Genomic DNA, 57,671 nt, shown 5'->3' with positions numbered 1-57,671 from the left:
CAGCGTATTCTCTGTTAAACCAATACTCTCTTTTACGAAAGACAATGCTGCTGATACAAGCGCTTACCGTTATATGTGGCTGGCGTCCCTGGCAAATACAGGGCAGACTGCCAATGTGGATACATTGTCTTACAGCCGGGACCTGGAAGAACGGATCACCCTTACTTCGGGCAAATATGATGTGTTCTATCGTGTAACCGATAAGCAGACAGGTGTTACTTTCAGCAAGCGCTTCCTGATAACTGTTGTGACCAGCGTATATGAAGGATGGCTGCTGTTATCGGAAGTGAATGGCGGGAGCAGGCTGGATATGCTGTCTAAAGGTACTGAGGGGTATAAACCTATTTATGATCTGCCCGGTACTATCGGCGCTGGTCTTACACTCAGCGGGCTGCCGGTGGAAGTGAAGTTTGCCCGGTTGACCACTGCAGCTTCCGGTCATACCGTCTTTGTAAGTACAACAACAGGCACGCACAGGCTGGATGGCGAGACATTAAAATGGAAATCTCCTCTGCAAACAGATTTCTTCAGCGATCTGCCTGCCGGCTTTTATGCTGACAAAATTACCTGTCGTACATCCGGCGTGGCATACCTGCATGGTAATGACGGTAACATGTACTACCATATGTATACTTTTTCAGTTTACTTTGGCCTGCCTGTGAATGTCATGTACGGACGGTCAGTTCCGTTCAGGGTATCTCCGTTTGTAGCTTATTACAATGAGATTTCCAACTCTACTAATACACACATCCTCTATGATATGGACGGACAGTGTTTTGTAAAGCACATTTACAGTATGCCTGCGTACTGTACAGAAATGCCTGCGGGGACAATGTTTAATTACAAAACAGGGAAGGACCTTGTGTACATGGCAACAACCAGGTTCAATAATGGAGATACCTATGCGATACTAGACTCTGCACATGTAAAATATTATCTCGCAAGATTCAACATTGCGACCAATATTGTACAGACTTACTACGATGAAATGCCCGCCACTTCAATCGCCCAGGCGGAAAACTTCGCGGTAAGCCCCGACATGGGGTATGTGTTTTACAACGTGGGGGGAAAGCTGTATGAATACGATGCCAGCACCAAACAAAGTAAGCTGATGATTGATTATGGACAGAAATCAGTCACTTTCCTGAAGTTTGATGGCTTCATCGCTACTGGTCTTACAGGCGCAAAGAACTATTATAACAAATTGCAGGTGGGGGTGTATGACCCCGCACTACCTGCAGATCGTTGTGGCACCTTCGAATTATATACCGTACCGGGTGTGAATGGTAACCTGGTATTGAATGAATCGTATACCGGCTTCGGTAAAATCAAAAGCATTACTTACAGAGAACGTTAAATACTTTTTTCAATGAAGAAAATATTCTTCCTGCTGGCTATGCTGGCGGGTATACAGACTACCTGTGCCGCACCGGCAATGATCAGCGGTAAATGCGGACCAGAGAAAGCTACCGGCATGAAACTTTATAATGTCAGGGAAGGGAAGCTGGTGGAATTTGCCAGCACTGCCCTGGACGAACAGCATAATTTTGCTTTCGCTATCCCTGTGCCTGCAGCTGGTTATTATTACCTGGCCATGTCTGTTGATGATAAGGCCAGCAGGAATTACATTCGCGTATACCTGCAGCCGGGCGAGCAGCTGGAACTGGATATCCGGGATGATCGTGGCGACTATGCCCTGTTGAAAGGGAATGCTGAAAATCAGTTGCTTTATTCCTGGCAACAGATGATCACACCGCTGAAGAATAAAACAAGTCTGAATGACACTACTACCTACAGGGCTTTCTTCCCGGCGTTGGACGCATTTCTGCCATCGGCCGCCGCTTTTAAAAAGACGATCCGTACAAAGAACGCAGTGTTTAATAGCTTGCTGACAATGACCGTGGACGCAGACCTTGAGCTTACTGCGATGAGCATACTGTTAGTGCCACGTAGTGCCTTGCCTCCAAAAGGATATTATCCCGGGTATTATAAGGGCATTCTTCAGCCTGGCAGGTATTGTGCGGCAGACATCCTTGCTTTAGGCGAGGGTAGCGACCTTATACAACGTTACGCTTTGCTGTCGTCAATAGCGCATGACAGCATGATGCTGAGCAACCGGGTGCAACTGTCCGTATCCAGGATCTGTAATGATACATTGAAGGGAGTATGGCTGATTAACGATTTCAAATCCTACAAATCCCTGGAGAAATTTGATGAGGTGTTCGCTGCCTATCAGCAGTATCTCGTAACCCCCAATATGCAGAAAGTCCTTTTTGATACGCGTAAGGCCCTCAGCACCTTTAAAAAGGGTACTGCTGGCTATAACTTTGCCTATCCGGATATGACAGGAGATACTGTCAGCCTTCGCAGCCTGAAAGGTAAAGTAGTGTTGGTAGATATGTGGGCAACCTGGTGTGGGCCCTGCAAAAAGGAGCTGCCGTATTTGCAGGAGCTGGAAGCCGCTATGGAAGGTAAGAACGTTGCCTTTGTCAGTATATCTGTTGATGAGGCAAAGGATAAGGAAAAATGGAAAAACTTTGTAAAAGACAAGCAACTGGGAGGTATTCAGCTGTTTGCAAGCGGCTGGTCGGATATGGCGAAGTTTTATGGGGTAACAGGTATTCCCCGGTTTATGGTATTTGATAAACAGGGAAATATCGTTTCTGTGGACGCTCCCAGGCCTTCTATGCCGGAACTGAAGCCATTACTGGAAAGTTTGCTGTGATTATTTTCTATAAACAGGAAACAAGGGCATCCGTTTTATACGGGTGCCTTTTATTTTGTTGTTAAATAATTCTCTAATTTAGAACCGTTTTTATACAATATCCATGGCAACAACCAATGCGCGTTCCGTTATTACTCCCATCGTTCAGTTCATCCAGTCTATCGGTATCCCGGTGATTTTTGATACTATCCCGGAAGAAACATTTGTACCGGGTATCCTGATCAATAAGGGAAGCCTTGTTGTGGATGAGAGCCGCTTACTATATCCCGGAGATCTGTTACATGAAGCCGGACATATTGCTGTCGCAATCCCTGCCGATAGGGAAGCCATGTTCGGCGATATCGGTGCCATGACAGAAAAGAACCAATCAGATGGAGAGGAAATGATGGCCATTGCCTGGAGTTATGCAGCTTGTGTGCACCTTAACATTGATCCGGCGGTCGTTTTCCATCCCTATGGTTACAAAGGATCATCGGATTGGTACCTGGAGCAATATGGCTCCGGCAATATGCTCTATCTGCCATTGCTGCAATGGGCCGGTTTCTGTTATGATACAGCCAATGCAGCGAAACATGGTGTGAAACCATTTCCGGAAATGATCAGATGGTTGCGGGAATAGTTACAGCGTAAATCTTCCGGCCGGGTATCGCACTTGCTTTTTTGTTTGCTGAAATGCAGTAGGCGTCATATTAAACTGTTTTAAAAAGGCTTTCCCAAAACTGCTTTGCGAATTGAATCCCACCATGATAGCTACTTCGAATATTTTGTAACCCGTTCCGGTCAGCAGCTCGGCCGCCTTCTTCATTCTTGTTGCGGTCAGCAGCTCATTTGGTGTAAGGTCTGACAAGGTTTTGATCTTTCTGTATAAGGTAGGCACGCTGATATTCATCAGTTTTGCCAGCAGCTCCACATCCAGTTCCGCGTTTTCAATGTTCTCCATGATCAGGTTGTGCAGTGTAATCAGGAAGTCTTCGTCTGTCCTCGAGTAAGCCATTGTACTCATATGTGCCAGGGGATACCTGGTATAGTAAGCCCTGATCTTCTTGTGGTTATTCAGCAGGTTGCTTACCTGCACTTTCAGATGTTCAGGAGAGACGGGCTTTTCAATACATGCATCCGCACCTGCTTTCAGTCCATCCAGTTTTGATTGTAATCTGTTAGGCGCTGTGAGTAGTATGAAAGGAATGTGTGAGTAGTTCAGGCTTGTTTTCAATCTGGTGCATAGATCGAAGCCATTGACAAGTGGAGTATGGCTATCAGAAATGATCATCCGGACGGAGTGTCTTTCTATCATATCGAGCGCCTGTTGGCCGCTTTCTGCAGTGAATATATGGTAATCCTCACCGAGGTTTTCTGATAGCACTTGCAGTTTATCCCTGTTGCCATCTACTAATAATAATGTGTCTTGCATACGTGGTGTGTAAAATGAATACAATAATTAATGTATCAGTACTACTGATACTTTGTTCCTGTTCCCTGCTCGTTGTGTTTATTCTTTTTGTTTATTCTTTTTTGTTTATTCTTTCGGGTTTACGACCACAATTTACGCAACCGATTGTGATTTGAGAAATATCAACCAATTATTGATAAGCTCAGACCAAAAAATCTGCCAATTATGTATGTACTTCACGCTGCGATTGAGCTTAAGAACCAAGATAAGTAAGTCCCGATCTGATTCCCGTTTGAAATACTGTGTTCCCCGGAATAGGCTTTACGCAGGCATGGGATTACTTATAGGTGTTAAATTGACAATTTTTTGTTTTGTTGCCATTTTATTATTTAAAAAACTATCAATTCACGCGTTATGAAGCTTGCTTTACGAGTTTTTTTCCGGAGATGCCCGGCTGCCCGCAGAGAGCAGCATTTGCTTCCGGCATTACTGACTGTACTGGCATTATTACTGTTTACGGTAGTGTACGGTCAGAACGGTCAGCCTGTAAAAGGTAAAGTCATCGACGAGACGGGAAAGCCGCTGTCGGGCGTTACAGTATCTGTCAGAAATACCGGCAGAGGTACAGTGACCAATGCCGAAGGGGTCTATAATATAACTGCAGCTCCCGGAGAGATACTGCAGTTCAGTTTTATTGGTTATACTCCCAGTCAGGTTACAGTAGGCAGCGGGGCCAACTACACAGTAAGTCTTGCCCCTAATATGCAGTCACTGGAACAGATGGTCGTAATAGGATATGGTGCACAGAAGAAAAGTTCCCTCACCGGTTCAGTCGCATCCGTAAGCAGCAAAACAATCAGTGAGCTGCCTGTTGTCAGTGTACAGCAGGCATTGCAGGGAAGGGTGGCTGGTGTGACCGTTACCAACAACGGTACGCCCGGTGCTGATCCTATTGTGCGGATAAGGGGTATCAGTTCTATCAGTTACGCGTCTGACCCTTTGTATGTAATAGATGGTTTTCCTACTTCCAACCTGGCAAGTTTTGACAGCAGGGATGTTCAATCGGTTGAGGTGTTGAAAGACGCCAGTGCCGCAGCCATTTATGGTTCCCGCGCTACAAACGGTGTGATCATTATCACTACCAAAAAAGGTTCCCGTGATGGCAAGCCGCATGTGAACTTCGATTCTTATGTGGGTGTTCAGTCGGCCTGGAAAACCATCGACCTGCTCAATACCCAGCAATACCTGCAGTATGAGCGTGCATTGAACGGCGCAGCCGGTATTGCGAAACCTCCCCGCCTGGAAGACGCCAATTTCAATCAGCCGATATATGACGGTACATCACAAACGTATGCACAGACCAATACCGACTGGCAGGACGCCTATTTCAGGAAAGCCCTGATCTCACAGTCTAATGTGTCTGTAAGTGGTGGTAATGATGCCTCCCGTTATTATATGTCGGCCGGTCACCTGAAGCAGGACGGTATTACACAAGGCGTGAATTATCAGCGTGGTAATTTCCGTATCAACTCCGAGCATAATATCAGCAAGGTGTTCACGGTAGGAGAGAACATCCTCCTCTCATATTCCAAACAGCGTTATGACAATACCTCCGGCAACAGGACCCGTTTGGCCAATGTGATAAGGGCCTTGCCTTATCTGCCCGTGCATGATCCTACCACAAACGGGGGCTACCGCAATGCGGAGAATAGTGTAGACGGCGCTGACCCTACCAACCCGGTGGAAGATGCTACCTTGCTGGGCGATGCCCATCGTCAGACCTTTAAGCTGCTGGGTACTGTATATGGACAGGTGAACTTTACGCCCTGGCTGAGTTTCCGCTCTACCTTTGGTACTGACTATGTATCAGAGTACCAGCATGTTTTCGCTCCCATCTATAACGATAAGGGCAGGAATGCTACAGTAGCTACCATTACTGATCAGCGGGCAAACAGGACCACGCTGCTGTTCACCGAACAGCTCACCTTCGACAAAACCTTCGGCAATCATCATATCAATGCGGTAGCCGTATATGAACGGCAGCAGGCAGATAACTTTGGTGAATCGCAGACCGGTAACCAGAGCTCCAACGACAGGGAAACGCTTGTGGGTGCAACCAATGTGACCGCCTTTTCTTCACGTACCGCTACCGTGATACAATCTTATATCGGCCGTGTTAGTTACGATTTCGCAGGCAAGTACCTGCTGAGTGGCGCTATCCGCCGTGATGGACTCTCCGTGTGGGCGCCAGGCAGGAAATTCCAGAACTTCCCATCTGTATCCGCAGGCTGGAAGATGGACCAGGAACCATTTATCAAACAGGTGGCAGCCATCTCTGAGTTAAAGCTACGTGGTGGATGGGGTATTACAGGTCTGAATGCGATCGGTATTTTCCCTGCCCTGCAGAACTCTGTACTGGCGAATGAATATCCATGGCAGGCAGTGGTGCAGGCAAATGGCGCCAGTTATCCATTTGGTAATACCATTACTGTGGGCAATGCGTCTTATTACAATCAGCTGGCCAGCAGTAACCTGGAATGGGAAAAGACGAAACAGATAAATGTTGGTCTGGACCTCGGATTGTTCCACAACCGTATCACCTTTACTGCAGAATGGTACCGCCGTCAGACAGATAATCTGATCCTGACTATTCCAACTCCTTACAGTTTTGGTTTCGGTGGAACCGGTTCCCAGCTGAATGCTGCTTCCATGAGGAATACCGGTGTTGATCTGCAATTAGGATACAACAAGACAAACGGTAGTTTTAAGTGGAATGTGAGCGGTAATGTCGGCTTTATCAGGAACAAGATACTGAGCCTTAATACACCTGGTGCAACTATCGATGATGGCGCCGATGCTGATTTTGGTAATGGCAGCATTACCCGTACGGTAGCCGGTCAGCCTATTCAGTCTTTCTATGGTTATGTAGTAGAAGGTATCTTCCAGAGCCAGGACGATGTGAACAAGAGCCCTGTGCAGATACCAGGTACTAATCCGGCTAAATCAACTGCTCCGGGCGATATTAAGTTCAAAGACCTTAACAACGATGGTAAGATCACAGCTGCAGACCGTACCTTCCTGGGCTCCTATATTCCTAAGTTCACTTATGCGCTCAATGCCGGCGCCAACTATAAGAACTTCGACCTTTCACTCTTCTTCCAGGGTGTACATGGCAACAAGATCTTTAACGGTACCCGCGTACTGCGTGAAGGTATGGCCCGCTTGTTCGGTGCAGGTGTAGAAGTGCTGAATGCATGGACGCCTGAGCATACCAATACCGACATGCCAAGAGCTATCAGCGGCGATCCTAACCAGAATGCCCGCGTGTCAGACCGCTGGATAGAGAGCGGTTCTTATCTGAGGTTAAAAAATGTGATCCTGGGTTACACTATTCCGTCTTCGAGCCTGCGCAACTTTGCCCATGGTGCGTTCAGCAGTTTCAGGGTATATGTTTCTTCCCAGAACCTGCTCACGTTCACCGGCTATAAAGGCTGGGACCCTGAGATCGGATCTAAGAACACCACACTCACAAACGGTATTGACTATGGCCAGTACCCTTCTGCAAGGTCTTTCCAGTTTGGCCTGCAGGTAGGTTTCTAATGAGCAGCAAAAACATCAAGACATGAAAAAACATATTTCCAATAGGATCACTATAGCCGTCGTAATGGCGGCAGTATTCACCATCTCCTGTAATAAGGACCTGGATAAGACAAATCCCAGTTACGCCACACTGGATAACTATTTTAAGAATAGCGTTGAGATGCAGAAAGGCACCAATGCCATTTATTCCTCTTTTCACGCCGGCAACCTTGTTGGCCGTGAATGGTTCTTTGTGGAAGATCTCAGAAGCGATGACGTTGCTTCGGGCGGCGGACAGCTGGAACTACCAAGGGCGCAGATGCTGAACGGCGCCACCACCTCAGATAACTCCGTGATGAACAGTGTATGGAGGGGCCTCTATACTGTCATCCATCGTGCCAACACAGTGATCGGCAGTGCGCCTAACGTTACTGACGATGATGCGGTAAGGGACCAATGCGTTGCGGAGGCTAAGTTTTTCAGGGCATGGGCTTATTTTGAGCTGGTGAGCCTGTGGGGACCAGTACCGGTGTATACCGCCGTGGTGAGCGGTCCTGATCAGTTTCAGGCAAGAGCTAGCGAGGAAGCCGTATATACGCAGATCATTAAAGACCTGACAGAGGCAGCTGGTGTATTGAAAGCTTCATATGGATCATCAGACCTTGGCCGGGCAACATCCGGTGCTGCAAATGCCATGCTGGGCAGGGTGAATATGCAGAAGGGAGATTATGCAGCTGCAAAGGCGGCGCTGTTGAAAGTGACCGGTGCCGGGTTGTATCGGCTGGTAGATAATTACAGCGACAACTTCCTTGAAGAAACAGAATTTAATGCCGAGTCTATATGGGAGGCAGTGTATTTCGACAGGGGAGATAACGGTTTTGACTGGAATGGTACCGGCGACGGTTCAGGAACGGCGCAATCCACTATCCGCAACCAGGAGTATTGTCCGCTGGCATGGAGGAACCTCATTCCTTCCGATAAATATCTCAACGAGTTTGAAAATATCGCGAGCGGTGCGGCAAAAACAGATCCAAGATATAAAGCGTCTGTATATGAAACGGGTGACAGATTCAATAACGACGCAGACGTACTGACAGATGCCATGCAGAATGGTAACGCTTCTACGGTACGTGGTGTGACGAAGAAGGTGAGCTGGCGTAAGTTTATGCTGATCTATAAGCAAAGCGTATCGACAGCATCCTATCATCCCGGTGGTAATAACCAGCGTATCATCCGCTACGCAGAAGTATTGCTGATGCTGGCAGAATGTGAGAATGAACTGGGTAATACAGCGGCTGCGGTAGATTATCTGAACCAGGTAAGGGACAGGCCTTCCGTAATGATGCCGCACTATCCGACCGCTCAGTTCCCGGTATCGAATAAGGATCAGGTAACGAAGGCGCTGATGCATGAAAAGATGGTGGAACTGGGAGGAGAGGAGATAAGGAACCGTGACATCCTCAGATGGAGGAAAAAAGGCTATTTCACAACAGATCCGATCAGTTATTTCAGGGTGAACAGGGATGAGTTGCTGCCTATTCCGCAGCAGGAAATTGACAATAACCCTAAACTGGGAACAGGCGGCGTTGACGCGCAGAATCCCGGGTATTAGGAGTGCTGCAAAACAAGGATACTATGTTGTAGAATAAATGGTAAAAAGAAAAGGGGAGGCCGGCAGGCTCCCCTTTTTACATTCTTTCGTTATACTTTATATGGAAGGATGGATAGTTTGAATACTGCCATCTTCATTGTAATGCAGTTCTGTTACCTTGACGTTGCGCAGGTAGGTTTTGCCTGACAGCTGTACATCATGGTAGAACAGGTACCATTTCCCATCTTTTTCAACGATAGAGTGATGACTGGTCCATCCTTCAACAGGCGTCAGTATCACGCCTCTATAGGTGAACGGGCCGTATGGGCTGTCGCCCGTGGCATAGCATAGATTATGAGTGTCGCCGGTTGAGTAGGAGAAATAGTATTTCCCTTTATACTTATGCACCCAGGATGCTTCAAAGAAGCGTTTGTCATTATCTTTCTCATGAAAGGGCTGGCCCTTTTCATCCAGCAGCTGTACTTCTTTTACTGGTCCGTCGAAATATTTCATGTTGGTTTCCAGTTTCGCGATCCGGGGCAGTATAGCCAGATCTTCCGGCTTCCTGTTGCCTTTGGTGGAGTCGTACCGGTTGTTGTTCCATCGCTGTAACTGACCGCCCCAGATACCTCCGAAATACATGTACGATTTACCATCATCGTCTGTGAAGACGGACGGGTCAATGCTGTAACTGCCCGGAATAGGTGCTTTTTCTGCTTTGAACGGGCCTTCCGGTTTGCTGCTGGTAGCCACGCCGATGTGGAATACATCCTGACTGTCCTTTACAGGGAAGTACAGATAATAAGTACCGTTGGCGAATGCTGCATCAGGCGCCCACAGCTGGCGATGTGCCCAGGGAATGTCTTTGATATCGAGGGCAACGCCATGGTCGGTTACCTTACCACCGACGGAGTCCATGGAAAGGATATGATAGTCTTTCATATCAAAATGGCTTCCCAGATCATCTTCAGGGATACCGGTTGCCGTATCATGTGAAGGGTAGATATAGAACCTGCCGTTGAACACATGAGCGGAAGGATCGGCGGTGTAGATGTGGTTGACCAGCGGCTGTGAAAGATACTTCTTTGCACTGCTGTCGGCCGTAGCGGTCACCTGTGTGCTATCTGCTGTCTGCGTGGAACCAGCCTGTCCGCAACTGCACATCATGCATGCCAGGGCGGCGTGGATGGTTAAAACGGGTAATTGTAAAGGGCGCATATGTTAATTGTGTTAAAGTGTTACTTACGGCCTTTTTTGAGGGAAGAAGCCCTTACCATCAGTTCTGAACGCAGAATGATGGTGTTGGTGCTGCTTACGAAAGAGACGTCCCTGACATGGTTGATCAGGTGTCTCGCTGCCACCTGTCCCATTTCATAACCTGAATAGTTGATGGTGGTCAGGTGAGGTTCTATGACCTGTGTTACCGGGTCGTTGTTAAATCCGACAAAGGCTATATCCTCCGGGATGCGGATGCCCGCTTCCTTAAGGGCCAGCATACACCCGACAGCGCAGCTGTCGTTGGAAACAAAGATTCCGTCGGGACGCGTTTTCATCTTCAATATCGTTTTTGCCACTTCTGCGCCCGCTTCCTGGCTTAAGTTCGTAATAACGACATAATCCTCCCTGAATTTGATCTTATGCTCTCCAAGGGCTTCTTTATAGCCTTTAAGCCGGTCTTTATATACATTCTGCAGGGTAGGGGCTGTTATATGCATGATCCGGCGGCAACCCTGTTCTATGAGGTGCCGGGTAGCGTTGCAGGCCGCCTGGCGGTTGTCTATCAGGATATTGACGGAGTTTTCATGCTGCATCACACGGTCAAAAAAGATGACCGGTATGTTCTTTTTGAAGAAATGTTCAAAGTGACTGAGGTCTGCAGTGTCAACTGCCAATGAAACAAGCAGTCCGTCCACCCGGCTGTCAAACATTGTTCTGACGCTGGAAGCTTCTTTCACAGAAGACTCTGAAGACTGTGCGATGAGCAACGAGAATCCATGTTCGTTAGCAGCGTTCTCAATACCGGCAATCACTGATGACATGAAATGGCTGTTGAGACGGGGCACGATGATGCCGAAGGTATTTGTCTTCTGGTTGCGCAGGCTGCGGGCAAAATGATTGCTGCGATAGCCCAGCCTTTCTGCAAGATCAAATATCTTTTTTTTCGTCTTCTTGCTGATGGTAGGATGATCCTGCAGGCCACGGCTGACCGTAGTTGCAGATATGTTCAACTCCCTGGCAATATCATATATGGTTACCTCTCGTTCGTTCGCCATAGATGTCAGTATCGATAAAAATATAAAATGAGAGAGCAATTTTAGGCACTCATATCGTGGACAGATAGCACAATCGTTTGTGTAATTGAACTGTACAGCTAAAGTAAACTTTTTTGGAAAAAAAATAACACAATCGGTTGCAATTTTATAAATTGTCTTTATTTTAGTTTCGGCAGTGTGATGAAAAGTGTAGCAGGGAATGGGGTATCCAGCGGGTAAAGCTGTACCGGTACAAATGATGAAGACGTCTCTGTTGTAGTTAATGTAGAGATTACCGAACTTTGTACTGATGGAAAGAAGGTTACAGATAACTGCAGATGGCTCCCATACTGTGTCCGTTCCTGAATGGAATGTAACCTATCATAGTATTCATGGCGCTATCCGGGAGAGTCTTCATGTATATATCGAAGAAGGATTGAAGTATCAGTTGTCAAAAAAAGCTGGTGATGTTTTATCAATTCTTGAGATGGGATTCGGGACCGGATTGAATGCATTACTTACTTTCCGGGAAAGTATCCGCGAACGAAAGCGCATCTATTATCAAACCATTGAGCAGTATCCCTTAACCTACACAGAGACAGACCCGCTGAACTACGCTGAGCAGCTCAAAGAGCCATCCTCTCAATCTTGCCTGATCACCTTACACAGTGTTCCGTGGGATGAAGACGTACAGCTGCATCCGGACTTCTGCCTGCATAAAATACATGGAGCATTGCAGGACGTCGTTTTCACCAGGGCTTTTGATATCGTCTACTATGACGCCTTTGATCCGGTTGCACAGCCGGAGCTGTGGACAGAAGACATTTTCGGAAAGCTGTATAATTGCCTGGTTCCCGGAGGCATATTGGTCACGTATTGCAGCAAAGGAAACGTTCGCCGCGCGATGATGGCGGCAGGTTTTACTGTGGAGAAACTACCGGGACCTCCGCATAAAAGAGAGATGATCAGGGCCATACGCTGACAGCTGTACAATCATTTCTATATTATTTATTCCCCATAGCCGAAAACACGCCGGATTGCGTTATATTTATATAACGCCGCGTTAACTTACCCATTCCATTACAGCTGTAGAATTTATTAGCCAAAATTTTTAATCCACACAGTATGAAACCATTAAAGCTACCTATGAAGTGGCTCAGAAGGCATGTGCTCGTCTTTCTGGCCCAGTCCCTCTTTTTGATCTGTCACACATCTGTACGTGCTGCCGGTAACGATCCCTCAGAACAGGCCGTTTTCTATACGGATATCAACTACGGAGGAACAGCTGTCGCCTTATCTGCCGGTACTTATACCCGGGCACAGATGATCGGCAACGGGCTTCCTGATGACGCTATTTCCTCTTTCACCATTCCCACGGGGTATCAGGTCACATTTTACTGGGACGACAATTTCACCGGGGCCAGTATCACTAAGACGGCTTCATCGTCCTGGATTGGCCTTGATTGGAATGACAAGGTCACCTCCCTTATAGTTTCAAGAGTACCGACGGAAGAGCAGGCCGTTTTCTATACGGACATCAACTACGGAGGAACAGCCGTCGCCTTATCTGCCGGTACTTACACCAGGGCACAGATGATTGGTAACGGGCTTCCTGATGATGCCATCACTTCTTTTATGATTCCAAGCGGTTATCAGGTCACTTTTTTCTGGGATGATAACTTCACCGGCGCCAGTATTACGAAATCAGCATCCGAAGCATCTATCGGCACTGAATGGAATGACAAGGTCACATCGCTCATAGTTACAAAAGTAGCACCGGCAGAGCAGGCAGTGTTCTATACGGATGCAACCTACCAGGGAAAGGCGATCCCACTTTCTCCGGGCAATTATACGCGGGCGCAGATGATAGCTTATGGTTTGCCTGATGATGCCGTTTCTTCATTCACTGTACCGGCTGGCTACCAGGTGACGGTATACTGGGATGACAATTTCTCGGGCGCCAGTCTTACGAGAACCGCATCTGAACCATGGATCGGTCCTGACTGGAATGACAAGGTCACATCCCTGATCATTGCAAAGATCAATCCTTCATCATGGCAGGCCAACTGGATATGGACTTCTTCTGCAGGACCGGCCAACACGTGGCTTTCACTGAGAAAGAAGGTAACGCTTTCCGCAAAACCAGCCCGCGCTATGACCAGGATTGCGGCGGAAAACAAATATTGGTTGTATATCAATAATCAGCTGGTTGTAAAGGATGGAGGACTGGATATACGTCCGGACCTGATAAATACTTATTACGACGAAATAGATATTGCCCCTTACCTCACTGCAGGAGAAAACACGATCGCGGTGCTTGTCTGGCATAAAGGGGGAAACAATTCGTATTCACAGCGTGTAACGAATAGTGGTGGATTCCTTTTTGAATCATCGCTGGAAGGCAGCAGTCCTTCGTCTATTGTTTCCGATGCATCGTGGAAGGCAAAAGTGCATCCTTCCTTTGGTCCGTCTACTCAGCTCATTATCGACAATAATGGCTACAAATGGCTTGCCTGGCCTATTTATTACAATGCACAGGCAGAACCCGGCGCCTGGACCTCTGCTACCTATGATGATAGCAGCTGGCCATCTGCTGTTCAAAAAGGAGTAGCAGGTGTAGCGCCCTGGAATCAGCTGGTGCCCAGAACGATACCGATGTGGAAAGAATATGCTCTCGGGGCTTATACCAATGCAGGCACATTCCCTGCTACTATCAGCTCCAATCGCATCATTACAGCAAAAGTTGGCGCCAATATACAACTGCGTCCATATCTGAAAGTGAATGCACCTGCAGGTGTTAAGATAAGGATAGAAGTGAACAGGTATTACTGGCAGGAGTACACCACCAAAGCAGGGGAGCAGGAGTTTGAATGCTTTGCCTGGCAGAATTCCAGCGGTGATACGGTGAGTTATCAATTCTCAAACGTCACAGGGCCAGTACAGGTGATGATACTCAGGTATCGTGAAACCGGTTATAATACGACAAAGCCCGGAACCTTCTCGTCAAATGACCAGCCCCTGAATACATTGTGGACGAAATCGAGAGCCACCTCCGAGGTATGTATGAGAGATATTTTTTACGACTGTCCTAACCGGGAGAGAGGACAATGGTGGGGCGACGTATCCCAGCAGATCCTCTACTCGTTTTACATCTATGATACCACTGCCAATCTGCTTGCCCGCAAAGGTTACAGGGAGTTCCTGCGCTCACAGAAAAGCGATGGGTCATTATATACTACGGCTCCCGGCACCGAGTTCCATTTGCCTGACCAGAACCTGGCAGCAGTTGCGCTGCTATGGAAATATTATACCTATACAGGAGACAAGGCTTTATTACAGGAACTGTATCCTGCCATCAGGAAGTTTGCTGGCTACTGTGTGAACTCTTCGAATAGCGATGGCATGCTTGTGTGGCAGAATGGCCCCTGGAACTGGATTGACTGGGGCGACAATAAAGATGCAACTCCCGCGGGAGCCGCTAATACCATTTATAATGGTATTTATATAGTGTTTCTTGAGTCGGCTGCCAATATCGCCAATTCACTGGGATATGTCACAGATAAACGTTACTACGAGCAATTGCTGAATAAGGTGAGAAGTAACTTTAATAATTACTTCTGGAACAGCAGTGCAAATGCCTATGTATATCATCGTACTGCCGATGGTGTACAATCGCAGATAATAGATGACAGGAGCAATGCCTGGGCCTACCTCGCCGGTGTGGCTAATGACGCACAGAAAGCGGGGATACTGAACGTACTTAAAACAAAGTACAATGCTAGTCCCTACCAGGAAATGTACATAGAGCAGGCAATGGTGGAACTTGACCCAACGGCAGGTATTAAAAGAATGAAAGACCGCTATACAACCATGATCAACAGCTGGTCGCCCACCTTATGGGAAGAGTTTCCGGCTGCCAATAGTAATAACCATGCCTGGTCAGCAGGGCCACTGTATGTTATGAGTGCTTACGTGCTCGGAGTGCGTCCTTCATTGCCTGCGTATGAAGAGTATTTCTTCCTGCCGCAGCCGGGAGGGCTTACCAACATATCAGGCGTGATCCCGACCATTAAAGGGAATATCAGCGTGAGTCTTGTCCGCAATAGCTCCGGTCTTACGCAGACCATTACATCACCTTCCGGTACAACAGGTATCGTCGGCATTCCAAAGAGCGCCATTACTTGTGGGCTGAAAGAGATTAAGGTGAATGGTACTGTGATCTGGAGAAACGGATCAACAGTAACAACTGTGCCGGGTGTGACATTCTATGCAGAGGATGCGCAATATGTGAAATTCCGGGTGTCTTCGGGTGCATGGACATTTGATGCCGGATGTACCCTTTCCACGCTGGCGGGTACTAGCAGTCTGACGGTAGCCCCTAATCCGTTTACATCTGATATTGTTGTGAAGGCGGAGGGTATAAAAGAACCGTATGTTATTGTGAAGGTTTTTAATAGCAATGGAGGGTTGGTGCTTCCTGCGAAAAGGGTGCAGAACGGGATGAAACTCAGTCTTTCACGTCTTCCTGCCGGGGTTTATATTATTAATACGACGGCGGGGAAGAAGACGTATAGCAATAAGGTTGTAAAGTATTGATGAGGGTGGGCATCTGTGATATAACGGGGGCGTTTAGTATATACATGCCTTTACCATGCCCTTAGGTTGGACTTAATCGCATCATTTGACAGGAGATATAGTATATATAGCCCAAGGGATTAATTCCTGGGCTATATATTGTGGCCTCGCCCATTGCCTGGCTGCATATGAGTCGCCGGCTGCAGGATTTTGCTTACGGGATAGAGTTCCATTGGTGGAGCAGGTGGCCGCCCCATCCTTTGAACGCAACAGCACGATTGAATATACACGATCACGTTGTATCTTCATCAAAACTTTGCTTATGATTGTACAAGCCTTGTTACAGGAGTTCGAGCACGAGGTGACCAGCACCCGGAAATTACTGCAGGCAGTGCCTGCGAAAGACATTCACTTTAAGCCTTCACCTGTTTCCTGGACAATGGGACAACTGGCTCAGCATATTGCTACTATTTATTATTGGTATGTCGGCACGCTTACCCAGGATGTTTATGATATGGCAACTGATCATCTGGAGCGTGGTGATGCTGCCGATATCCAGGCAACACTGGCTTTGTTTGAAGCTAATGTTGAGAAGGCAAGAGCCGCGTTGAAAACAATCACAGAAGAACGCCTGCAAACACCATGGACGATGAAAGTAGGTGAAAAGACCGTGTTGGGGCCAATGCCACGCGGAGTAGTAGCGCGGGGTTTTCTCTTTAATCATATTTATCACCATCGCGGCGAAATGATAGTTTATTTACGTGCGACGGGTAATACTGTACCAGGCATGTATGGTCCGACCTATGAGCAGGAGCTGACCATGAGGAATGCTGTCAAATGAGCTTATTAAGGAATTATCAGTTTCGTGGATGGCTGCAGGAGACTGCAGCCATCTGTTTATACGAAGTATTGTCCCGGATGAAAGTACTGTAATGCGTCAGGATGTGTGTGAAAAACAAGTGGACGCCCTTCCTGACATAAACTATTTTTGACTCTTTATATGAAACAGGATTTGCTTATTAAGGCCGCCTTTATATAATGGGATATTCAAAAGGGGCCGTATCAGGTTTTTGATTTCAATATAGAAATACGATTTCAATCTATGGCTCATTGTATATCCTCTGCATAGATACACTTCCTTATCAGCATTCAGGTAATCAAAGGTGTGGCGATTATATGAATTGACGTGTTCTTCATATAAAGGCTCCTGCTCGTCATAAGGAACAGCAATGTATAGTTCTTTACATTTACTTAGCAATTTTTGTACAAACTGTTTATCGTTAGGCACATGTTCCAATACGTTTGAAATAATAATCACATCTACAGACGGAATACCATCAACATCTTTAGCTTGAAATGTTGCGATATCACCGAACTTTTGAATACAGATATCAATAGCTGCAGGTGAAAAATCAGTTCCGATAAATTGAGCTTTAGGATAGTATTGTTTATAGATGGGTATTGCATCTCCTAATGCACAGCCATAATCGAGAATAGTTCCAGAAAAATCAGGCTTCATTTTTAGTCTTTTTGCTATTTCATTAGCAAACATTTTAGTTTGATTCTCCCCGGCATTTGCCCTCCATGACATTTTATTATTTGAACTGAATCTATCATCCCAATATTCTTGAGAATTGATGATATCGGCATTCAATAAGTTTGTTTTCATAACATTATTCTTAATGGTTCAGTAAATATTGAAGCTGGCATGGAGCCGATATTAGACTTTTGGACAGATCCGTTTGTTTTGGTGCAATTCAACTCCAGCCATAAGTTTCGATAATGGTTTCCTGTATGTTTATTAAGGACCGGCTTCTATGGTGCGCAGGGAAAAGAGGTATCCGTGTTTAAATAACACACCAGCACCCTTTTTGTTTGAGGTATATGGGGTTTTCGCATGGCTTCGGGGTAACGCATGTGGCTGTTAACTTAAATACTTTGCATACTCATCTTATAACAATATTCCCGTGAAGTAAGCAGTGTCAAAGGCTCATTAATAAAGCCTTTGACACTGCTTGTTTTTAGCAATCACACAGCGTTTCTCCTCGTGAGCAAGTAGGGCAGGAGGTCTCAGCAAGTGACGTGAGGCAAATACGATCGCCTTTCAATGCATCTTCCTTTAGTTTACTGAGATTGGCAATTTTGATCTTCACCAGTTGGAGTTTTTTCTGTTTTGCGACTTTTTTCATAGTGACTAGTATTTAAAAATGGTCCTCTCCTGTCTTTAGCCTGGGGAGCTATGCCGTGGAGCGGTTGTTCAGCACGTATAAAAGGGTTTAATAAATATCTTCCACCAGCAGGTGTGACATTTTTTCTTATTACAGGTGATGTATCAGGTGAAGAAATTAACGTCCGGCGTAAATAACAAAGGGGCTTTCATTCATTGGGTTAAACATTTGAGGGTTAAATAATTAGCTGCTCTACTAATTTATTACATTTTTTTTATGTCGAAAATTCTATTGTGATGTGGAGTAGTGATGCATGTCCTCAGAATATGCGTGTGTGTGGGCGATTGTAAAAGAACCTTCAATTTTCCATGGAACTATTTTCGCACTACGGAACAGCTTGAGACGGGTGTTTAGACGCTCATACACCATCCGCTGTTTACAATAAATGTTTGTCCGGTTATATACCCGTTTGTGGTAGGCTGCAGTATGACTGATGCCACTTCTTCGGGCTGTCCAAAACGGCGAGGCTATACTATGTGAATGTTAAAATAATATCAGTTTTTGAGACTGTAAGAAGCATGATCTTGTCAGCAGACCCTTTGCTGGTAAGGGTTTTGTTGTTTTGGTGGGACAAGAAGATACCCTGGTTAGAACAAGCAGAGAAGAAGCAGAGAAGACGCGGAGAAGAAGCAGGGGTATGGAAATAGTGCTTTTTTGATAGTATTTTAACGGTAAGTTTCACAAGGTATGAAAAGTATGCTTTTACCACGTTTATGGCGGCAGGGTAGTTGGTGATGCAAACGGTACGCTCGCAAAAGGCGGTTATGAATACGGCGCACATATCATTTACAGCGACGATCATGGCATCACCTGGCAGAGAGGAGGCGTAATACGGCCGAAGGTCAATGAATGCCAGGTAGCTGAGCTGGCTGATGGTAAAGGCAGTTTGGTAATGAACATGCGTAGTTACTTTGGCCGGGGATGCCGGACGCATGCTTTCAGCTACGACGGAGGTAGTAGCTGGTCAGCTCCGGAAGACGTACCGCAGCTGGAGGACCCGGTTTGTCAGGCCAGTATCATTCGTTATGCCTGGCCCGTTAGAAAACATAGTGGTTGCCTGTTATTCCTGAATCCCGCCAGTAAGCATAAGCGGAATAATATGACGCTTAAGGCCAGTACGGACGATGGCCGTACATGGAGAGAGGTACAGTCGCTTTATGCGGGGCCTTCTGCCTATTCCTGCATGACTGTACTGCCGCATGGCGATGTGGTCTGTTTGTATGAGGCAGGGGAGCGGCATGCTTATGAAGTGATCGTGTTACAGAAAGTAGATAAAACGGAAATAGGCAGGATTGTAAAAAAGAGGCTATAACGAATCCGGTAAATTAGCCTAATTATTGCCTGTTATTCCTTCTTATAGATCTTCTTGACAAGATTAAAATTGTCATCTGGCTCAAGTCTCACAGACACCAGTCCGTTTGGGGTATTAATTAAATCAAAATTTCCCAGGTCGTACCAGGATGAGTTCTTGTAAAGAATCCAGTCAGTAAAGGCATTGAGATGTATTTCATACGTATCTGCGTTATCGATGGGTATTTCAATGGCTCTTCCCAACAGTCTTTCAAGTGATGTCAATGCAATGACGCCACCCACTCTTCTGAAATCCGTTCGTTTGGTTTGAGTACTGTCAAGGTCCATGGTGTATGTGCCTTTACCTTTTACATACTGACCGACAACATACCGGCTGGTAACGTTGTTCCCTTTAGCGTCGAATAATTTCACTGTTACACTCTGCTTTCCTGAGTTAGTACTCACAACTTTATTGATAACCTTAAAAGTACTGTCTATCTGACGAAACCGGATTGTATCCTTTTTCATCGTCCAGGTGCCGATTGAACAGTGTGAAGACCCTTCACATCCTCCTTCTACGTTATAGACGCCGTTGGGAAGTAATGTGATGGTTGTGCTGCATAAACCACCATGGTGGGTATTTATGTAGCGTCCGGTTATCTGGCTTAGGGCGGTTGTAGGGATGATGAGTAATGCCAGGATAAATGAGAGAGTAGTCTTCATATTGAGAATTGTGGCAATGTTTGTTATCAGCTGTGATTTCTTAAATTAAGCATTTGCCTAATTGTGTAATGTTTACCTGATCCTCGCATATTGAAACGCAGGTTAAATCTTCTAATCTTTTTAGTGTTTTCGATACTTCTGTGACAGTCAATACATTTGCATACCTATTAGTTATATCTACGATGTTGGTTCGCCCCTCACAAACATAATGGATGAAACGTAGGAAAATGTCGTCTCTGTACGTAATTCCATTATTGAAGAAGATTTTATAAACATAATCTTCAGCAATAGCCTTTTCTGCCGTCTCGATACTGTGAATGAAATTCGAGATCTCTATGTGCTCATGATTGAAATTCCTCATAAGCTCATAGTCTCTCCCTTTGTACTGAAGGGTATGTGTTACGATAAATCTTTTCTTACGTTCGTCAATAACAGGCTTCTCGTATCTATTTAGCTTCTGGCCTAAGACATTTTCTAATTTACTCTTCAACTCTATGATATCCTGTTTATCAAGTTTAACGATGTTTATTGGTTTGTCGGTTAGCAGGTTTTTTACTTTTTCATCAACAAACGGGGCGATTGGAAAAGAGTCGAAATAAGTACAATATCCAATATGCTCGTATTCGTCATCTTTATACAAATACATGTGAACGCCCTCATCACGAGGTGCATCATTTTTTATTTTTTCATTTTCTTCTCTCGTGAGGTGACAGTGATAGCAAATATCCTTTGGCAGATAAGGGCTATCTGTAGGAATGATTAATTTACTGCAATCTGCACACGTGATTGCAAGGTGCCTTTCTGTCCATGCAGGACAGTCTTCGTCAGCATCTTTGGGAGATGGAAAATAGAAGATCAGGTTATATTTTTCAGACGCTTTCTGTCCAAACTCTTCCGCTAGTAAGGAAACGGACAGCCGTCCGTGTTCCATTCCCTCAGGGAGGACAACTTCGCCTAACAAGTGTCTTGTGGTGCGTTTAAAGAACAACAATCCTGATACTGTATAAACATAAAGCAGTAAATGCCAGCCACCTGTATCCCCGCCCCATAAAGCTTCCAGTACGGTTGGCTTTCCCAAAACTCTTTCTATTTCACTGTCTAGTGTTTCAAATGTCGTTATATCAGGCATACATGGTAGTTAACCGGAAGTCTAAAGTTTAGTGTCTGTATTGATGTCGTGAACAATACAGCTGCAAATATATTCATAAATGCGGTAATGTATATGGACCGGCACCTACTTAAAAAGTCAATTCACTCCGGCCTCCATCCTACGCCATCCCCACTATTCCCATATTCTGCATAAAAAGCCGATTGCTCATTCTCCGCCTTTACCCAGTTATGCCGTCTCTCCGGCCTAACCGTCCCTGCCAGCTCACAATACATAAAGGCGGTTTTAGCCTATCGCCGCCACGGCCTTCCTAAATAATACGAATTCGCTGGCGCATCGCCGCCGAAATACAGTCCCTGAGCACATAACCGAACGCCTTTTTCTGAGGAGTAGAGACTGCCATGTAATCTTTATAAAAACTATACTGTATCCTGGTTATTATCGTTGATCGCACTTATCGCTTAATGCATTGTAATATAATCACCTGTCCCATCTTTGGCAACAGTCAAACGTCTTGTCTGATCTACGACCATAAGACCGCCCAGATAGTTTTTTGAGATGTTTATATCCATTTCCCGAAAGAGTTATGTGTAATCATATTCATTTTGTAATTTCCGCATTCACGTTATTGTTTGAAAATGAGATACTATTTTAACAACCTATTATTGCTTATCGGCTTTTTATGCGTTCAGCCATTTAATTCTTTGAAGGCACAGGCAAATGCCGCTGCTTTTATTTCCGGAGATTTTGCAGATCCGTCTATTATTAAAGTAAAGAACAGGTATTACGCTGTGGGGACTTCTTCTGAATGGGCGCCACATTTTCCCATCTATGCTTCAGATAACCTACGCGATTGGAAACAGTTGGGTTATGTATTCGATAAGGCACCTGAGTGGACTTCTGGTTCATTCTGGGCTCCTGAATATTACTTCCATAACAACACTTATTACATTTATTATACGGCTCGCCGGAAGGCTGACAATGTCTCTTGTGTAGGTGTTGCTACGTCAAAATATCCAGATAGAGGGTTCAAAGATCAGGGAGTCATTATCAGCTTTGGTAAAGAGGCAATAGATGGTTTTGTGTATAATGACAATGGTCAACTGTATATCACCTTTAAAGCTTACGGACTTGATAAGCGGCCGATAGAAATTTTAGGTAGTAAGCTTTCCGCTGATGGTTTGAAGCTGGAGGGTGAGGTGTTCTCGATGTTGAAAGACAGTAACCGCATGGGAATGGAAGGGCAGAGTATCTTACATAAAGATGGTTTCTACTATTTGTTCTATTCCTCAGGCGATTGCTGTGGTAAGGGCTGCAGTTACAATGTACGTGTGGCCAGGTCAAAAGATTTTAAAGGTCCTTATGAGGAATACAGCGGGAACCCAATATTGCAGACAAACGAAGGGTGGAAATGTCCAGGACATGGCACATTTGTGCAGCAGGAAGATGGCAGGTACATGTACATTTACCATGCCTACAATAAGCAGAGCAATGTGTTTACCGGTCGTGAAGGTATGCTGGCGGAATTAGTATGGGGAAATGGTGGTTCCTGGCCTTCTTTCGTAAGTAAGCAGGCCGGCAATCGCTCAACTGGTAACATTACAGCTTCTTTCGAAGGACAGAAGATAGCACCTTACTGGCAATGGGATTTCCGTAATACTACTCCAGTTATACGTCAGAACAAAGGAAAGCTCTACTTGTCGGGAACAGTCAAAGAGGGGAACAACACGGGTGTTGTATTAACTGTTCGTCCGGTAAGTAACCATTTCGATATGACTACTACTGTGGCTAACAGCAATGCAGCGCTTAAAGGACTGGCATTTTATGGAGATGCGAATGCGGCGATAGGGATCGGTGCTGCGAATGATAAGGTGGAATTCTGGATGATTAAAGACAATATTAGAACTGTGTTGGCTACACAAAATATAAAGACTGGTGTACCAGTTCAACTGAGGTTCACAATAAAACCTGATCTGACATGTGAGGTATTTTACCGGCAGGAGGGAAGTGAGTGGCAGCAGGTGGCGCCTGAAATAAAACAGGATGTGAGCTTTTTACCGCAGTGGGATAGGAGTCCAAGGGCGGGGTTACATTTTAAAGGGGAGGCAGGTCTGGAAGCGGAATTCACAAGCTTTGAGGTGGTGAATAAATAAGTGGTTTTATAAGGTTTGATATAGTAGAAAGGCTTCCGGTTGCGGAAGCCTTTTTTTCAATATCTGGAGCTAGCGGTTACCACCATGACGCCCTTGCTGCGCTTTTTCAGTGCTGCTGCGATGATATCCCTTATTGGGTTTCTTCATTTTTTCACCTCGCTTTCCTGAGGTTTGTTGCCCGCTACCTTCGCCCGTTAAATTACCAGGATTACCACCACCCTGGTCCTTTTTGTCTCTACTATTAGCCATAACAGGATCTTTTCTTTATAAACCGAAAATTTGATGCCAGGAATGGGCTATTCCTGAAAAGCTAGACAGCTGCCGATCGTATCATTGACCGCGCCTGCATATTGACGAATGTTCGCACTCCTTTCATGCTTGTGTCTGTTAAGAGCTATCTGTTTGGTCGAAATTTTGTATACACTTTCCGTTCACATGACACTTTTGCCCAACAGACTCCATGAGCCTGGCACGTTTGTTAAACTATCCGGGGAATCGTGCGTATATGCCAGCTGATACACAGAATTAGCCCTGTATATACTTGCTGTAGTCGTTGGGTAGTATATGGCTCAGACACCCGGCACATGGCAAATTTTCTGTTGAGCACTATAGCACTTGCCGGCTGAATAATGTTCTGCTACAAGCGCTGTTCGCACCAATGAATGGATCATAAAAACATTTATAACAATGACTAATTACTGGTATAAGGACGCAATAATTTATTCACTGGATGTGAAGAGCTTTATAGATAGCAATGGCGACGGAATTGGTGATCTTGCAGGCTTAATGCAGGGGTTGGATTATCTGACATGTTTAGGTATCAACTGTATCTGGATGTTACCATTTTATCCATCACCCCTTGAAGATGCTGGGTATGATATAACGGACTATTACAATGTGGATGAAAGGATCGGCAGTTTGCAGGAGTTTGTACGGTTGGCTGAGCAGGCTAAGGAACGGGGGATCCGTATCATGGCCGATCTTGTCGTGAATCATACCTCCAACCAGCATCCGTGGTTCCTCGAGGCGCGTGCTGATAAACACAGTAGATATCGCGACTATTACATATGGTTAGACGAGAAGCCGGCCAACGACGGGCCAGATATTGTTTTCCCTGGCGTACAGGAGAGCAATTGGGCCTTCGATGAAACAGCCGGAGCGTGGTATTACCATACTTTTTATTCTCATCAGCCGGACTTGAATGTGTCCAGTCCCATAGTACAGAAAGAAATAGAGGAGATTATCCGTTTCTGGTTACAAATGGGAGTTGACGGGTTGCGTATAGACGCTGTGCCACATATACTGAGGAACAAGGGGCCAGAAAAATTTGACGGAGACCCGCATGCATTCCTGCGCAGCCTGCGCAAATTAACCGACGAGCATGGCAAAGGCGTTGTGCTCATGGGGGAGGCTGATACAAAACCTGAGAGTTATAAAGCCTTTTTCGGAGAAAGCGATCAGTTGCATATGCTGCTTAACTTCTATCTGAACAACCACCTCTATCTGGCCCTCGCTCAACATAGCGCAGCACCGTTAAGCCGTTCATTGAACGTACTTCTACCGCATGCAGGCATCAGGGACCAATTCGCCAATTTTGTGCGTAATCATGATGAGCTGGATCTGGAACAATTGACTGAAAAAGAGCGACAGCAAGTATTTGATGCCTTTGCACCAGAACCAGACATGAGGATCTATGGCCGCGGGATCCGCAGACGGCTGCCGCCGATGCTACACAATGATCAGCGTCGCATAAAACTTGTATACAGCCTGCTGTTCTCTCTTCCTGGTACACCAGTACTACGATACGGGGAGGAAATAGGTATGGGTGATATGCTATCGTTGAAAGAACGTAACAGCATACGCACTGTGATGCAATGGGCCAACAAGCAGAACGGGGGCTTCTCTACGGCCCCGCCTGATCAGTTGGTATGGCCCGTGATAAGTGACGGTACTTACGGCTTCGAGACGGTGAATGTCGCTGATCAGGCTAATAAACGCGATTCACTTCTGAACACAGTATCTAACATGATCAGCATCCGTAAATCATATCGTGCTTTCGGTGCCGGCGAGTATGATGTTATTGAAACAGATCATCCCGGTGTGTTGGTACACATAGCACGACGGGACGCCAGTGTCGCAGTTGTGTTGCACAATTTTACAGGGGAAGCCATAAATCTACCCGTGCCATTGTCAGCAGATGAGCGCCGCTATTTTACAGAAATATTGTCCGATCATCCATATGAAAAGTTCAACGGTAGTACGGATTATATTGAGCTTAGGCCCTATGGTTATCGCTGGTTATACAAGTGGCCGCTGGCAATGATTATAGAGAATAATCCATGAGTTTTTTAAGGTAGCAAACAATCTGATGATCAAATTAAATAGTTCGTGTTAACCTTAATTCAATTGCCTCTCCTGCTCACAGTGTGGAATCTAATCCACTGTCAGCCATGGAATTAGGTGCGGGTTATAAAACGCCCCGGTGCGATTTTAGTCTGAATCATTAAAAGGGAATAAAAGTAGTAATCTTACTGGTGCTTGAGCCTATGTTTGAAAGCCATGATATATTCAACATTCACGCCTTCACATTAGGTGCCGGTTATGATCTGTTTGAAATACGGAACACCAGAATAGCCGGCGGTGCACAGTGGAGTATTTATGATGCACCCGAATCTCTTAACAATTTGTACGGTAAAAATCCGATGGCCATGCAGGTATATTTAAGAATATATCCTTCTTTAATGAAGACGACGAGAAAAATGTAATTAACAGAGAGCTAAAAGTATCATTATGGAAAATAAAGAAAGCATGAAGCATAACAGGCATGCCAATCACTATAAACACCTTATTATTATGGCTGTACTGTCATTCATAAGCATGTATGTGCTGATGTATTCAATGGTTAACTCGTTTAGCAATGTAATCCCGAACATCAACCAATTCTATATGGCGGGGTTGATGACCATGCCCATGATAATAATTGAACTGGTGGTGATGCGAAGTATGTATATGAATAAAAAGCTCAACATGGCAATCATAGGCGCTGCCCTTGTTGGATTAGTAGGGTTCTTTCTGTTTATTCGTCAGCAAACGGCGGTTTCTGACAGGCAATTCCTGAAATCAATGATACCTCATCATGCGGGAGCTATTTTAATGTGCGAGCAGGCCAACATAAAAGATCCTGAGATTAAAAAGTTATGTGAGGCAATTCGTGTAAGCCAGCAGAAGGAAATTGACCAGATGAGAGCCAGATTGTCGCGGCGGTAACCCCGTCTTTCATGTTAGCAATAAAAAACCTCGGACGTTTGTCAGAGTCCCGGACCGGCATTTTTTGTCTTTTCTTATTCAATATCAATCACAAATAACGTTTTACAACCGATAACGGCATAAAGTAGAAAAAAATGTATAGTAATTAATTCGGAATTACTGCTATTTTTGTCCGAGATGAAAAAGTTCCTGGTTCTCATATTGGCAATCCTTTACGTGGGTTCCTCTACCGGCGCTACCTTTCACCTGCATTATTGCATGGGAAAGCTGGTAAAGGTACAGCTATGGCATGAGGATGCTAAAAGATGCAGTAACTGTGGAATGAACAAGAAAAAACAATGCGCCAGGAAATGTTGCAGGGATGAGCATAAAACAGTGAAGCTGGAAAAAGACCAGAAGGCTGCCGAAAATACAGTTCACTTTATGCAACTGGTGGCTATTAACAGCCCCGTTTTCCATACAGGATTTTCCGAGGCTTATCCTTTTTCTGTCATCGAAGAGTTTCCGCTGGCCAATGCTCCTCCCCGAAGTAGCAAAGTACCGTCCCGTATATTCAACTGCATTTTCCGCGTCTGATTCCTCCCCAATTCAGGATGTAAACTATCTGTTTGTAAGATCGTTGCATAGTACGAACACGTCCAAAATTCCGCCACATTATTTTTTTACATTATCGCAATAGCAATCAACGTATAGCTATTGAAGTGGGAGGTTAATAATCCAATGGCAAAGAGTAAACACTACTACATTCGCAAGGCGCACCGTTATTTGGGTCTTATTTTAGGGATACAGTTTTTATTGTGGACAGTTGGAGGGCTATACTTTAGCTGGAGCAATATGGATGAGGTACATGGAGACTTTGAAAAAAAGAAGCCACCTTTCCTGCCTGTTAATGGGGCTATAGTGTCGCCTTCTGTTGCAATTGACAGCATCCGTAAAACGCATCCGGTTGATTCATTGGTGTCCGTACAATTGATTGAAATATCGGGCGGGCTTTTTTATCAGGTGCGCAGTGTAAGTAAGGCGCTTTCGGGAGTTGGTCATGAACATCACGCGCGGACAGTAACCTACCTGGCTGATGCCGTTACGGGGAAATTGAAAGCGCCACTGACGAAGGAAGAGGCGATACAGGTTGCAAAACAGCGATTCAAGGGGGAGCCCAGTGTAATATCTGTTGAATACCTTGCTGCAGCAAACGGGCATCATGAATACCGCGAAAGTCCACTACCAGCGTATGCCATCACATTTGATCATCCTGCAGGCACAACTGTGTACGTAGCCAGTGAACTGGGAACCGTTCAGAAATTCCGTAATAACAAATGGAGGGTATTCGATTTCCTTTGGATGTTGCATACAATGGATTACCAGTCGAGGGATAACATCAGTAACATTTTGCTCCGTGTATTTTCCATATTCGGCCTGATAACGGTCATTTCCGGCTTTGTACTTTATGGTATCAGTTTTAAAGGCTTTAAAAAGAAACGGGTGAGTGCCGCAGCAGGGAAAAGCGGGATGTAAAAGGCTTTGCTTTACGAGAGAAACAATTCACTTATTGGAGTTACTTTGATGAAAAGAAATGTGTCCATACGACGCTGCAATGCAGCACTACTGCTAATCGTATTTTTGCTGAATACGGTTGTCGGTTTTGTATGTGCTGTAGGACGGGACCTGGGGCATAATTTTACACATCATCATGAACATAACGGAACTGAAGCACCGGAAACACAAGGATCACATCAGCACACACATGTAAATAATCATCATCACCACCATCAAAAGAAAGGGAAAGATAACTGTTGTAATGACAATGTGATCAGACTGGTCCAGGCTGACAAATCCTTGCCTCTGGTACCGGACCTTAGTATTAATCCTGCATGCTTCATAGTTTTCATTTCCGCATTCTATAACATTGATATTTTGACTTGCTCCCGGGCGAAAGTAAATGGTAGATACTTTGTCCGGAGCTATCATCCTCCCATACCGGATATTCGCATAGCCATACAGAGTTTTCAGATTTGATTGTTTTTTGTTAAGCATTCAGGGCCTTATTGCCCTGGAAAGTATTTGTCTTTTAACACATTGACAGGGATATGCCTTTTCCTGCAGGTATGCGCCTGCCCCTAATCAATTAATTACATTAAAACATCAGAAATGAAATACATTATTTTGACGGCGGCCACCAGTATGGTCTTTTTAACAGCCTGCAACAGCAACAATAGTCAATCAAAAGCAGTTAGCGATACTGTACAATCAGCGCAGGCCACTTCCGGTAACATGCCAGCAGCAACAGATAAGCAGCAATCGGAGTCTCCTGTTAAAGCGATCGTTAACAGCTATCTTGCTATGAAGAATGCCCTGGCGATTGATAATGATAAAAGCACTGCTACAGCGGGAGATGCTATGGTTGAGGCATTTCAGCAATTCAATAAATCATCATTAACGGCAGAACAAAAAAAGGTGTATGAGGATGTAGAGAGTGATGCCAGAGAGCATGCGGAGCATATCGGAAAGAATGCCGGTAATATCAAACATCAACGGGAACACTTTGAAATGCTGAGTAAGGATATGTATGAACTGGTGAAGACCTACGGTGCGGGGCAACAACTCTATTATGATCATTGCCCTATGTATAACAATGGCAAGGGAGCTGACTGGATCAGCGAAACAAAGGAGATTTCCAATCCCTATTTTGGTAAGGAAATGTCTGCCTGTGGTACTGTAACGGAAGAACTAAAATAGAGGAGCAATGCGTCGAACAAAGACATGGCTGTTAATGCTATTCATTGCTTTCGCTGTTATTCAGTTTATACAACCTGCCCGCAATCAAAGCGGGCAGGTATTGCAGACAGATATCACAAAAGTATACCCGGTTCCTGCCGGCGTACGGACGATTTTGGAGTCTGCCTGTTACGACTGCCATAGCAATACAACCCGGTATCCCTGGTATTCCTATATACAACCTGCGGGCTGGTGGTTGGTATCTCATATCAGGGAAGGGAAAGAAGAGCTTAATTTCAGCGATTTCGGGTCTTACTCATCTAAAAGGCGGATAAGTAAACTTCGGTCAATTGAAAGCAGTATCCATGATGGTACCATGCCCTTATCCTCTTACACCTCATTGCACAAGGAGGCCCGGCTCACAGAAGAAGAAAAGCAACTGGTAACCGCATGGGCAGGTAAACTTAGGGATAGCCTTGCTGCAGCAAATTAGGCTACTTATGTCCGCTTTTAGCGACCTTACTACTCCCTTGTCGTCCATAACATGATAAATAACCAGCCAAAAAAACTGTTTATATCAGTTATTAACCCCTATATTTGCAACATTGTTACAATTGTAGATGGGATTAAACCTTAGACACCGGCGCATTTTAGCAACACTTATGCTGTTGCTTTACGGCTTCATTATGACGCCCGTAGTGCTCTGGCATTCCCATACACACCAGGCGACACATGCATACTTTAAAGCGCCTGGTACTGATAAAGAACGGCTTAAAGCCACGCATTCATGCATTATATGTGAGCATGCCTTTGCTCCCTACATATCCACTGAAGATACCTGGCTCAATCCGGCTCCTGTCTTTTACCTGCATTATAACCAGTCCTGCATAACAGACACGCCGGTTGACTGTACACGCCACTATAACACCCGGGGCTCTCCAGCCGTCTAGCTTTATCATGATTTAATGTGCCTCCGTATCTCCTTATAGATCCCGGAAAACATTTGCCATACTTGCTCTTTCGGGATCAGTGGAAACACTGTGCCCCGAAAGTTGCGCCTTCCTGTTAATATCAAATCAATCTATATGTCAGTCGTATTAGAAGCGGTAAATCTTACAAAAGAATACCAGCAGTACACAGCACTCAGGCAATTATCCCTGACTATCCATGCCGGTGAAGTATTCTGTCTCCTCGGACAAAACGGGGCAGGTAAAACCACCACCATTAATCTGTTCCTTGGTTTTCTTGAGCCCTCCGGAGGAAAAGCGCTCATCAAGGGGGTAGAAGTGAAGCCCAATGATACGGCAACTAAAAACATGGTCGCCTATATTCCTGAAGTTGTGCAGTTATATGGGAACCTCAGTGGTATAGAGAACCTTGATTTCTTCAGCCGTCTTGCAGGCTTCTCCTATTCCAGAGACGCTTTGGCGGCCTTTCTGCTGAAAGCAGGGCTTCAGGCAGAAGCACATAATAAACGCCTGGGAACTTATAGTAAGGGGATGCGACAGAAAGTAGGCATTGCTATCGCCCTGTCCAAAAATGCAGATGTGATCTTCATGGATGAACCTACCAGTGGCCTCGATCCGAAAGCTACCGCAGAATTTACTGCCATCTGCAAGGAGCTCGCTGCAGATGGCAAGACCATCTTCATGGCTACGCACGACATATTCAATGCTGTAAATGTGGGCTCACGTATTGGCATTATGAAACAAGGTACACTGGTTCATGCTGTAAGCACCAACGGTATTTCCGCCACCGAATTACAACAGCTTTATCTCGAAACAATATAAAAGCTGCTACCCATCATCAATAGATCTGTCATGAAATATATATTACTGTTGCTCTTGTCTGCCAGTACAAGTATAGCCGCTTATGGCCAGAACGTACTCAGGGGACAGGTGAAAAACGAATTTAACCAACCTGTCGCCGGTGCATCTGTCTCCGTCAGACAAAAAAATAATACACAGGCCGCCATCTCAGATACCTCCGGATATTATGCAGCGGCAGGTCTGCGCGACGGCGCAGCAGAAATTCTCATATCCGCAATAGGATACAAAACCGCTCATGAATGGCTGACTCTCTCCGGTAACGGAGAATATAACCTGATCCTGCTGTCGGAATCCGGTAAACTACAGGCTGTTGAGGTAATGGGCCGGTCATCTAAAAAGTATAACAGCGAATACAGCTTCAGCGCCACCCGTACCGCCATCCTCAATAAAGAACTGCCACAGTCTATCGGTACTATCACCAAAGAGCTGATTAAAGACCGTCAGGCTTTCCAGCTGGCAGATGCTGTAAAGGTAATTCCGGGGGTCATACAATCCAGCTATTATAATCAGTACGCTATACGGGGTATCAGTCAGAATGAAGAAGGACAGATCATTAACGGAATGCGTACCCACCAGTATTACTTCCTGCAACCACTCACTGCAAACATAGAAAGGGTAGAAGTGCTCAAAGGTCCTGCCAGCGCTACCTTTTCCAGTGTCGACCCCGGTGGTAGTATCAACCTCGTTACAAAAAAGCCGCTGGCATTCAACCGGAAGGAAATCAGCCTTAGCGCTGGCAGTTTCAGCACCATCCGTGGTACAATGGATTTTACGGGCCCGCTGGATAAAGACAAAAAATTACTTTACCGTCTCAACGGCGCCTATCAGCAGGCGCAGAGCTATCGGGACCTGGTGCGGAATAATGCGCTGCTCATCTCTCCTTCATTCTCATACATACCGAACAATAAGACTGCCATTAACGTAGAGGTCATTTACAGCGATATGACAGGAAACCTCGACAGGGGCCAACCCATCTTTGGCGCCGTTGCGGGTAAAACAGATCTGCGTAGCACGCCCATATCCCTCAACCTCGGCGCCGGAAGTGATTTCTTCAAGTCGAAAGAACTCATTATCACAGGGAGCCTGTCTCACAAGTTCAATGAGGCCATCAGCATCAATGCGACCTACATGAAGCAAACATGGCGTGAAGACCTGCAGGAACACAGAACGACCAACGCATATGCCGTGAACATAGACAATCAACCCGTTACATCTCTGGTGGGAATGCAGTTTGTACAACGTCAGCAGAACTGGAATACGGATAATGTCAATGTCTATTTTAACTTCAATTTCGCAACTGGTAAAGTAAAACATGAATTACTGGCAGGATATGATCTGAGCAACTGGCGGAAGTTGAAGGGCGGCGGACAAAACTCCGCACGTGGTTACCTGCTTAAAGACGGCTCCGTGGCGAACTCCTTTGTACCGGCAAACGCTGCTAATTATCAGACCGTCACCTACAACGGGCAAACCCTTCCAAAGCCTAACGTGAATTACTTCGATCTGAACAATCCTTCGTATACCATCCGGAATATCAGCGATTACAACCTGAATGCCCGCACAGCCATTCCTGCAGCGCTGACCACAACAAATGGTCTGTATATACAGGAACAGCTGCGCTGGAATAAATTGATCGTACTATTGGGATTGCGACAGGAATGGTTCGAAGACATCACCAACTATAAAGCACCACGCGAATTGTCGTTCACGAATAAAAAACCATTACCTCGTATCGGCATCACTTATGGTGTCACCAGTCAGGTGAATATTTACACAACTTACCTGCAGGGATATCAGCCGCAGAGTAACACGGTAACACTATTGCCATCCACCGGCAGCTACTTCTGGACCGATCAATCTGCCTCACGTTTCAAACCGCTGATCAGCGATCTGAAAGAAGCGGGCGCAAAAGGAGAATTCCTTGACGGAAAATTGAATGTAAACCTGGCCTTCTACGAGATCAATCAGAAGAACCTGTTGATGAATGCCAATCTGCCTGATTATCCTGATTCCCTCATCACACGCGGGGCTGAGCGTAGCCATGGTTTCGAGATAGATGTTACCGGATACCTGTTGCCTAACTGGCAGGTTTTCGCCTCTTATAGTTATATCGATGCAAGGATCATGGAAGACACTAATCCACAGTTGAAAGGCGCCCGTAAACAGAATACGCCGTATAACAGTGCGAGTCTCTGGACACGATACAACCTTGCTGGCGTTCCGGTGCTGAAGGACCTGGGTATTGGTCTGGGTGTTCAGCATAACGGCGATCGTTTGCCCTGGTTCGACAGGTCATTTAAAACACCTGCTTACACGCTGCTGGATCTGGCCGCATATTATACTCCCGGTAAAAGCAATATGCAGATTGCATTGAATGTGAATAATGTGCTGAATACTACCTATTGGATTGGTGCGCAGAATTATCAACGCCTTTTCCCGGGAGCGCCTCGTAATGCTACACTCACAGCAACCTACAACTTTTGATGGACTGCTGTAAATAAAGCTAAAACACAACAACATGAATCAGATAAAGATTATTGCCGGCTACTTCCTGAAAGTAACGCTTCGGAGCAAAGCGCTGGCTGCTATTTATATTGTCTGGCTGCTGCTGGTACTCTTCGCCGCATTTACCGGCTATAGGACCTATGCAGACCGGAATGCGCTTCTTACCAGCTTCCAGCAACAGGCCAGACAAAGCTGGGAAGCAAATCCCGATAAACATCCGCACCGTATGGCCCATTTTGGGTCCTTTGCGTTTCGCCTCAAACATCCTTTAAGCATGTTTGACTATGGTATGGAAAGCTATACCGGTAATGCCGTGTTCCTTGAGGCACACAGACAGAATACGGTCAACTTCAGTGAGGCCGGCTTCAGTACCGGGCTGCTGCGCTTTGGCGAGATCAGCTTGTCTATGCTGATACAGGTCATATTACCGCTGATATTATTCTTCCTCGGATTCAATGCTATATCGCAGCAAAGAGAAAATGGCACATTGAAAATACTCCTGAGTCAGGGCGCGGGTTTCCGTGCACTTATCTGGGGAAATAGTCTCGGCCTGATGCTGATAGCATTACTGTTCCTGTTGCCGGTGGTATTGGCCGCTGCCTTACAACTTGCATGTACGACCCTGCCTGCAGATAGTTTTGTGAGTTTGCGGAGCATCTGTCTGGCGTTCTTTTTTCTCGCTTATCTGTGGCTTGTCAGCACTGTGGCCATCTGTATATCGGCCGGTAGTGGCGATAGCAGGGCTTCTCTGCTGAAATTGCTCGGCATCTGGCTGCTGATGGCGATCGTGCTTCCTAAAACCTTGCAGGCCATTGGTAGTGCCCTGCATCCTGCTCCCGGTAAGATCGAATTTGATACCGCTGTGGAAAAAGAGGTGCTTCAGATCGGAGATAGCCATAATCCTGATGATCCGCATTTCAAACATCTCAAAGATTCCGTGTTAAAAGCAAATCATGTGGATAGCGTGCAGCAGCTTCCTTTTAACTACAGTGGTTTTCAGATGCGGGAAGGGGAGCGCCTCAGTGCGGAAGTATACAACAATCGCCTGCAGCAATTGTACAATGTTTATGAGCAACAGAATAATATCAGCTGCTATGCCACCTTTATCAATCCGCTCCTGGGTATTAAGAATATCAGCATGGCTTTGAGTGGAACCGATTTCAACTCCTACAGGCATTTTCAGAATGCGGCAGAGGTTTACCGGTATAACCTTGCCCAAACCATGAATGAATTGCAGATGAAGTATATCGGTAATGTGAAAACAGCTCATGATAAACCGCAGATCATCGGGAAAGAGCATTGGACCGGATTCCCCGATTTTCACTACAGTTACCAGTCCATGGCATCAGTTACAGCGCAGCAGACATTAGCTGTCATAGCCATGTTCGGCTGGTTCATCCTTTCATTTGTGCTTATTTATTTCACCGCTGCCAACGCTAAAGCAATTTAAGATATGTATCGTTTAGCATTTAAGAACTTTATCCGCAGTAAGTCCGTTGTCATAGCACTGGCGCTTTTCCTGGTTATTGGTGTCATCAGTATCTGCATAGGAAAACAGTTCCTTGATAAACAACAGGCCGCTATTAATGCCGTAACAGCACTCCAGGAACAACAGATCGAAAGAAATGTGCATCATGTCAGCGATCAGTTCGGATTGCTGATGTATTACCTGCGTTTCGCCTATATCAATAAACCCGATCCTGCAGCATCGCTGGCTATAGGTCAGCAGGATATTAATTCATCCATTCAATACCTCACCATACGCGGCCTGGAGGCACAACGCTATGATACAGATCTGTTCAATCCTTATAACCAGTTAACAGGCAATCTGGATCTGAGTTTTGTCATATTGTTCCTTTTCCCCTTGCTGATCATCGCTTTCAACTTTAATGTATTGTCGCAGGAAACTGAGAATGGAACATGGTCGCTGATAAGAGTGCAGGTAAACAAACCGCTGAAGTTTATCCTTCATAAACTCAGTATACGACTTATTGTAGTACTCGTACTGTTGTTGCTACTATTGCTACTGGCTGTGATCATCATTGGTCTGCCGGTGACTGTAAAATTCCTGGCTTACACGGTCATTGCCGTTGCCTATGTTTTTTTCTGGTTCGCGGTCTGTTTTCTAATCATCGTGCTCCGTTTGAATAGCAGTATCAGCGCGCTTTTGCTGTTAAGCACATGGGTATTACTATGTCTGTTGGTTCCTGCCATCATCAATAATTACCTGACGGCGCGTTATCCTGTAAATGAGGCATATAATACCTTCCTCAAGCAGCGGGATGGCTATCATACCAAATGGGACAAAGATCAGGATAGTACAATACAGGCATTGTTCAGGCACTATCCGCAATACAGGCAGTATGAATGGAAGTCACCGAAATTCAACTATCTGTGGTTCTACGCCATGCAGCAACAGGGCGACGACGAAGCCGCTGCAGAGAGTAAAGCTATGTTTGAAAAACTCTGCCAGCGCCAGCAGGCTGCAAATTATGCAGCGCTCTTTTTCCCGCCGATGCACGCGCAACTGCAGTTCACGGATATAGTCGGTACTGGCCTGAAGCGGCAATTGCAATATCTCGACAGCACGGCGCTCTTTCATGAGAACAAGAAGCTGCACTTCTATCCTAAGATCTTTGGAGATAGTGCGGTGGCAGGAGAGGACTGGACACAGCACAAACCAACATACTTCCAGGCGTCCAATCCTGTCAACTGGATCTCATTGATTACACCATTTGTCCTGTTTGTGTTAATACTGGGTGCTACAGCCACCTTTATCTTCAACAGGAATGGCATAAAATAGCTGATGTCATGAAAAGTCATTATCTGCTTACAGTGTTGATAATACTCGCCTTATCACAAAAAGTTTTTTCGCAGAGCCGTATGCTTACCGGGCATGTGAAGGATGCAGAGGGAAATTCACTTCCCTTTGCATCTGTTGCCATCCGGTCCCTCCATGACACTGGTAAAGTGCGAAATGCGCAGGCTGATAGTGCAGGCACTTACCAGTTCAGGCAGCTGCCTGCAGGAACTTACGTGCTTACTGCAACATTCCTGAACATCTTCCGTAATCGGGCGGATACTGTTCTTCTTGGCGGCGATAAAACTATATATAATCTGGTTTTACATGCCGCTGCCACTAACTTGTCGGGTATTGTCGTCAGCTCTTCCCGGCCTCCGATGACAACCGAAAAAGGGAAAATTATTTTTAATGTGCAGCATGCAGCTAATGGCGCAGGACAAACAGCGTTGGATCTCCTTGGGAAGATCCCTGGCATATCCGTGGACGGAGAGGGCAATATAAGTTATGGTGGAAGCGGCGGCGTAAATGTGATGGTGAATGGACGTATGACCTATTTTTCAGGTGCACAACTGGCTAACTACCTGAAAGGGCTTAATACGGAAGACCTTAGTAAAATAGAGCTTATTTCTTCCCCTGACGCGTCTTTTGATGCAGCAGGAAATGCAGGTATTATCAATATCGTTTCAAAGAAGAAGATCTCCGGCGGACTCGCCATTGACCTGCGGTCTGCTGTAAGCGTCGGCAGATATTGGATGACAAATCAAAACATCGCCCTGAACTATACGGCGCAGCAATTCAGTCTGTATGGAGGTTTTGATTATAATACGCCCCATAAGTACCTGGACCGGAAAGGAGGGAATGTGTTACCGCAGGGTGATGATACACTCCACCTCCGGAGAAGTACGGCTTCTGCATATAAGATCCGCTATTACACGTGGAGGGCCGGCATGGAATATAGATTTCATCCGCAGCATACACTTGGTCTGCACTACCATGGATATCTGGATGACTTCACCTGCGTACACAATACTACCATACAGACCATTCATAAATCCGGGGCCTTACAGTCAGCCAGTGTTTCGCGTAACAGCATTGTAGAACCTTATTACTATGACGCAGTGAACCTGGCCTACAAATATGATATTGATAGCGCCGGGAAAAAGTTGACAGTAGATGCCGATTACACCAGTTACCGCAACTACTCTGAAGCCGCTATGGTTGTGCGTGACTTTGAATCCGACGGTAGCAGCTCTTCAGAAAATACATTGTGGTCTTATCAGCCAGGTTTTGTTAAAATCAAATCCGTCAAAGCAGATGTTGAACTGCCTTTTAATGGGCTGTTGCTGAAGGCCGGACTGAAATATGCAGCCGTGAGCAATGATAATGCATTTAGATTTGATTCATTACAGAATGGTACGATTACAGAAATTGATAATATCAGCAACCATTTCCAGTATAATGAACGCATCGCAGCAGGGTATATTTCAGCAACTGTACGTATTCATAAAACCAGTATCAATGCCGGATTACGGCTCGAAAATACGGGTGCTGGCGTACAACTGCTTAAACAGCGTACAACAAACCACTGGAAGTTTACACAGTTATTCCCTTCACTTTCTGTTGAGCATTCGGTGAATGATGATCATCAGTTAAACCTGTCCGTCAGTCGTCGCATTAACCGTCCTGGTTATACAGAACTGAATCCGGTACGCTGGTACCGCGATCCATATTTTTACTACTCTGGCAATCCGGCTCTGGTTCCCGATCTTGCCTGGAATTTATCAGCGGTTTATAATTTACAGCGGAAGTATATATTCACCTTAAGTTACCGGCACAGTAACCGGTATGTATCAGAACAACTGGCTTTTGATGAATACACACGGGCTATCAAAAGTCAGAGTGCTAATCTGGGAACTATGCAGCGCGTGGAGGGAAGGATCTCAATTCCCCTGTCAATATGCTCATTCTGGCAATTACAGTATTACGCTAATGTCAGCTATACTACTTATCCCATCAGTATGACGACTGGCAGGCATCAGCTGTCACAATGGTCAGCAGCATTTTCTCTGCAGCAGGATTTTTCACTGCCCGGAGGAGTCAAAGCCACCCTCAATAGTTATCTGACAACAGCTGAATTGCGTGGTATTTATCGCAGCAGGGCGGTGTATTATCACGACGCAGGCCTGAAGAAAACCTTATGGCAGAACAAGTGTTCCGTTCAGATAACTGTGAGTGATTTGTTTGATACAAGCCGCCTGCAGGGACAGGCATTGACAGATTTTACAGATTTTTATTACAATGATAAGCCCGATAGCCGCCGTTGCGGACTATCTGTTACTTATCACATCGGAGGTAGATCTGCTAAGCCATCCTTCCGGAAAACAGAAGAGCAGGAACGCTTATAGATGCCGGTCACTCGTCCCAGGGCGACCCGAGAATGATATCGCAGAAGTTCTTTCTCTCGAAATCGGGTATCATGAACGCGCAGATATCAGCATTGATACTGCCATAAGTGGTCTCCGGTTTGTGTTTAAAGCCATCAAAGAAAGTGGGAATGACCCCCTTCTTAAATCCGCTGCGAGGAAAGTGTGTGACGATGTCTTCGCGTACTGTTTCGGATAAGTGCTCATAGCCTCTGCCTACGACATCCAACGCTACACCATAGTTCAATAAAGCCACTTCTGCTTCTTTATACGGCGCAACGGCGGGTGTCGTATGCAATGCTATCGCGTCCCAGACCAGCTGAAGCGCTTGTTGTGGAAGTCCATGGCCTCGCAGAAACTCACGGGCCGCATTGGCGCCATCTACTTCAAAACACTTATCAGGGCTGCTGTAATGCGCCATAAGGCCAAGGTCGTGAAAAGCCGCGCTGACATACAACAACTCAGGATCATAAGCTATCTTTTTCTGTCCGCCAGTCAGGGACGCAAATAAGAACGTCCGTAATGAATGATTATATAGCAATTCTGTGCCATGCTCAAGCAATAATTCCGTTGCCTGTCTGGCTATTGTGCTGTCGGGTATTTTAATACCGGCGACCACTTTAGGCATCTTTGTCGTCATACTTCTTAAGTTTTCAGGGGAATCTGCCACTACTTTTAACAGGTATTGTTTTCGTGGAAATGCCCACGCGATTCAGAAAGTTGATATGACATGCCAGAACAATAAGATCTGCGATTTCTTTCGTATTAAAGTGAGCTTTCAGCTTTTCATATGTTTTATCCGAAACGCCATGAACCGAAATGTGTGTTATTTCTTCTGCAAATCGAATGGCGCTTTTCTCGCTCTCACTGAAGAGCGGACTTTCCTCCCAGGCGGAGAGGGCAAATATCCTGCGCGATGATTCTCCCTGTTGTAAAGCTTCCTGGGTATGGTACTCAATACAAAATACACATTTGTTAATTTGGGAGACCCTGACTTTAATGAGCTCTCTCAGTGCTCCCGGTACTGATGAAGCATTCAGGCGTTTGTCTATTGCAGCGATCTGTTCCCAGTACAATGGTTCTTCTTTCCATACATCTAAACGATGCTTAATTGACTTGATCATAAATTGAACTTTTTACAGCTGCAAAGTTCAACAGGAAGGACGTCTATTTACTTAAACTGGTTTAAGAAAGGTACTTTTTCCGGATTTCGCTGAGGTATTCCGGGGTAAAGCCAAGATAAGAAGCGAGTAAATATTGAGGTACGCGCTGCATGAAATCAGGAAAATGCTGACTGAAATGCCGGTATAATTCTTCTTTTGAAAATTCGTACAGGAACCGGAACCTCATTTGAGCAGCAGCGTAGGCTTTCTGGAACAGCAAATGGAAATACTCGTTTAATTCCGGCACTTCTTTTAACAGTTTCCGCTGATGTTCAGCTGTAATGCATAACACTTCAGTTTTTTCTACAGCGCGAATGGAGAACTGGGCGGCGGTACTGTGTTGAAAAGCCATGAAGTCTGATACCCACCAGTTTTCGATAGCAAAATCAACTGTCTGTTCCATTCCGTTTTGCCGCAGGTAAAATAAGTGTACACATCCTTTGACAACAAAGAATTTTTCATGACATCTGTCGCCTTCAGTTAGCAACAACTCTTTTTTCTTATAAATCCTGTGTTCGAAAAAAGCTTCCAGCAAATTCAATTTGTCCGGATCAATCGTACAAAATTTGCCGATATGTGCTATAAGATGTTCTATCACCAGTGGTAAATTTTCGCAGGAGGTAAAATTAGGACTATTTCTGATGCATGTCGTTTTATCCCGGGCAATACTACTATATCCGCTTTTACACCCGGATAATGTGGTAACGGCTATTAAAGGTATAATTTACACCACCCTTTCGCAATAAAATGACACTCGTATTACGCTGATCGGTAAGCCTGGTGATTTTCCGTACCGCTCAAGCTATGCAATCTCTCCGCCGCGGCATATTTATTGAGCCTGAATTAGAAACAGCGCAACATGCAACAGATGAATTTGGAGGGCTTGAATGTTGTTGAGCTAAATTACGAGTCAGCAGATTTGCCTAAGCCAGTGAGAGACTTTAAGCCGCAGGTCTATCAGGATGGAGACAGCTTTTGCTGTTTACTCGGTCCGGATCCGCAGGCTGGCATCTTTGGATGTGGTCCATCGCCGACAGCGGCAATGGAGGATTGGGTGGGACATTTCAACGACCGGATAAAGCATCCGTCTCCCGACGACCCGATTGCAACTGAAATATGTGATTATCTGACAACGAATAAAAAAGATGTCTGGTGATGGTAGCGAAACGTCGTTCCAAAAAGGGTGACGAAATGCCGCACGACATTGTCCCTATGCTTTGCACGTTAGTTGAGAAGCCACCTGCAAGTGAAGAGTATCTTTATGAAGTAAAGTGGGATGGCTATAGAATTATAGCATATGTATCTGACGCGAATGTCACACTAAGAAGTCGTGGCGGACAAGATTATACGGCGAAGTATCCGCTTGTCGTACGAGCGCTTGCTCAGCTGGGACATGATGCTGTTCTCGATGGAGAAGTCGTTGTATTCGGGGATGATGGTTTGCCGGATTTTGGTGCATTGCAAAGATATAATGGTAAAACCACTCCAATAAGTTATTGTTTGTTTGACTTATTGTGGTTGGATGGGAAAAGTATGCTTGACGAACCACTCGAATCACGTAAAGCACTCCTGCAAAAGGTAATAGGACGATTCCCTGTATTGCGATACAGTGAATCTTTTGACGACGGTCACGCATTATATACGGAAATGCAGAATCGCGGATTGGAAGGGATTATAGCAAAGCTGCGCGGCAGTGTATATATCCCCGGCAATCGCGGAAGTTATTGGTTAAAGATACCGACCCGCATCAGGCAGGAGTTTGTCATTGGCGCTTACGCCGAGTCAGAACGTGGCCGGGCATTCAGATCCCTGTTGTTTGGCGCATACAATAACGCTGGTCAGCTGGAGTGGATAGGCCGCTCCGGCGGCGGGTTTAAACATAAGGAAATGCCAGCTATTCTGGCCCGGCTGAAAAAGCTGGAAATAAAGAAGTCTCCGTTCGTCAATAAAATCCTGGATACGAAAGGCGCCGTGATCCACTATTTGAAGCCTGTATTGGTAGCTAATTTCGAATTTGCCGCCTGGACCGAATCCGGACGCATTCGTAAGCCTGCTACCTTTCTGGGTTTCCGTACCGATAAAGATCCTAAAACGGTAGTGCGTGAGTTGCCAACATCGGTGCCAAAGAACACGCCGCAAGAAGAAAAGCGGCCTTTGAAAAAAACATCGCATGCGGGTAAGACAATGGTAAGTAAGAAGCAGCATAAATACTTAAATAGAGATAGTAACTGGAAGAGAATCGACGAAGAGCAACAGGACGCCGAATGGTTGGATTTCGAAATGCAGCACTGTACGATTCCGGTTCACAACCTTCAACGGGAATTGTGGAAGGATGTACCAAAGGGTAAATTGTTGATCTATTACAATCAAATCAGCTCCCTGATTTTACCCTACATATATGACCGCCCGCAGTCTTTAAACCTGAAGCTGACACATGCCGGTGGACCGACTACCTTTCTGAAAGATATGGAAAACCGCCAGCCGGATTGCGCGCAGATCTTTACCACTAAACGGGAAATTGAAAACCGGCAGAAGCGAAATGTGATTGACTACCTGGTAGTAAACAATGCGGAGACATTGATCTATATGATCGATTTGGGCTGTGTCGACGTGAATCCATGGTCCTCCAGAGTACAGCATCCGAAAGAACCGGATTACCTTTGGCTGGACCTGGACCCTACTATTCCTGGCAGCTTTAGTAAATCAGATAAGCGGGAAGCGGAAGAAGTCGGGTTCAACATGGCAAAGGAAACCGCGTTAGCTGCACATGAAGTCCTGAAGAAATTTAAACTTACTTCGTTTGTAAAAACCAGTGGCAAAACAGGAATGCATATCTACATCCCCTGTCACGGGTTTAGCAATGCCATGGTAACCGATATGGCTTACAAGCTGGCAAAGGAAATTCACCTGCTTGTTCCTGATATTACCACCTTAAACCGCACAGTCGCTCAGCGGGGTAACAATGTATATATTGATCCGGAGCAAAACTACTATACTAAAACGCTGGCAGCGCCCTATTCAATCCGTCCCTATCATGAGCCATTAGTTTCGGCTCCACTCGATTGGCGTGAGGTCAAGCCTTCCCTGGACAGGTGGGCGTTTAATTTGAATACAATGCAGGACAGGCTTAGAAAAAAGGGCGACTTATTTCAAAGACTGATGGATAAAAAAATTGCCGCCTCAAATGCAAAGATCCTGATGAAGCGTTTTGGCGAATGATCCCTATTATAACAGCTCCCTTACCGTTAAACAAATTCTTCTTCACATATACACTTTGTTCGTTAAATTGGGATTTTCCGTAATAATGGCCGAAGGTACAGACGCAGAATCTTTACCTTTAAGCCAGCATCTAACTTGCCCAAGCATCTGGAATTGACTATGAACAAATTACTTTTAACCGTTTCCTGTGTTATTACAGTCTGCAGGCTGAATGCTCAGCAGCCTGTTCCCATCGACGACTACCGCTTTGCAGAAAGCCGGCTTATTTACAATACTGATCCGTTGGTAGACAATATCGCCGGCGCTCCTGAATGGCTGGAAAATGGCAGCTTCTGGTACCGCGTATTGACTACCCGCGGTAGGGAATTCATACTGGTCAATCCGGCCAAAGCTACACGTACCACCGCCTTTGATCAGGAAAAAGTAGCAGCAGCTTTGTCCAAAGCTACAGGTACAAACTACAGGCCCTATGCCCTGCCGTTTCGCTTTTTCCGGTTCACCAACGACAATAAAAGCATCTCGTTTAATATAGCAGGCGAGGAGTGGAGTTGCGATCTGCAGTCCTATCAATGCCGAAAAACCGGGCAACAGCCATCAGGGACTAGTGTCAGCGGTACCTGGAATGAAGTGGTCTCTCCGGATGGCCATCTCGCTGCATTTATAAAAGACCATAACTTATGGGTGCGCGAACTACCCAATGGGCCTGAGCGTGCGCTTACCACCGATGGTGTTAAGGACTTTGGTTATGCTACGGACAATGCCGGCTGGAGCCACAGCGACAAGCCTGTATTACGCTGGTCGCACGATTCCCGTAAGATAGCGACCTTCAAACAGGATCAGCGCCAGGTAAGCGATATGTACCTTGTTACTACCAATATCGGTAAACCAACGCTGATGGCCTGGAAGTATCCACTGGCGGGTGATTCAGTCATCGCTATGATCCATCGGGTCATTATCGACGTGAACCAGGCAAAGGTGATCCCTTTACAGGTACCTGCCGATCCGCATCGCGGCACCTTAAGCGATGATATATCTTCCAGCGGCACCTTCGACGATGTCGACTGGAGTGACGATAATACAGAGCTGGCATTCGTATCTACCTCCCGTAATCATAAACATGAAAAAGTGCGTATCGCCAACGCTGCTACCGGTGCTGTTCGAGAGGTATTTGAAGAGAAAGTAGCCACGCAGTACGAATCCGGACAGGATGCCATTAACTGGCATTATCTGAAGAAGTCAAACGAGTTCATATGGTATAGTGAACGTGATGACTGGGGACATCTGTATCTCTACAACGCAGCGACAGGGGCTTTAAAGAACCAGATCACCAAAGGGAAATGGCTGGTGACCAGCGTAGAGCGGGTCGATGAAAAAAGCAGGGTGATTTTCTTCAACGCTTGTGGCCTCGATACGCGCAATCCCTACTTCAGTCACTTCTGCAGAATAAATTTCGATGGTAGTGGCTTCGTTGATCTGACTCCGGAGACGGGTAACCACAAGCTGACTTTCTCACCGGATGGTCAATACTTTATAGACAATTACTCACAGCCAGATGTTCCTGCTACAACAGTATTACGCAATCGCCAGGGTAAACTGCTTGTAAGCCTGGAGAAAACCGATGTTACACGTCTTAAAGCTACAGGCTGGAAGCCGCCAACGCCGTTTTCAGTTAAGGCGCATGACGGGAAAACGGATATCTATGGCTTGCTGTTTACACCTACGCACCTGGATAACAACAAGAAATATCCCATCATAGATTATATATACCCTGGTCCGCAGGGAGGCGGGGTGCGCACCTGGTCATTCGTGTCGGCCCGTCTGGACCATCAGGCACTGGCAGAGCTGGGATTCATAGTGATGGTACTGGAAGGTACCAGTAATCCACTGCGCAGCAAAAGTTACCATGATATGAACTACGGTAACATGGCAGAAAATACATTGCCCGACCAGATCACCGGTATTCGTCAGCTAGCGGCGCGTTATGCGTATATCGACACCAGCCGTGTAGGCATCTGGGGACATTCAGGAGGTGGCTTTGCTACTGCTGCCGCCATGTTCCGTTATCCTGATTTCTTCAAAGTAGGTATTGCAGAATCAGGCAACCATGAAAATCGTAACTATGAAGATGACTGGGGAGAGCGTTATAACGGTCTTACGTCAGAATCTGATTACGCTAAACAAGCCAACCCGCTTTACGCCGGCAACCTGAAAGGGAACCTGCTGCTGGCGCACGGTATGATGGATGATAATGTACCGCCTTATAACACTTTCTTAGTGGTAGATGCTTTGACAAAAGCTAACAAGGATTATGATCTGATCATATTCCCGCAGGCCAGGCATGGTTTTGCGGCGGACGGTCCCTATATGATGCGCCGCCGTTGGGATTATTTTGTCCGCCATCTGCAGCAGAAAGAGCCGCCAAAAGAATATCAACTGGTAAGTAAACCAGATCCAAGATAATAACAACAAAGAAGGTGTATCGACTGGTACACCTTCTTTGTTATCCTATTTCACACCTCTTTGCTTAAAAGCGGTTGTTTGCTGGGGTTCGACAGGTACTGTGCTCCCCATTCATCCATAACGCTGATGACCGGCAATAGTGAGTTACCCAACTCAGTTAAGAAATACTCCACTTTCGGGGGGAGAACCGGATATACAACCCGCTCAATGATACCATGTTCCTCCAGTTCCTGGAGCTGCTGGTAAAGTACTCTTCTGCTCGCTTTAGGATTTAACCGCTGCAATTCGCTGGGCCGTCTGTGACCATGCCAGATATTATGGATCAGGCAGGGCTTCCACTTGCCCCCGATGATTTCCATAATCATCGCCATCCCGCAATCTAAGTCCTTCGGAATCTTTCTCTCAAACATTGCAAACATCGTTGAGGTAACAAAATTAACCAATAATACCCGGATAGCGCATAGAGATAATTTTAGCCCTATGCTATAATGAAGTACGTACTTGTCCAAAGTGTACCGTCGGCATAGCTTTGTATCCGTTTTTAGCGCCTTCCTGAATCAGGCCTGTAAGGAAGACAATGATCTGATCAAAAAATATATCCAAAAATATTTCAAGATGACAAACGTAAAGATTCTTTTTAATCGTTTTTTTCTGAAGCTAATTCTCTCCTTTGGTGTGATGATGGGTGCCTCGCTGTATTATGCGCCGCTTACTTTCGCACAACATACAAAGGTACTGGCTCAGCCAGGCAGTTATCATATGTTGCTGGGCGATATCGAGATCATTGCATTCTCTGATGGGAGCGTGCCTCAGGATCTGGACAAACTGCTGACCAATACTCAACCGGGAGAAGTCAAAAAATTAACCGAACTAAACTTTCAGACACCGGTAGTAGAGGCTTCTGTGAATGCGTACCTGCTCAAGATCAACGGTAAACTCATCCTGGTGGATGCGGGCACGGCTGACTTATACGGTCCTTCACTCGGCCATCTTCCTGCGAATATGATCCGTGCAGGTTATAAACCTGAACAGATTGATGCAGTATTGGTAACCCATATTCATACCGACCATACCGGTGGTTTAATGGCTGGCGATAAAATGGTGTTTCCGAATGCAGATATCTATGTTAGTAGGAAAGAGGCTGATTATTGGCTGAGTGATGAGAACTATGCAAAAGCTCCTGCCAGACTGAAACCGTATTTCGATCAGGCACGGCTCAAAATGACCCCATACGTTAAAGCCGGAAAGCTCAAAACGTATGAATATGGAAAGGAACTGTTTCCTGGTATTCTTCCTGTTGCCAGCGCCGGACATACACCTGGACATAGCTTTTACCAGGTAACCAGTAACGGAGAGAAAATAATGTTCTGGGGCGATATCATGCATTCAGCCGCTGTGCAGTTTGCAGATCCTGACGTTACGATCGTGTATGACGTTGATCCTGCAACAGCTGCCCAGGCGCGGAAGAGAGCCTATGAGGATGCAGCGAAGGGAAAGTACTGGATAGCTGCAGACCATTTATCTTTCCCTGGCATAGGTCACATACGTAAGCGCGAAACCGGATATGGCTGGTTCCCGATTAATTATACAACAAGTGGTGTGGGACAATAACGAGTTTATGAACAAGCTATTTAAATTTTTCAGACAACATACATTTTCCTTTGTCTTTTCAGCAGTCATTACTTTGATGATCACATCAGCAACTGCACAGGTACGTGATACCGCTGATTCGCTCATGATCCGTAAACTTTACGATGTAGTATTATCAGGTGAAGAAATGGATGCAAACCTGCGTTACCTGAGCCGCCATATCGGGGCCAGGATGACGGGTTCAGAACAGGCAAAGCAGGCTGTTGACTGGGCAAGATCTACGATGTCCCAATATCGTCCGGATAGTATTTATCTCCAGCCAGTCATGGTGCCGCATTGGGTAAGAGGTGCAAAAGAATCCGCCTGGTTTACCACAGGCGGCAGCAGCGTAAAGCTGGATCTAAGTGCCTTAGGAGGATCTGTGGGAACAGGTGGCACATTAACAGCGCGGGTAGTAGAAGTAAGATCCTGGGCAGAGCTATCCTCACTTAGTGACGAACAGGTAAGAGGTAAGGTCGTCTTCTTTAACCGGGCGATGGACGCGCGTGAGGTGGAAACGTTCAAAGCCTATCTGGCAGCTGCTGACCAACGGGCACAAGGTGCTATTGCTGCATCAAAGAAGGGTGCGATCGGTGCGCTGATCAGGTCATTGACGCTGGCGAAGGACGACTATCCTCATACAGGCGCTATGAGCTACGATGCTTCGGTAGCGAAAATTCCAGCTGCAGCCTTAAGTACCAATAGTGCCGATAAACTGAGTGAAGCATTGAAGAAAGACCCTAAGCTGCAGGTCTCGCTGAAGATGAATTGTATACAATTGCCGGATGTCCTTTCATATAATGTTATTGCAGAACTCAGGGGCGCTATACATCCCGAAGAGTTTGTAACTGTCGGTGCGCATATAGATACCTGGGATGTAGGCGAAGGCGCGAGCGATGACGGAACCGGGGTGGTACAGGCAATGGAGGTATTGAGAGTATTTAAAGCAACCGGTCTGAAGCCCGCCCGGACCTTACGGGTGATACTTTATATGAACGAGGAAGCAGGCGCACACGGTGGTGTAAAATACGCGGAACAGGCTAAGGCGCGTAACGAATATCATGTAGCAGCTTTAGAATCGGACGCCGGCGGTTTTAGTCCCCGGGGATTCAGAATAGAAGCCTCACCCGAAGTGGTAGCCAGGTTCAAAGAATGGGCATTGTTATTAGCGCCTTATAAGGCTGGTGATGTCCAGTCGCAACAACGGGGCGTTGACCTGGTGCCTATGAAGGGAATGGCAAAAGCGCTGCTTAGCCTCGACTGCGACGACAGCCGGCTGTTTTATATTCATCACAGTGCATTGGATACTTATGATAAGATAAATCCCCGTGAGGTGGCTATGGGCGCTGGCGCCATGGCTGCCATGACGGCTCTTTTATGTAAATACGGATTGTAAGAAAATGAAAACATTTATAGCATTCACAATAAGCAGCATACTATCGCTGTTCGCGATAACTGCACAGGGACAAACTGCAGGTGCTCAAGCCAAGCCATTTAGTGACTATACAGTCCGTAATGGACTGGTGTTTGTATCCGGACAGATTGGTGTTGCATCTAAAGATAATCAAGGTGTAGCGTTCAGGGAAGAGGTAAGCCAGGCCTTAAAGAACGTAAGCGCTATTTTAAAGCAAGCTGGTACTTCTTTAACACAGGTAATCAGCGTCACCGTGTATCTGCGCGACCTTAATCATTTCGGGGAGTTTAACAGTATCTACAGGCAATACTTTCACAAACCATATCCTGCCAGAACCTGCATAGCCGTCAGTGACCTTGTCCAAAATGCCAATATCGAGATCAGTGTCATTGCGGGTAAATAGTCGTTTGCTTTTTCATGGCATACATGCTGAATCAAATCGCACAATAACGGCTTCCGCTGCTCATAATGAGTGGGGAAGCCGTCTGTGTGTAGTCAAATAAACCAGCGATCAGCAGCCTTTTGGAGTTCGCCATAATCCAGGTCCATGTCGGAAGCCCAGGCAATAATCCCATCAGGGCGTATCAGCGCGGCGCTTACACCTAACCGGTCTTTTACGCTGCCTGAAACATAGCTGATTCGGCTCCCATATTTATCCGCCAGCGTTTTCAGAGAAGCATTCATTTCAAAATCGAGCAGTAGTCCCCGGCCATCCTGCATTAACCCGCCAATGTTTGTACCGTCTTCAAAGACAAAGTTGGGGATGCTGTGGCCTGTCAGCGCATGGCTACCACCAAGAGGATAGTGTGTGAAAATGCCCCACACCCTTCCTGCAAAATAAGTGGCGCCATCGCGTGTATGCACGAGATCGCGGACAATTGCATTCAGTGCGCGGGCATGTGGATCTGGTCTCATAATGGCGACCTGGGCGCGTGACCAATCCAACACCTGTGCCCCAATGGGATGTCGTTCGGTATGATAACTGTCCAGCAAGCCTTCGGGCGCCTTGTTGTGAATGGTGGCGGCGAGCTTCCAACCCAGGTTCATGGCATCACCCAGTCCAAGATTAAGTCCCTGACCTCCCAGTGGAGAATGAATATGTGCGGCATCTCCCGCCAGAAGTATCCGTCCTTTGCAGTATGTAGTGGCTTGCCGTGCCCGGTCCGTCCATGTGGTAGCAACATGCAGGGTGTTGATCGTAACGCCCGTATTTGAGACGCGGCGTAAAACCTCCTGCACATGTTCCAGTGTGACCGGCTTTTCTGCGCTATGAAATGCTCCGCCATCAAAATCCTGTATCATCACATAACCTGGTTGGGATTGAAGGTACATGCCCGTTGATGTCAGATTCCGGCCTGGACGGAGTTTCTCAGGATCGGCAATATCGACCTTAGTAGTGTAGCCGGTGAATGCCGGCTCCGTACCGGCAAATTCAAAACCACCCAGCTTGCGGACAATACTACGGCTTCCATCGCAGCCTACGAGCCATTGACCTTTAAAGGACTGGTCGCCCGACAGGACGGTCACTCCGTCCACGGTTTGATGGAAGTCTGTAACGGCAAGTCCACGCTTGATCAGTACACCAAGAGATGCAGCGCGCCGGGTCAGTACTGTTTCAAGCTCCTCCATTTCAGCTATCAGACTGGTGTCGGTCGAACCTGGCAGACGATACTTCCACTGTGCGGTGTCAATATCACTTTCATGAAAAGGAATGCCCGCAAAGTGGCCTACCTGGCGTAGTGGTCCTTTTACTGTAGTTGTATGCGGATTTTTAAGACGCCTGGGCACCTCAAGTTCATCCAGTAAACCACGTCGGTAAAGGGCTTCAATAGTAGGGGCAGAGAGGCCCCGTATGCCAAAAGGTACTTGCTTCAATGGTGAGTGCAGCTGCTCCGCCTTTTCCAGTATCAGGACTGAACATTTGGCCATGGCCAGTTCACAGGCGAGGAACAGGCCTACAGGCCCTGCTCCCGAGATGATCACATCATAAATAGATTGGCTTTCTGCGGATGTATTGCTTTCAGGTATAACGTTCATATAAACTAATTGAAGCACAAAATTGGGGAATGCGCCTGCCTTAGTCTTGTATAAACGCGACAAAATCGTCGCTTACTGCCTGTTTCGCTTTCTTCGCTTTTCGTGCGAATACCCCTGGTGTAGTGCCGCTGTAGCGTTTGAATTCCCTGCTCAGATGTGATTGATCCGTATAACCCAGTTCTTGAGCCAGGCCGGCTATATTGGAATCAGGATATAGCCATAATTGATTCCGCACCTTCTCAAAACGCATCAGCCCTGAAACATCTTTAACGGTATAGCCGGAGGATTGCTTGAAATTCCTTTCCAGCGTGCGAACCGTTGCATGAGCTGCCGCTGCTATCTCGCTTACCGGCATATTGCCGTTCGTCTTCTTCATAGCGAGGCCCGCTTTGAACAGCATACTGTCAACGGCAATCTGCGACCGTGCATGCAGGAAATACTGCTGTACCTCCGCCATTGCTTCATCTATCTTACCGGCTTCCATCCACTTGCTCAGGGTAGATTGAAGCTGAGCGATAGGATGCTCAAATACATGCACCCGGTCTTTTCCTGACGGCAGTCCCAGTAAATCGAACACCGTCCATGGAAAGCACCTGATACCGATGATCTCTAAACGATTTTTTGAGTAAAAGGTAATAGGCTGGTTGAGCAAGCCGACGATAAACGGTGATGGCAATGCTTGCAGGTCTTCATTGTTAGCAATACTACAGCCGCTTCCGAAGTGAAAAATAATTTCGGCGTAACCATCCGGTAATACCTCAAAACCCGATTGTAGTTCTCCGAGGTCCCTTCTTTCATACCAAAAGCATTTTATGGTATCCTGTAGGGCTTCAGGAGATTCAAATTCCTGGTGCATGTTTGAAAGATATGCTATTTCAAGGGATTGCTTTCAGAATCTTTATTTCAACCCTTAAAACATGAGGTCCCTTTTCGTAGTTCTAATGTACTTACCGGTATCCGAAGGTGTCCACAAACCAGCTTAATATATACTGCGGAGCTTTACAGATGTTATGATCGGCGGCATGACATGGCATCTTTGAAAAAGTACTACCTTTCGTTGTAATAACAATGTTAGCCTATGGCAAGAGTATTCATCACCGGCTCCGCAGATGGCCTTGGCCTGCTATCAGCAAAAACACTAATAGATGCCGGACATCAGGTCGTTTTACATGCACGTAACGAAGAGAGAAAAAGTGAGACGATAAAGAAACTGCCAGGTGCTGAAAGTATTTTAACGGGCGACTTGTCAGATATTGAGCAAACGAAAAAGCTTGCTCAGGACGTGAATGAATTAGGCATGTTCGATGCGGTAATCCATAATGCCGGCGTTTACAATGCTTCAGCCAGGCAGATTCTTCATGTCAATATATTAGCTCCCTATATTCTTACATGTTTAATTCAAAAGCCTAAACGACTGATCTACTTAAGTTCCGGCATGCACTTTCAGGGGAATGCTAATTTTGATCTGTTAAACAATAGTAACCGCGTAACCTATTCTGATTCAAAGTTGCTTTTGGTAATGCTCTCCATAGCAGTGTCACGAAAGTGGACGGACGTCTATTCGAACGCCCTCGACCCTGGATGGGTGCCGACAAAGATGGGTGGAAGGGGGGCGCCCGATAACTTGCAAAAGGGATATGAAACGCAGGTATGGCTTGCTACAAGCAACGATGAAAAGGCGAAAGTTAGTGGCCATTATTTCTTTCATCAAAAAGAAAAACGTCATAACCCCGAAGCTGACAATATTGTATTGCAGGAAAGGTTGCTGGAAGCTTGCAGAGAACTTACAGGGGTTTCATTTCCTGATTAGTTATACTTGACTACACAAATTCGGATCAGCTGACAATCAGGTCAACTACCAGTTCCCATTTGATCGTATACAACATAAAAGAATAAATTAGATATTTGAATAATGGAGAACAAACAGACTTTAGGTGCGCCTGCATCTATGGATGAATTAAAAAAGCAATACAGTGAACAATACTGGTGGGAATGGTTTGAAGAAACTGCATCATTGAATGATGACGAGGTTTCAATTAAACATATCCCAGGGCCATTAGAGATTGACGGTGATTTCACCCTGGAGGAAGATCCCTGGGCGGTCATCATCGATGGCGATGTGGCGATAAAAGGAACCTTTATTTGTAAAACACCCGAAGGGCGTACGAGTACATTGGTGATTTTGGGAAAACTGAAGGCGGATAATCTTTTCTTTTCAGGCAGTGCGCGTCTGGCAATTGAAGGCGATACCACGGTGGACGGCTTTGTTGTGGGCACGTGGGGAGATGGGGGAGCAAGCCTCGATGTAACAGGAACCCTCACTGCACGCGGTGTATTGCTTGATCAGCATACGCCGGCAAAAGCGTCAGAGGAAATCGATGCCCTGATCATGTGCGGCGAGGGCTGGCCAACAAAACCCGATTTCCTGGACGGCGACGAGCCTGAACTATTTGATCCCGCCGTGCGCGAGAGAGGTGGCGACTTCGTTGATTTAAACCTTGTTCGTAAGGCAGCGCAGGCAGGAGCACCCGTATTCAACCAGGTTGTAGAACTGGCAAAACGGAAGGATAAAGGATTACCAATTTAAAAGAATGTAAGGCTGTATTTAGTGAGGCGCATTATCAATTCCCTTAGACGAGGCGTTAGCTGATGAAGATTTTAAAGAAGTAAGACCAGATCTATTGCAGATATAGGAGCAAGCATAACTCGTAGTTGTTTATTAAACCACTTCTGATGAATGCAGGCACATTTACAGTTGTAACGCGCGCATTTGCAGCTAAAGAAACGATGGACGATGAGTAATGATAACACCAGGATAGTTAACAGAAGAACGCCGGAATCGGCGGCTATGGTGGCAAATACCAAACGGGCGATGGAGATCACTGCCAGGATTAACCGTTTGACATTTAACGACGCAGATGAAGTTCGTGCTTTGTTCAGCCAACTTATCTGTAAACCGGTAGACGATAGCTTTTTACTACTCCCGCCATTCTATACTGCCGGCGGAGACGAAATCAGCGTTGGACGAAATGTCTTCGTCAATCAGAACTGTACGTTTTATGACCTCGGTGGCCTCGAAATCGGAGACGATGTGATGATCGGGCCGAATGTGAGCATTATCACGACGAGCCATTCCCTGGATACTTCACAACGCCGCGCTGTTACAATTGGAAAGCCCATCGTGATTAAGAGGAACGTGTGGATTGCAGCCGGTGCAACCATTATCGGAGGAGTGACTATAGGTGAAAACTCAGTTGTAGCTGCCGGGGCCGTAGTCACGAAGGACGTTCCGGCGAATATGCTTGTCGCCGGCAACCCCGCCCGCGTCATCCGTTCAATTGGTGATCAATTGAAACAACAGCGTCCTAGTGCAGATCTGTAGCCACTTTGTAATACGGATCTTCAACGACATTTACTTCAATCACAGCTTCAGCGTTTTTAAGCAGCAGGCGGCAGTCTTCACTGAGATGGCGCAGGTGCAGCTTTTTGTTTAATTTCTGGTAGCGTTCTGTCAGTTTACTCAAGGCTTCAATGGCGCTCATATCAGCTACACGGCTTTCTTTAAAATCTATGATCACTTCAGCCGGATCGTTCGCTACATCAAATTTTTCCAGGAAGGCGCTAACAGAACCGAAGAATAAAGGCCCGAAAATCTCATAGTGCTTAACACCCTGTTCATCGGTATACTTCCTTGCACGTATGCGTTTGGCGCTTTCCCAGGCAAAGACGAGTGCAGAGATAATAACACCTATCAGTACCGCCAGAGCAAGGTTGTGCAACCATACCGTGATAACGGCAACCAATATGCCCACCGCAACGTCGTGACGCGGCATTTTGTTTATTATACGCAGACTGATCCATTCAAATGTTCCAATAGCCACCATGATCATTACCCCTACTAATGCCGCCATTGGAACATGCTCTATGATAGGAGCCCCGAAGAGAATGATCAGCAGGATGGTAATTGATGCTATAATCGCCGATAATCGTGCCCTGGAACCAGCAGATAAGTTAACAAAAGATTGCGCGATCATTGCACAGCCGCCCATGCCCGTGAAAAAGCCATTCACTATGTTGGCTGTCCCCTGTGCTACGGCTTCTTTATTACCTTTTCCTTTGGTACCAGTGATTTCATCTACTACGTTCAGTGTGAGCAGGCTTTCTATCAGACCAACGCCTGCCATGACCAGCGAGTATGGGAAGATAGTCTTGATTGTTTCGAAACCGAAAGGGACGGACGGGATATGGAATGAAGGAAAGCCACCACTGATGGATGCGATGTCTTTTACCGTTTTTGTCTCGATGCCGAATCCTAAGACGATCAGGAAAACAACAATAATGGCTACGAGCGATGCTGGTACTGCTTTTGTGATTTTTGGAAAGGTGATCACAACAAGTATCGTCAATGCAACCAGACCGGCCATAATCCAGAGTGCAGATCCGCTCAGCCATACAGTACCGCCGCTGGTAGATGTCTTAAATTGTTCAACCTGTGCCATAAAGATGATCACAGCAAGTCCATTTACAAATCCATACATAACAGGTTGGGGCACCAGGCGGATAAATTTCCCCAGCCTGAATATTCCGACAGTAATCTGGATGAGCCCCGCTAATGCAACTGCTGCAAATACATATTCAACCCCGTGTGACTGCATTAAAGCGATTAAAACCACCACCGTAGCGCCTGCACCACCAGATACCATTCCCGGCCGGCCTCCCAGAACCGCCGTAATCAGGCCCATTAAAAATGCAGCATACAAGCCGGTTAAAGGCGAGAGTCCTGCTAAAATGGCAAAGGACAAGGATTCAGGAATCATAGTCATGGCCACGGTTAGCCCTGCCAATATTTCGGTCTTGTAATTAACTTTCTGCGAAAAGTCAAACAGATTAAAGTAGGCCTTCATGCTGAAGATTAAAAAGTATTAAATGAATAATGAAGTAGTTGGTTTGAATGAACAGTAAGGCCCCGGGCAGAGAAGCCGGGCGTGTACTGATAGCCGATTGGTTGGTGCTATCAAGGTGGTGTAACCGGAGATGATGTAGTTGCTTTGTTCATTTCGGAGCAAAAATAGCAAAAAGCGGCGTTTTTCGTCTACCTTTTTAAATTAAATGATTGGGAGGTATATTTAACTATGATTAAATACGTGTTGCTTACACTCCTTATCTCGCTTTATGCTATGCCTGCCAACGGCCAGGCAATATCTGGCAGCAGCAGAGAAACTATGCCAGCAGATGTTGCTCAGGAATATCGCTGGTGGAATCTATTGAAGTACACGATTGAGGTCACCCCTGACTATCGGAAAAAATTTATTTCAGGCAACAACAACATCAGTTTTGAGGTGCTGAATGCCGGAAAGGTAATGCGCATCAGCCTTCAGGAACCGATGACAATAACAGCTGTCACCTGGAAGAAAAAACAGCTCTCTTTTGAAAAGAAGGGCAACGACACTTACCTGATCACCTTCCCACAGGAATTAATTGTTGGCGACAAGCAAACTATATCGGTCGCTTTTAGTGGGCACCCGCAGGAAGCAATAAGACCGCCCTTTGGAAGCGGTTGGATTTGGACTAAAGATGGAAAAGGCCGCCCATGGATGAGTATAGCCTGCGAGGGGGCAGGCGCCAGCATCTGGTTGCCTTGTAAGGAGGTTTTATATGATGAACCTGATAACGGCGCCTCCGTTAGCATCACAGTTCCGGATACGCTGGTGGCAATAGCAAACGGAAGACTACAGCAGAAGACAATAGGTAGGAAAGGCACAGTTACATACACGTGGACGGTGACCAGTCCTATTAACAACTACAATATTATCCCCAGCATTGGAAAATATGTTGGCTGGCATAGGCAATATAACGGATTGAAAGGTCCGCTGGATTGTGATTACTGGGTGCTGGATTACAACAGGAAGAAGGCGGAAGCACATTTCCTACAGGCCGACACCATGTTACATGCTTTTGAATACTGGCTGGGTCCATACCCCTTTTATCAGGATAGCTACAAACTTGTAGAGGCTCCTATGCCCGGCATGGAACACCAGAGCGCTGTAGCATACGGTAATGGATTCCGGAACGGTTATGAAGGAACGGATAGGATCTCTGGAACGGGGTGGGGGCTGAAGTGGGATTTTATTCTTATTCATGAAAGCGGGCACGAATGGTTTGGCAATAGCATCACATCCGGTGGCTTTGGTGAAAGCTGGATCCATGAAGGCTTTACGAAATACCTGGAAACGCTTTATACTGACTTCGTTTTCGGGAATGCCGCCGGCAATGAGTACGCTATCGGCACATGGAAGCGTATAAAAAATGATGAAGCTATCATCGGTACTAATACCTCAGACAAATACTACAAGGGGAGTGCTATGCTCCATACTATCAGACAGATTGTAGGCGATTCTACCTTCAGAGGGTGGTTGCTGCTCTTAAACAAAGAATTATATCATCAGACTGTCTCTACAGATCAGGTGTTAACCTTACTCAATCAGTATTCCGGAAGGAATTTTTCAAAAGTATTTGCCCAGTATTTAACAACAACCCAGATTCCTACACTCGAATATTCCTTTCACGAGAATGAATTAAGCTACCGGTGGACG

General features: G+C 46.0%; 47 protein-coding genes (2 of these 47 running past the window's edge). 32 read left to right on the top strand and 15 right to left on the bottom strand.

Annotated features, from left to right (window positions below):
- From L3C95_RS17255 to L3C95_RS17245, 3 genes are all read left to right on the top strand, one after another.
- Positions 1-1,357, top strand: partial view of a PKD-like family lipoprotein gene (locus L3C95_RS17255; protein WP_236389362.1) — the 3' portion only. 137 nt of this gene lie to the left of the window's left edge; only the last 1,357 of its 1,494 coding nucleotides appear in the window; the start codon falls outside the window, past its left edge; it ends in the stop codon at positions 1,355-1,357.
- Between the two features lie 12 nt (positions 1,358-1,369).
- The gene (locus L3C95_RS17250) at positions 1,370-2,725 is read left to right on the top strand and encodes a TlpA family protein disulfide reductase (RefSeq protein ID WP_236389360.1); all 1,356 of its coding nucleotides are present in this window, start codon (positions 1,370-1,372) and stop codon (positions 2,723-2,725) included.
- Positions 2,726-2,828: 103 nt separating this feature from the next.
- Positions 2,829-3,344: a hypothetical protein gene (locus tag L3C95_RS17245; RefSeq protein WP_236389358.1), complete on the top strand. Its 516-nt coding sequence runs from the start codon at positions 2,829-2,831 to the stop codon at positions 3,342-3,344.
- Here L3C95_RS17245 and L3C95_RS17240 read toward each other — a convergent pair whose 3' ends face one another.
- Complete coding sequence (locus L3C95_RS17240; protein WP_236389355.1) at positions 3,345-4,136, bottom strand: DNA-binding response regulator; 792 nt, start codon at positions 4,134-4,136, stop codon at positions 3,345-3,347.
- Between the two features lie 393 nt (positions 4,137-4,529).
- Here L3C95_RS17240 and L3C95_RS17235 point away from each other — a divergent pair, with 393 nt between their 5' ends.
- Positions 4,530-7,715: a SusC/RagA family TonB-linked outer membrane protein gene (locus L3C95_RS17235; RefSeq protein WP_236389354.1), complete on the top strand. Its 3,186-nt coding sequence runs from the start codon at positions 4,530-4,532 to the stop codon at positions 7,713-7,715.
- A gap of 22 nt (positions 7,716-7,737) precedes the next feature.
- Positions 7,738-9,306: a RagB/SusD family nutrient uptake outer membrane protein gene (locus L3C95_RS17230; RefSeq protein ID WP_236389353.1), complete on the top strand. Its 1,569-nt coding sequence runs from the start codon at positions 7,738-7,740 to the stop codon at positions 9,304-9,306.
- A 96-nt stretch (positions 9,307-9,402) separates the two neighbouring features.
- On the opposite strand, the gene L3C95_RS17225 is transcribed toward L3C95_RS17230, so the two are convergent.
- Both L3C95_RS17225 and L3C95_RS17220 read right to left on the bottom strand, forming a co-directional pair.
- A complete protein-coding gene (locus tag L3C95_RS17225; RefSeq protein ID WP_236389352.1) occupies positions 9,403-10,503 on the bottom strand; it encodes a glycoside hydrolase family 43 protein in 1,101 nt (366 codons plus the stop codon).
- A gap of 20 nt (positions 10,504-10,523) precedes the next feature.
- Positions 10,524-11,558, bottom strand: coding sequence for a LacI family DNA-binding transcriptional regulator (locus L3C95_RS17220; protein ID WP_236389351.1), 1,035 nt, complete (start codon positions 11,556-11,558; stop codon positions 10,524-10,526).
- A 289-nt stretch (positions 11,559-11,847) separates the two neighbouring features.
- Here L3C95_RS17220 and mnmD point away from each other — a divergent pair, with 289 nt between their 5' ends.
- The 3 genes from mnmD to L3C95_RS17205 all read left to right on the top strand — a co-directional run bounded on the left by mnmD (position 11,848) and on the right by L3C95_RS17205 (position 16,953).
- Entirely contained in the window at positions 11,848-12,519 is a 672-nt protein-coding gene (mnmD, locus tag L3C95_RS17215) for a tRNA (5-methylaminomethyl-2-thiouridine)(34)-methyltransferase MnmD (RefSeq protein ID WP_236389350.1), read from the top strand.
- A 143-nt stretch (positions 12,520-12,662) separates the two neighbouring features.
- Entirely contained in the window at positions 12,663-16,133 is a 3,471-nt protein-coding gene (locus tag L3C95_RS17210; protein ID WP_236389349.1) for a peptidase inhibitor family I36 protein, read from the top strand.
- A gap of 301 nt (positions 16,134-16,434) precedes the next feature.
- Complete coding sequence (locus tag L3C95_RS17205) at positions 16,435-16,953, top strand: DinB family protein (protein WP_236389348.1); 519 nt, start codon at positions 16,435-16,437, stop codon at positions 16,951-16,953.
- Positions 16,954-17,094: 141 nt separating this feature from the next.
- Here the strand turns inward: L3C95_RS17205 and L3C95_RS17200 are convergent, their stop codons facing one another.
- On the bottom strand, positions 17,095-17,781 hold the full coding sequence (locus L3C95_RS17200) for a class I SAM-dependent methyltransferase (RefSeq protein WP_236389347.1): 687 nt from the start codon (positions 17,779-17,781) through the stop codon (positions 17,095-17,097).
- Positions 17,782-18,133: 352 nt separating this feature from the next.
- Positions 18,134-18,301: a hypothetical protein gene (locus L3C95_RS17195; protein ID WP_236389345.1), complete on the bottom strand. Its 168-nt coding sequence runs from the start codon at positions 18,299-18,301 to the stop codon at positions 18,134-18,136.
- Between the two features lie 820 nt (positions 18,302-19,121).
- Between L3C95_RS17195 and L3C95_RS17190 the strand changes: the two genes are divergently transcribed.
- Entirely contained in the window at positions 19,122-19,652 is a 531-nt protein-coding gene (locus tag L3C95_RS17190) for a sialidase family protein (protein ID WP_317207694.1), read from the top strand.
- Between the two features lie 32 nt (positions 19,653-19,684).
- Here L3C95_RS17190 and L3C95_RS17185 read toward each other — a convergent pair whose 3' ends face one another.
- Complete coding sequence (locus L3C95_RS17185) at positions 19,685-20,353, bottom strand: hypothetical protein (protein ID WP_236389344.1); 669 nt, start codon at positions 20,351-20,353, stop codon at positions 19,685-19,687.
- A gap of 40 nt (positions 20,354-20,393) precedes the next feature.
- Positions 20,394-21,482 (bottom strand): hypothetical protein, encoded by a 1,089-nt coding sequence (locus tag L3C95_RS17180; protein ID WP_236389343.1) that lies wholly within the window; start codon positions 21,480-21,482, stop codon positions 20,394-20,396.
- A 617-nt stretch (positions 21,483-22,099) separates the two neighbouring features.
- Between L3C95_RS17180 and L3C95_RS17175 the strand changes: the two genes are divergently transcribed.
- Positions 22,100-23,614: a glycoside hydrolase family 43 protein gene (locus tag L3C95_RS17175; protein ID WP_236389342.1), complete on the top strand. Its 1,515-nt coding sequence runs from the start codon at positions 22,100-22,102 to the stop codon at positions 23,612-23,614.
- 69 nt (positions 23,615-23,683) lie between these two features.
- Here L3C95_RS17175 and L3C95_RS17170 read toward each other — a convergent pair whose 3' ends face one another.
- Positions 23,684-23,863: a hypothetical protein gene (locus tag L3C95_RS17170; protein ID WP_236389341.1), complete on the bottom strand. Its 180-nt coding sequence runs from the start codon at positions 23,861-23,863 to the stop codon at positions 23,684-23,686.
- 438 nt (positions 23,864-24,301) lie between these two features.
- On the opposite strand from L3C95_RS17170, the gene L3C95_RS17165 reads away from it, so the two are divergent.
- The 12 genes from L3C95_RS17165 to L3C95_RS17110 all read left to right on the top strand — a co-directional run bounded on the left by L3C95_RS17165 (position 24,302) and on the right by L3C95_RS17110 (position 39,138).
- Positions 24,302-25,957: an alpha-amylase family protein gene (locus L3C95_RS17165; RefSeq protein WP_236389340.1), complete on the top strand. Its 1,656-nt coding sequence runs from the start codon at positions 24,302-24,304 to the stop codon at positions 25,955-25,957.
- Positions 25,958-26,404: 447 nt separating this feature from the next.
- Positions 26,405-26,881 (top strand): DUF305 domain-containing protein, encoded by a 477-nt coding sequence (locus L3C95_RS17160; RefSeq protein WP_236389339.1) that lies wholly within the window; start codon positions 26,405-26,407, stop codon positions 26,879-26,881.
- 177 nt (positions 26,882-27,058) lie between these two features.
- Positions 27,059-27,457, top strand: a complete 399-nt coding sequence (locus L3C95_RS17155; RefSeq protein WP_236389338.1) for an HYC_CC_PP family protein — start codon at positions 27,059-27,061, stop codon at positions 27,455-27,457.
- Between the two features lie 144 nt (positions 27,458-27,601).
- A complete protein-coding gene (locus L3C95_RS17150; RefSeq protein WP_236389337.1) occupies positions 27,602-28,396 on the top strand; it encodes a hypothetical protein in 795 nt (264 codons plus the stop codon).
- A 633-nt stretch (positions 28,397-29,029) separates the two neighbouring features.
- Entirely contained in the window at positions 29,030-29,617 is a 588-nt protein-coding gene (locus L3C95_RS17145; RefSeq protein ID WP_236389336.1) for a DUF3347 domain-containing protein, read from the top strand.
- Positions 29,618-29,624: 7 nt separating this feature from the next.
- Positions 29,625-30,089 carry a heme-binding domain-containing protein gene (locus L3C95_RS17140; RefSeq protein WP_236389334.1) on the top strand — a complete coding sequence of 155 codons (465 nt, stop codon included), beginning with the start codon at positions 29,625-29,627 and terminating at the stop codon, positions 30,087-30,089.
- A 169-nt stretch (positions 30,090-30,258) separates the two neighbouring features.
- Positions 30,259-30,546 (top strand): hypothetical protein, encoded by a 288-nt coding sequence (locus L3C95_RS17135; protein WP_236389332.1) that lies wholly within the window; start codon positions 30,259-30,261, stop codon positions 30,544-30,546.
- A 135-nt stretch (positions 30,547-30,681) separates the two neighbouring features.
- Positions 30,682-31,386 carry an ABC transporter ATP-binding protein gene (locus L3C95_RS17130; protein ID WP_236389331.1) on the top strand — a complete coding sequence of 235 codons (705 nt, stop codon included), beginning with the start codon at positions 30,682-30,684 and terminating at the stop codon, positions 31,384-31,386.
- Positions 31,387-31,416: 30 nt separating this feature from the next.
- Complete coding sequence (locus L3C95_RS17125; RefSeq protein WP_236389329.1) at positions 31,417-33,909, top strand: TonB-dependent siderophore receptor; 2,493 nt, start codon at positions 31,417-31,419, stop codon at positions 33,907-33,909.
- Positions 33,910-33,943: 34 nt separating this feature from the next.
- Entirely contained in the window at positions 33,944-35,380 is a 1,437-nt protein-coding gene (locus L3C95_RS17120; RefSeq protein WP_236389327.1) for a DUF3526 domain-containing protein, read from the top strand.
- Positions 35,381-35,383: 3 nt separating this feature from the next.
- On the top strand, positions 35,384-36,733 hold the full coding sequence (locus L3C95_RS17115) for a DUF3526 domain-containing protein (RefSeq protein ID WP_236389326.1): 1,350 nt from the start codon (positions 35,384-35,386) through the stop codon (positions 36,731-36,733).
- 8 nt (positions 36,734-36,741) lie between these two features.
- Positions 36,742-39,138, top strand: a complete 2,397-nt coding sequence (locus L3C95_RS17110) for a TonB-dependent receptor (RefSeq protein WP_236389324.1) — start codon at positions 36,742-36,744, stop codon at positions 39,136-39,138.
- A gap of 7 nt (positions 39,139-39,145) precedes the next feature.
- Here L3C95_RS17110 and L3C95_RS17105 read toward each other — a convergent pair whose 3' ends face one another.
- From L3C95_RS17105 to L3C95_RS17095, 3 genes are all read right to left on the bottom strand, one after another.
- Positions 39,146-39,796 carry an HD domain-containing protein gene (locus tag L3C95_RS17105; protein ID WP_236389322.1) on the bottom strand — a complete coding sequence of 217 codons (651 nt, stop codon included), beginning with the start codon at positions 39,794-39,796 and terminating at the stop codon, positions 39,146-39,148.
- 13 nt (positions 39,797-39,809) lie between these two features.
- Entirely contained in the window at positions 39,810-40,280 is a 471-nt protein-coding gene (locus tag L3C95_RS17100; protein ID WP_236389321.1) for a carboxymuconolactone decarboxylase family protein, read from the bottom strand.
- A gap of 61 nt (positions 40,281-40,341) precedes the next feature.
- A complete protein-coding gene (locus tag L3C95_RS17095) occupies positions 40,342-40,917 on the bottom strand; it encodes a Crp/Fnr family transcriptional regulator (RefSeq protein ID WP_236389320.1) in 576 nt (191 codons plus the stop codon).
- A gap of 261 nt (positions 40,918-41,178) precedes the next feature.
- Between L3C95_RS17095 and L3C95_RS17090 the strand changes: the two genes are divergently transcribed.
- From L3C95_RS17090 to L3C95_RS17080, 3 genes are all read left to right on the top strand, one after another.
- Complete coding sequence (locus L3C95_RS17090; RefSeq protein WP_236389319.1) at positions 41,179-41,475, top strand: hypothetical protein; 297 nt, start codon at positions 41,179-41,181, stop codon at positions 41,473-41,475.
- On the top strand, positions 41,475-43,538 hold the full coding sequence (ligD, locus tag L3C95_RS17085; RefSeq protein ID WP_236389565.1) for a DNA ligase D: 2,064 nt from the start codon (positions 41,475-41,477) through the stop codon (positions 43,536-43,538). Before L3C95_RS17090 ends, ligD begins: the two co-directional genes overlap by 1 nt.
- A 159-nt stretch (positions 43,539-43,697) precedes the next feature.
- Positions 43,698-45,998 carry a S9 family peptidase gene (locus tag L3C95_RS17080; protein ID WP_236389318.1) on the top strand — a complete coding sequence of 767 codons (2,301 nt, stop codon included), beginning with the start codon at positions 43,698-43,700 and terminating at the stop codon, positions 45,996-45,998.
- Between the two features lie 50 nt (positions 45,999-46,048).
- Here the strand turns inward: L3C95_RS17080 and L3C95_RS17075 are convergent, their stop codons facing one another.
- Positions 46,049-46,369: a winged helix-turn-helix transcriptional regulator gene (locus L3C95_RS17075; RefSeq protein ID WP_236389317.1), complete on the bottom strand. Its 321-nt coding sequence runs from the start codon at positions 46,367-46,369 to the stop codon at positions 46,049-46,051.
- A 244-nt stretch (positions 46,370-46,613) separates the two neighbouring features.
- On the opposite strand from L3C95_RS17075, the gene L3C95_RS17070 reads away from it, so the two are divergent.
- From L3C95_RS17070 to L3C95_RS17060, 3 genes are read left to right on the top strand one after another with little or no spacing between them, the layout of a single operon-like run.
- Positions 46,614-47,609, top strand: coding sequence for an MBL fold metallo-hydrolase (locus L3C95_RS17070; RefSeq protein ID WP_236389316.1), 996 nt, complete (start codon positions 46,614-46,616; stop codon positions 47,607-47,609).
- 7 nt (positions 47,610-47,616) lie between these two features.
- On the top strand, positions 47,617-49,023 hold the full coding sequence (locus L3C95_RS17065; RefSeq protein WP_236389315.1) for a M20/M25/M40 family metallo-hydrolase: 1,407 nt from the start codon (positions 47,617-47,619) through the stop codon (positions 49,021-49,023).
- 4 nt (positions 49,024-49,027) lie between these two features.
- Complete coding sequence (locus L3C95_RS17060; RefSeq protein ID WP_236389313.1) at positions 49,028-49,444, top strand: RidA family protein; 417 nt, start codon at positions 49,028-49,030, stop codon at positions 49,442-49,444.
- A gap of 92 nt (positions 49,445-49,536) precedes the next feature.
- Here L3C95_RS17060 and L3C95_RS17055 read toward each other — a convergent pair whose 3' ends face one another.
- Together L3C95_RS17055 and L3C95_RS17050 are read right to left on the bottom strand one after the other, a co-directional pair.
- Complete coding sequence (locus tag L3C95_RS17055) at positions 49,537-51,078, bottom strand: FAD-dependent monooxygenase (RefSeq protein WP_236389312.1); 1,542 nt, start codon at positions 51,076-51,078, stop codon at positions 49,537-49,539.
- Positions 51,079-51,118: 40 nt separating this feature from the next.
- Positions 51,119-51,934, bottom strand: a complete 816-nt coding sequence (locus L3C95_RS17050) for an AraC family transcriptional regulator (RefSeq protein ID WP_236389311.1) — start codon at positions 51,932-51,934, stop codon at positions 51,119-51,121.
- A 222-nt stretch (positions 51,935-52,156) separates the two neighbouring features.
- Between L3C95_RS17050 and L3C95_RS17045 the strand changes: the two genes are divergently transcribed.
- From L3C95_RS17045 to L3C95_RS17035, 3 genes are all read left to right on the top strand, one after another.
- Positions 52,157-52,888, top strand: a complete 732-nt coding sequence (locus L3C95_RS17045; RefSeq protein WP_236389310.1) for an SDR family NAD(P)-dependent oxidoreductase — start codon at positions 52,157-52,159, stop codon at positions 52,886-52,888.
- A gap of 102 nt (positions 52,889-52,990) precedes the next feature.
- Positions 52,991-53,665 carry a hypothetical protein gene (locus L3C95_RS17040; RefSeq protein WP_236389309.1) on the top strand — a complete coding sequence of 225 codons (675 nt, stop codon included), beginning with the start codon at positions 52,991-52,993 and terminating at the stop codon, positions 53,663-53,665.
- Positions 53,666-53,872: 207 nt separating this feature from the next.
- Complete coding sequence (locus tag L3C95_RS17035; protein WP_236389308.1) at positions 53,873-54,460, top strand: sugar O-acetyltransferase; 588 nt, start codon at positions 53,873-53,875, stop codon at positions 54,458-54,460.
- On the opposite strand, the gene L3C95_RS17030 is transcribed toward L3C95_RS17035, so the two are convergent.
- The gene (locus L3C95_RS17030; RefSeq protein WP_236389306.1) at positions 54,444-55,982 is read right to left on the bottom strand and encodes a SulP family inorganic anion transporter; all 1,539 of its coding nucleotides are present in this window, start codon (positions 55,980-55,982) and stop codon (positions 54,444-54,446) included. The two genes, L3C95_RS17035 and L3C95_RS17030, sit on opposite strands and share 17 nt — an antisense overlap.
- 228 nt (positions 55,983-56,210) lie before the next feature.
- Between L3C95_RS17030 and L3C95_RS17025 the strand changes: the two genes are divergently transcribed.
- Positions 56,211-57,671, top strand: the 5' portion of a protein-coding gene (locus L3C95_RS17025; protein WP_236389305.1) for a M1 family metallopeptidase. 165 nt of this gene lie beyond the right edge of the window; only the first 1,461 of its 1,626 coding nucleotides appear in the window; it begins with the start codon at positions 56,211-56,213; its stop codon lies off the right edge, out of view.

The sequence above is a fragment of the Chitinophaga filiformis genome, from assembly GCF_021646545.1.
GTDB lineage: Bacteria > Bacteroidota > Bacteroidia > Chitinophagales > Chitinophagaceae > Chitinophaga > Chitinophaga filiformis_A.
Note: the sequence above shows the minus strand (reverse complement) of the source record. Positions and strands in the feature narration are given on the sequence as shown.

Excerpts from the sequence above, each read along its gene's own strand:
- L3C95_RS17250 (WP_236389360.1), top strand. The coding sequence starts at position 1,370 with ATGAAGAAAATATTCTTCCTGCTGGCTATGCTGGCGGGTATACAGACT.
- L3C95_RS17245 (WP_236389358.1), top strand. The coding sequence starts at position 2,829 with ATGGCAACAACCAATGCGCGTTCCGTTATTACTCCCATCGTTCAGTTC.
- L3C95_RS17240 (WP_236389355.1), bottom strand. The coding sequence starts at position 4,136 with ATGCAAGACACATTATTATTAGTAGATGGCAACAGGGATAAACTGCAA.
- L3C95_RS17235 (WP_236389354.1), top strand. The coding sequence starts at position 4,530 with ATGAAGCTTGCTTTACGAGTTTTTTTCCGGAGATGCCCGGCTGCCCGC.
- L3C95_RS17230 (WP_236389353.1), top strand. The coding sequence starts at position 7,738 with ATGAAAAAACATATTTCCAATAGGATCACTATAGCCGTCGTAATGGCG.
- L3C95_RS17225 (WP_236389352.1), bottom strand. The coding sequence starts at position 10,503 with ATGCGCCCTTTACAATTACCCGTTTTAACCATCCACGCCGCCCTGGCA.
- L3C95_RS17220 (WP_236389351.1), bottom strand. The coding sequence starts at position 11,558 with ATGGCGAACGAACGAGAGGTAACCATATATGATATTGCCAGGGAGTTG.
- mnmD (WP_236389350.1), top strand. The coding sequence starts at position 11,848 with ATGGAAAGAAGGTTACAGATAACTGCAGATGGCTCCCATACTGTGTCC.
- L3C95_RS17210 (WP_236389349.1), top strand. The coding sequence starts at position 12,663 with ATGAAACCATTAAAGCTACCTATGAAGTGGCTCAGAAGGCATGTGCTC.
- L3C95_RS17205 (WP_236389348.1), top strand. The coding sequence starts at position 16,435 with ATGATTGTACAAGCCTTGTTACAGGAGTTCGAGCACGAGGTGACCAGC.
- L3C95_RS17200 (WP_236389347.1), bottom strand. The coding sequence starts at position 17,781 with ATGAAAACAAACTTATTGAATGCCGATATCATCAATTCTCAAGAATAT.
- L3C95_RS17195 (WP_236389345.1), bottom strand. The coding sequence starts at position 18,301 with ATGAAAAAAGTCGCAAAACAGAAAAAACTCCAACTGGTGAAGATCAAA.
- L3C95_RS17185 (WP_236389344.1), bottom strand. The coding sequence starts at position 20,353 with ATGAAGACTACTCTCTCATTTATCCTGGCATTACTCATCATCCCTACA.
- L3C95_RS17180 (WP_236389343.1), bottom strand. The coding sequence starts at position 21,482 with ATGCCTGATATAACGACATTTGAAACACTAGACAGTGAAATAGAAAGA.
- L3C95_RS17175 (WP_236389342.1), top strand. The coding sequence starts at position 22,100 with ATGAGATACTATTTTAACAACCTATTATTGCTTATCGGCTTTTTATGC.
- L3C95_RS17170 (WP_236389341.1), bottom strand. The coding sequence starts at position 23,863 with ATGGCTAATAGTAGAGACAAAAAGGACCAGGGTGGTGGTAATCCTGGT.
- L3C95_RS17165 (WP_236389340.1), top strand. The coding sequence starts at position 24,302 with ATGACTAATTACTGGTATAAGGACGCAATAATTTATTCACTGGATGTG.
- L3C95_RS17160 (WP_236389339.1), top strand. The coding sequence starts at position 26,405 with ATGGAAAATAAAGAAAGCATGAAGCATAACAGGCATGCCAATCACTAT.
- L3C95_RS17155 (WP_236389338.1), top strand. The coding sequence starts at position 27,059 with ATGAAAAAGTTCCTGGTTCTCATATTGGCAATCCTTTACGTGGGTTCC.
- L3C95_RS17150 (WP_236389337.1), top strand. The coding sequence starts at position 27,602 with ATGGCAAAGAGTAAACACTACTACATTCGCAAGGCGCACCGTTATTTG.
- L3C95_RS17145 (WP_236389336.1), top strand. The coding sequence starts at position 29,030 with ATGAAATACATTATTTTGACGGCGGCCACCAGTATGGTCTTTTTAACA.
- L3C95_RS17140 (WP_236389334.1), top strand. The coding sequence starts at position 29,625 with ATGCGTCGAACAAAGACATGGCTGTTAATGCTATTCATTGCTTTCGCT.
- L3C95_RS17135 (WP_236389332.1), top strand. The coding sequence starts at position 30,259 with ATGCTGTTGCTTTACGGCTTCATTATGACGCCCGTAGTGCTCTGGCAT.
- L3C95_RS17130 (WP_236389331.1), top strand. The coding sequence starts at position 30,682 with ATGTCAGTCGTATTAGAAGCGGTAAATCTTACAAAAGAATACCAGCAG.
- L3C95_RS17125 (WP_236389329.1), top strand. The coding sequence starts at position 31,417 with ATGAAATATATATTACTGTTGCTCTTGTCTGCCAGTACAAGTATAGCC.
- L3C95_RS17120 (WP_236389327.1), top strand. The coding sequence starts at position 33,944 with ATGAATCAGATAAAGATTATTGCCGGCTACTTCCTGAAAGTAACGCTT.
- L3C95_RS17115 (WP_236389326.1), top strand. The coding sequence starts at position 35,384 with ATGTATCGTTTAGCATTTAAGAACTTTATCCGCAGTAAGTCCGTTGTC.
- L3C95_RS17110 (WP_236389324.1), top strand. The coding sequence starts at position 36,742 with ATGAAAAGTCATTATCTGCTTACAGTGTTGATAATACTCGCCTTATCA.
- L3C95_RS17105 (WP_236389322.1), bottom strand. The coding sequence starts at position 39,796 with ATGACGACAAAGATGCCTAAAGTGGTCGCCGGTATTAAAATACCCGAC.
- L3C95_RS17100 (WP_236389321.1), bottom strand. The coding sequence starts at position 40,280 with ATGATCAAGTCAATTAAGCATCGTTTAGATGTATGGAAAGAAGAACCA.
- L3C95_RS17090 (WP_236389319.1), top strand. The coding sequence starts at position 41,179 with ATGCAACAGATGAATTTGGAGGGCTTGAATGTTGTTGAGCTAAATTAC.
- ligD (WP_236389565.1), top strand. The coding sequence starts at position 41,475 with ATGGTAGCGAAACGTCGTTCCAAAAAGGGTGACGAAATGCCGCACGAC.
- L3C95_RS17080 (WP_236389318.1), top strand. The coding sequence starts at position 43,698 with ATGAACAAATTACTTTTAACCGTTTCCTGTGTTATTACAGTCTGCAGG.
- L3C95_RS17075 (WP_236389317.1), bottom strand. The coding sequence starts at position 46,369 with ATGGCGATGATTATGGAAATCATCGGGGGCAAGTGGAAGCCCTGCCTG.
- L3C95_RS17070 (WP_236389316.1), top strand. The coding sequence starts at position 46,614 with ATGACAAACGTAAAGATTCTTTTTAATCGTTTTTTTCTGAAGCTAATT.
- L3C95_RS17065 (WP_236389315.1), top strand. The coding sequence starts at position 47,617 with ATGAACAAGCTATTTAAATTTTTCAGACAACATACATTTTCCTTTGTC.
- L3C95_RS17060 (WP_236389313.1), top strand. The coding sequence starts at position 49,028 with ATGAAAACATTTATAGCATTCACAATAAGCAGCATACTATCGCTGTTC.
- L3C95_RS17055 (WP_236389312.1), bottom strand. The coding sequence starts at position 51,078 with ATGAACGTTATACCTGAAAGCAATACATCCGCAGAAAGCCAATCTATT.
- L3C95_RS17050 (WP_236389311.1), bottom strand. The coding sequence starts at position 51,934 with ATGCACCAGGAATTTGAATCTCCTGAAGCCCTACAGGATACCATAAAA.
- L3C95_RS17045 (WP_236389310.1), top strand. The coding sequence starts at position 52,157 with ATGGCAAGAGTATTCATCACCGGCTCCGCAGATGGCCTTGGCCTGCTA.
- L3C95_RS17040 (WP_236389309.1), top strand. The coding sequence starts at position 52,991 with ATGGAGAACAAACAGACTTTAGGTGCGCCTGCATCTATGGATGAATTA.
- L3C95_RS17035 (WP_236389308.1), top strand. The coding sequence starts at position 53,873 with ATGAGTAATGATAACACCAGGATAGTTAACAGAAGAACGCCGGAATCG.
- L3C95_RS17030 (WP_236389306.1), bottom strand. The coding sequence starts at position 55,982 with ATGAAGGCCTACTTTAATCTGTTTGACTTTTCGCAGAAAGTTAATTAC.